A 49647-nucleotide genomic window follows, 5' to 3' on the forward strand; every position below is an offset into this window, starting at 1 on the left:
CCTTGGGGAATGGCGCAGAATCCATCTTCAATGGCGAGGGCGGATTTATCGACCAGGTAATCGAGTACGTCGTTGCCCTGGTTGTAGTGAATGCCCATGCTCTGCTCTTGGATAAAGGCGTTGTGGCTGACCGCATCCAGCTGTAAAGACGCAGCCAAGGTTAATGGGCCCAGCGGGCAGTGGGGCGCTAAGGCGACGTCATAGGCGGAGGCAAGGGCGGCGATTTTGAGACCTTCGCTAATGCCGCCGCAGTGGGAAATATCCGGCTGGATAATGTCGATCATGCCATCGGCCAGCAGGTCGCGGAACTGAAAACGGGTATGCAGCCGCTCGCCGGTGGCTAGCGGGTAGCCAAGCCCGCCAGCAATATCCTTCAAGCAGGGCAGATGTTCGGGGGCAACCGGTTCTTCCACAAACATGGGGTGAAAGGGTTCTAGCTCGCGCAGCAGTGCTTTGGCCATAGGGCGGTGCACGCGGCCATGGAAGTCGATGCCGATGCCTACATCTGGCCCAACGGCGTTGCGGGCTTCTGCCACCCGGGCAACGGCTTCATCGACCTTGCGGTGTGAGTCGACGATTTGCAGCTCGGGGGTGCCGTTCATTTTGAAGGCCGTGAAGCCTTTTTCGACCAGCGCTTTAGCGCCAGCGCCCACGTCGCTGGGGCGGTCACCACCCGTCCAGGCATACATGCGCATTTTGTCGCGCACGGCACCGCCTAATAACTGATGAACGGGCACACCCAGGTCACGGCCTTTAAGATCCCACAGCGCCTGGTCAATACCGGCAATCGCGCTCATCAGAATAGGGCCCCCACGATAAAAACCGGCGCGATACATGATGTTCCAAAGATGCTCGATGCGGTGAGGGTCTTGGCCGATCAAGTAGTCAGAGAGCTCGTGCACGGCGGCTTCAACGGTTGCCGCGCGGCCTTCAATCACCGGTTCACCCCAGCCGTAGCAGCCTTCGTCAGTCTCAATTTTAAGGAACAGCCAGCGCGGAGGAACTTGCCAGGTCTTGAGTTTGGTAATTTTCATGTTCGGTCATCCTTCTGAATAGATAGTATTCATTGCGTAATGGTCAGCTGACGATGCCAAGGTCGATGGCCGTGCGGCGCAGCACTTCTCTTGCGGCGGATTCTGCGGCGCTGGCATCGCGGTTGCGGATAGCGTCAAGCACCTGGCGGTGGCGGGCTAGGCTGTCGTCTAAGGTGTCAGTGCGGTGTTGCGAGCGGTGTATTAGCGCCATGATCGAAGGGCGCAATAAATGGCCCATTTGCCGCCAGACTAAATTGTGGCTGGCCCGGTAGGTGGCGTCGTGAAAAGCGACATCGTACTCGGCATGCTCAGCACGCGCTTCAACACTGCCTGCGCTGCTCTCCATGCCTGCATAGGCGCTCTCCAGACGTTCTATGTCTTCAGCCTGAGCTGCCTGGGCAGCGAGTCCTGCGACCACCGGTTCAGCAGAAAAACGAAAGGCGTAAATGGCCCTTACCAACTGCGGGTCAAGGTTGACCAGCCCGGTCATCCATTCGCTCATCAGTGGGTCGAGTAGATGCCAATCGCCCATCTCGCGAACCAGCGTGCCACGGCCCGCGGTGCGCTCTAATAAACCCGCAGCGGTGAGACTGGTGAGTGCGTTACGCACTTGGTTTCGGCTAACGGCAAAGTGTTTGCCGATATCCAGCTCACGGGGGAAAACATCACCTGGCTGCCAATGGCCTGCCAGCAGGGCCTGGGCGAGTAAACGGGCTAACTGTTCAGCGCCACCCTGGTGGGGCGGTAGAGCGTCTAGCGTCATCGTTCATCTCTTGTTCTTTATTGGATAAACCCTAGTCTAGTAAATGTCTGACATTTCCACAAGCGAGCCTCTTTAGACAAAAGTCCGAATTAGATTGGCGACGAGTCGACCCCTAAGAAGCATAAAAAAAGCGCGCCTGCGTGGGGCGCGCCATTTGTTAATGGGTTATAGCTCTACTTAGTTAGCCAATAATATCCGCTCGCGTTGGCAGCGCTGCGTAAGCGCCTGGCCGGGTGACCGCATGGGCGCCACAGCGGCAGGCGGTATTCACTGCGCTGAGTAGAAAATCCGTATCGCTCTGCCAGTGTTCATTGATGCCATGGGCCGAGAGCTCCGCCAACAGCCCGCCAATAAAGGCGTCGCCTCCGGCGGTGGTGTCGACCGCTTCCACTTTGGGTGGCGCAATGCGCTGGTCGATGCCGACGCCTTTGATTACGACATCATTGGGGCCGTCGGTAATCAAAATAACTTTTACCCCTGCCGCAAGCCGCTCTGAAAGCCACGATTCTGCAGGATGATCAGCGCGCAAGTAGTCGAGCTCTTCCTGGGAGAGCTTGAGCAGCTCAGCGCCGTCTAGCAGTTGCGTGACTAAACTGGCATCCGCTTCGCCGCCGGGCCACAGGTTGTGGCGTAGGTTGGCATCTACACTGACCAGGCAGCCTGCGCGCTTGGCCATGGTGGCCATCGCGAGGGTAACGTCGGCGATCTCTGGGTCGGTCAGGCTGTTACTACACAAGTGCAGAATGGCAGGGTTCTCGAAGACGCCATGGGGTAAATGCTCAAGGCGATAAAGCAAGTCAGCAGCGGGCGGGCGATAGAAATCAAAGGTGCGTTCGCCCACGTCATCCCGGGAAACGAACGCCAGCGCCGTGCGGGCTTCTTGGGTAAATACCACGCCGCTGGTGTCGACACCGTGGCTTTTGAGTTCACGCACCAAAAAATGCCCGAACGTATCGTCGCCCATCATGCCTAAAAATTGGCTAGGAACGCCCAAGCGGGCGCAGGCGACCGCCACGTTAGCGGGAGCACCACCGGCGTAGGGTGTAAAGGTTTCCTGGGCATCTGTAGCCGCCCCTAAACGGCTGGAGAGCATATCAACCAGCGCTTCCCCAAACGCGATAACTGGCGTCATTATTGGCTCCTTGGTGTAATTGTTTGCAAAGACGGGTTTATGCCACGCAGTGGCCGCGGGCGGCTTCCAGCAATTCATACCACACTTCTCGGGGTAGCGTGGCAGGGCCCTTTAGCATGTCGCTGATTCGGTCAGGTTTAATGCTGCCAATCACCGGTACTGGCGAGTTAGGAAGACTACGCAGCCATGCCAGCGCTAAAGCGCTGGGGGAGCTATCAAGCTTTGCCGCCCACTTAGCCAAACATTCGCCAACGGCGTCTTGCATCAGTTGCCCGCCTGCCAGAGGCGACCACGCCATGGGGGCGTGGCCATCGGCACATAGATCATCAAAGCTGCCGTCAAACAGCGGCGTTGTGTGGGTAATCGAGAGCTCGATTTGGTTGGCTGATAAGCGGTGATGCATGGCGCCCTGCAAGCGCCGCCACTGGCTGGGCAGGTGGTTGGAAATCCCCGCAGCGCCAATTTTGCCGGCTTCAATGGCGTCGTCCAGCGCGCGGCCGGTCGCTTCTGCGTTCATCAGCAGATCGGGACGATGAATCAGGAAATGGTCGAGGCGTTCGACATTCAAACGCACAAGTGAGGCATCAATGGCACTATTAAGATAAGCAGGGCTAGCATTGTAGTGCTTTACCTTACCCGAACCGGGGGCGGGGTTGTCGTTAGCGATGCTCGCTTTAGTGACGACATTGACCCGCTGAGCCAGGGTAGGGCGCGCCCGTAGCGCGGCGCCAAAAAGCGTCTCCCCTTGGCCGCTGCCGTAAATGTCCGCATGGTCAAACCAGTTAAGGCCCTGCTCCAGGCGCGCTTCGATCCATTCTGCTAATCGCTCGGGTTCGTGCATGGCGGGTGTTTCGTGCAGACGCATCATGCCGAGTAAAAGCGGCACATCAAAGGTGGCGGCGGGCATAGCAGGTTCCGTATTGATGTTGTTAGAAGTTGTGATCAGAAAACCTCTTCGTTATGCAGTGCTTCGGCGGCACCTAACAGGCCCGTCCAGGGCGCAGTCACCACCCACACGGGAATGTCAGCGTTATAAGCGCCCATACGGCCTTTATTGACAAAGGCGGCGCGCAGCTCGCTTTTTGGCAGCCACTCAAGCAAGCGCGGGAGAATACCACCGCATAGATAAACCCCACCCCTTGCGCCCATGGTCAAGGTGGCGTCGCCGCACACATCGCCAAGAATTTTTAGAAAGCGCAGCAGGGCAGTAGTGGCGAGGCTATCGCCTTCATTGGCCGCTGTGGTCACCTCGGCTGGGCTAGTTAAGTGCGGCTCAATTCCTTCAAGGGTGCAGTAGGCTTGGTAAAGCTCCAATAAACCCTGACCGCATAAGATGCGTTCTACGCTCACCCGTTTGTGGCGCTGCAGAAATACATCCAGCAGTGCCTGCTCGGTACTATCCGTGGGGGCAAAGGTGACGTGACCGCCTTCGGTGGGCAGCGGAATCCAGGCGTGTTGCCCAGGAAATACCCCGGCAACGCCCAGCCCAGTGCCTGGGCCGATAATTAAGCGTGTGGAGTGTGCCTGGGTTTGCCCCGGCTGAACTTCGACCAAATCATTGGATGCCACATGGGGGACGCCCAGCGCCTGGGCGGTAAAGTCGTTGATGACCTTGAATAGCGATAGATTCAACTGTTGCTGAACATCGCTTTTCAAAAAATCCCAATGGTTATTGGTCATTTTGACCCGTTCAGCGTGAACGGGGCAGGCGAAGGCTAAACACGCCTCTTGGGGCGCGTTGTCACCCGTGGCGCCCACGCGCCCCAGATAATCCTGCACCGCTTCCACGACGCCGGGGTAGTCGGCGCAGGGTAGGTTCAAGATATCGTGTGGGGTTATTTCACCGGGAGAGACCAGCGCCAAGCGTGCGTTGGTTCCCCCGATATCGCCGATGAGTGCCGGTCGCATCAGGCATCCTCTTCTGAGATTTGCCCCTGCTGACGGGCGAGATCATCGGCTTCAAAGCCACCGAATACACCAGCGCCTTCTTCACCGCGCATGGCCAGGTGGCGGAAGCCTCCAAACAGCTCGCGACCCAAGCCCACGTGGTAGTGATCCAGGTTGCCAATAGCCAGTTCCCGTTTAGCCCAGGTGGCGGGGTCGACTTTGGCTTCGAGCGTACCGGCGTTGGCATCCAAACGTACAATATCGCCATCACGCAGTTTGGCCAGCGGGCCGCCGTCCAGGGCTTCGGGGCTCATGTGAATGGAGGCGGGTACTTTGCCTGATGCACCCGACATGCGGCCATCGGTGACCAGTGCCACTTTAAAGCCACGATCCTGCAGCACGCCCAGGAAGGGGGTTAGCTTATGCAGCTCGGGCATGCCGTTGGCTTTGGGTCCCTGGAAGCGAACCACCACAATCACGTCGCGATCCAAGTCGCCGGATTCGAAGGAGGCCTTCATTTCGTTTTGATCTTCGAAGATCTTCACCGGCGCTTCTACCACGCGATGCTCTTCCGTCACTGCGGAGACTTTGATCACACCGCGACCCAGGTTGCCTTTCATGACCGTCAAGCCACCCGTCGGCGCGAACGGTGTCGCTACTGGGCTGAGCACGTCTTCATCAAGGCTTTTTTCGGGGCCTTCGTGCCAAACGATTTTGCCATCTTCAAGGAACGGCTCTTGGGTGTAGGCGGTTAGGTCGGTGCCGAATACGGTGGGAATATCGCCGTGAATCAAGCCCGCGCCCAGCAGTTCGCGGAACAGATAGCTCATGCCACCTGCCGCTTGGAAGTGATTGATATCGGCTTGGCCGTTGGGATACACCCTCATCAGGCTGGGGGTGACCGCTGAAAGATCGGTGAAATCGTCCCAGTTCAGGGTAATGCCCGCAGCGGCGGCCATGGCGATCAGGTGCATCGTGTGGTTGGTTGAACCACCGGAAGCCAGCAAGCCCACCACGGCGTTAACAATCGCGCGCTCATCAATCTGCTTATAGAACGGGCGGTAGTCGCCACCGGGTTCGGTGTTGCGGATCGCCTGCTCGGTGGCATAGCGTGTCAACGCTTCGCGCATTTCGGTGCCAGGGTTTACAAAAGAAGTGCCGGGCAGGTGTAGGCCCATCATCTCCATCATTAGCTGGTTGGAGTTGGCGGTGCCGTAGAACGTACAGGTGCCGGGGCTGTGGTAAGAGTCAGACTCGGCTTCGAGCAGCTCAGCACGGCCAACCTTGCCCTCGGCATAGAGCTGGCGAATGCGCGCCTTCTCTTTATTGGGTAAGCCGCTGGGCATGGGGCCCGCGGGTACAAACATGGCGGGCAGATGGCCAAAACGCGCCGCGCCAATAAACAGACCCGGCACGATCTTGTCGCACACGCCCAGATAAAGCGCGGCATCAAACATATTGTGCGAGAGGCCTACAGCGGTGGCCATGGCAATCACATCCCGGGAAAACAGCGATAGCTCCATGCCCGGCTGGCCCTGGGTGACACCGTCACACATGGCCGGAACGCCACCGGCAAACTGGGCGGTAGAACCCATGGCACTGGCGGCTGCTTTAATCGTTTCAGGAAACGTCTCAAACGGCTGGTGCGCCGAGAGCATATCGTTATAGGACGAGATAATGCCCAGGTTGGCGCTATTCATTAGCTTGAGTTCGTTTTTATCACGCGGGTTACAGGCCGCGAAACCGTGAGCCAGGTTGCCGCAGCTTAGCTCAGCACGGTGCACGCCACGTTTGTGCTGGTCAGCCATGCGCCGCTCGTAGAGGGCGCGACGCTCAGCAGAACGCTCACGAATGCGCTGGGTAACCTCAGCAACGGTGGGGTTTAACGTAGCAGGTGTTGAGCTCGGCATAGGGACCTCTGCATGATAGAGACGGTGAGTGAAGCTTGTAGTTATTTTACATTTTTTGGCGTCGAAATAAGAGACTTTACGGCAATAAAAACCACATTTGTAGTTTTATTACTCGAATGTGAGGTGGCAAGTACGCCACGCCAAATATCTAAATAAAGCCTTAACATCCTGACAGGGTGGAAGACCCGCTAATGAAATAGCAAGTATAGCACTCAGGCTTTTGCTACCATTTTGCGCTTTGCCTTTGAATGTTTGATGACCCCTAGTGGGCTGGAGCCTGCATGCACGCCATTGTTGACCACATTCAGTCAGTTGATCTTAATGCCGGTGAAGAAACGCATCGTTACTTGGATACGTTGACCAAGCCGCCAGGTAGTTTGGGTGCCTTGGAAGAGCTGGCTATTCAACTGAGCGCCATAACCGGTGAACTCAAGCCCAGCGTGACGCCGCCTGCGGTGGTTGTGTTTGCCGCCGATCACGGAGTTGCTGATGAGGGGGTGTCAGCTTTCCCCCAAGCAGTGACCGCTCAGATGGTGGCCAACTTTGCCAACGGTGGGGCGGCGATTAATGTCTTCGCCCGTCAGATAGGCGCGCAGGTCGAGATTGTGGATGTGGGCGTTGCTTCGCCTTTAACACTGCCTGGGGTGACCTCCGCCAAGGTGCGCTATGGCACCGCCAATATGGTGTTAGAAGACGCGATGCAATGTGATCAAGCCATAGCCGCGATTGATGTGGGTATTGCGGCCGTTAATCGAGCAAAAAGGGCAGGTGCAAAGTGCATTATGGTGGGTGAAATGGGCATCGCCAATACCACTGCCAGCAGCGCAATGTTGGCGGTGCTGACGGGTGAGTCAGTGGCAAGCGTGGTGGGCGCCGGAACCGGGATTAACCCTCAGCAGCAGGCGTACAAAGTGGCGGTGATTGAACGCGCTATTGCTGCGCGCAGCGCTGACCCTCAGGTGCCTTTAGAGGTGCTGGCCAAGTTGGGTGGTCTGGAAATAGCCGCTATGACCGGTGCTTATCTGGCAGCAGCAGCCCAGCGTTTACCGGCCATTGTGGATGGCTTTATTGCCACCGTCGCAGCGCTAACCGCTTGCCGTCTATGCCCCGCCGTTCGTGGCTATCTGATTTTTGGTCATCGCTCCCAGGAGCCAGGCCATGATGTGGCATTAAAAGCGTTGGAGGCCAAGCCGCTTCTCGATATGGGCATGCGGCTAGGGGAAGGCAGTGGTGCTGCGCTGGCGTATCCATTGCTGCAAGCGGCGACAGCGATGGTGGCGGAAATGGCTACCTTTACCGATGCCGGTGTTAGCGATAAGGCATCACCATGATCCCAGGCGCCACTTTTGGCGGTATTGTGCTGATCATCTTCGCGACCGCCATTGATTTAGTGGTTGGCGATCCGCGCTCATTGCCACATCCGGTGGTGCTGATGGGGCGCTTTATCAGTGCTTTTGAGCGGCTGTGGAATCGTGGAACTGCACAGCAGCGCAAAGTTAGTGGCTTCCTGCTAACCATTATTGTCGTCGGTGGTGTATGGGGTATTAGCGGGCTAACGCTGGCGCTGCTGGAACGCTTGCACCCAGGGCTAGCGCTGATCGCCGAGCTTTGGCTGCTCTCTACTACGCTGGCGATCAAAGGTCTGGGCGATGCGGCCCGCGCCGTGATCCAACCGCTTACTCAAGGCGATTTGCCTGCTGCCCGCAAGGCGCTGGGGATGATTGTCGGCCGCGATACGCAAAATCTAGACGAAGCGGAGATTACTCGGGGCACGGTGGAAACCGTGGCGGAAAATACCGTTGACGGCATCACTGCACCGCTATTTTTCGCGCTGATCGGCGGGGCGCCGCTAGCGCTGGCGTACAAGGCAGTCAATACTCTTGATTCGATGGTAGGCTACAAAAACCAGCGCTATGCCAATTTTGGCTTTGCCTCTGCCAAGCTGGACGATCTAGCTAATTGGGTACCGGCACGCTTAACCGCGCTGTGTCTATGGCTCGCAGGCTTGCTATTAAGCCTTTCAGGTGTTGTACGATTGCGCTGGCAAGGCGCACTGTGGGGCACCTTCCGCGATGCACCGCGCCACCCCAGCCCCAACGCCGGTTGGCCAGAAGCCATAGTGGCCCGTTTGCTCGGCGTGCAGCTGGGCGGCACCAATTTCTATGCAGGCGAGGCCTCACACCGTGCGACCTTGGGCGAGCCGCTTGAGCAACTGCGTGTTGCCCATATCAGCACCACACTTTGTTTAATGTACGGCGCCTGGATACTGTTTATGTTGCTGCTTGCTGGGGTAATAGCTGGATTGATGTTTATGCTGCGAGGATCGCTATGAATACTCCTCTATTGCCCAACGCTCCATGGCCCAGCTCTCCATGGCCCAGCCATGGCGGCCAGGCCGAGACACTGCTGGCCCATTTCGGCTTGCCCACCGATCACCGCCTGGACGACTTTAGTGCCAACCTTAACCCCTTGGGGCCTCCGGCGTGGGTTAGCGATTGGCTGGCTAAGCAACTGGTAGGTCTTGAACGCTACCCCGCGCCGAATTACGCCGCTGCACGCCAGGCCATCGCCACCCATCACCAGCTTCAGCCCGAACAGGTATTGCTCACCAACGGTGGCGCTGAGGCTATTTTCCTCGCCGCCGCGCTGCATGCGGGTAAGCGAGCGGCGATTATTACCCCAAGCTTTGGCGAGTATGCCCGCGCTTGCCGCGCCCATCGGCTTTCAATCAGCGAGATCGCGCTGCCCGCGCCGCACTTCACGCTGGACATAGACGCGCTAACGGCTGGGCTTAACGACATCGATGTGCTGTTTCTATGCCGCCCCAATAATCCGACCGCTACGCTTATCGATATTTCAGCAATGGAAGACCTGTTGAATTACACCGCTGTGATGGATTGTCGCGTTGTGGTCGACGAAGCCTTTATCGATATGGTGGGTGAGACGCTGGGCGAGACGTCACAAGAGGCGTCGCTGGCACCGCTACTGGCGCGCTACCCGCATCTGCTGCTGCTCCACTCAATGACCAAGTTTTATACCCTGCCGGGGCTCCGGCTGGGCTACCTGCTGGCGGATGCGACCACGGTTCAAGCGGCACAGGATCATCAGCCACCCTGGAGTGTCAACCACCTCGCGGCTGAACTGGTGGCGCCACTATTGGCAGATGATGCCTTTGCCCGGCGCACCCAGCGGTGGTTGGCTAGCGAGCGCTCGCGCATGGCTGAGGCGCTTGCTCAACTAGGGCTGGAAGTCGTGCCCAGCCAGGCGTGTTTTTTTCTTATCCGGCCCAGTGCCGCGCAGGCAATCACCAGCGATGCGTTATTTGAGCAGCTGCTACGCCGGGGTATTTTAGTGCGTCATACCCATAATTTTGCCGGGCTCAATGGTGATTGGCTGCGGGTAGCGCTGCGCGATGCCCCTGCTAATCGACGGCTGATAAGCGTGTTGAAGCATGTTTTGGAAAATATTTTGGAAAAAGGAACTGCATGATTGTCTTCGTTAGCGGCGGGGCGCGTTCCGGCAAAAGTGATATCGCCGAGCAGCTAGCAGTTAGTGCAGCAGGCAGTTCGCCCTGTTACTACTTAGCCACCGCAGACATATACGACGACGAGATGGCTGAGCGGGTGGCGCGTCATCGTCAATCCAGGCAAGGGCAGTGGCACACCGTTCAATGGAAAACGCTAGAGGCACCGCTGCATATTGATCAATCGATTGCCCAGGTGCCTGATGGTGGCGCCGTGCTGCTGGACTGCTTAACGCTATGGGCCAGCCAAGTCCTGTACGCCAGTAAACTAAGCGAAGAAGAAGGCTTCGCGTTGCTAGTAAACGCACTGGCTGATGCCCGCGCACGCAGCCTTTATCTAGTGATTGTCTCCAATGATATCAACGAAGCTCTGCCGCCTACGGATGCTGAAACCTGGCGCTATCTGGCATTTCTACAGCGGGCTCACTGCTGGATAGTGGCAGAGGCCGATTCTGTACTCGAAGTCGTCGCAGGCTGTGCCATTAAGTGGAAGCATCGGCAGTGGAAGCATGAGAAGGAGGTAAACGTTTGAAAAATGCCTTGTTCGGTGTGTTGCTGGCGCTGCAGTTTCTGACCCGGATTCCGATTCCTATAGCCGTTCCCTGGACGCCCGCTACCCGGCGCTGGGCAGTGCGCGCCTATTCATTAGTGGGGTTGATGATAGGGAGCGTGCTGGCGTTAACAGCGTTTTCTATGCACAACGTTCCCACGCCGATCACCGCTTTGGCAGTACTAAGCGTGTGGGTGGCGCTCTCGGGTGGGCTGCATTTGGACGGCGTGATGGACATCGCCGATGCCCTGGGCAGCAATCAGCCCCTGGCGCGCCGCTGGGAGATCATCAAAGACCCGCAAATTGGCAGCTTTGGAATGCTGGCGCTAGTGTTTTTGCTCGCCTGGAAGGGCGTTCTGCTATGGGCGTTGCTGGCCTATCAGGCTCCCTTGTGGTGGCTGTTGATGCTGCCTGCGCTAGGGCGCTGGGCTGGCGTTGCATTACTGGTGCTAACGCCATGTGCCCAGCAGAAGGGCTTGGCGTGGAGTTGGCAGCAATCGCTTAGCGGCCAGGATGTGGCACTAGCGCTGGTGCCGATTGTGTTGATAGCCCTGTTAGCGCCCGCGATAGTGTTGATGATGCTAACGGTTACTGTTTTCGTGTTACTAATCCGCTGGCTAATGTTGCGACTGTTTAACGGCATTAACGGCGATATGGTAGGCGCTACCATCGAAGGAGGAGAGCTTTGGCTACTGGTCTTACTGTGGAGCTGGTGGCAGTTCGCCACGGTATCACCGCTTGGAATTTAGAGCGCCGTTATCAAGGCCAGCAGGACATTCCGCTGTTGTTTCCCGAGGCTGAAGATGGGTTGCTGGCACTGCGTGACGCACTGGCGCATGAGCGGTTCGATGCTATCTATTCAAGTGATCTTAGTCGCTGCCAGCAAACCCTGGCGTGGGCTGACGTCGCCAAAGCTGGCGTGCCGCTTGTCCTTGAGCAACGCCTGCGTGAGCTCGATTTTGGCGAGTACGAAGGCAAAGTTTACGATGAGCTGAAAGACTTACCCCATTACCGTGCCTGGATTGATAGCGTGGGCGAGCTGCAAATTCCCGGCGGAGAATCGGCGGCCCAACTGCGTGAGCGTTTAGGCGCTTGGTTGCATGATCTGGCTCTGGCTACGAATGGCCGCGTCGACGGCCATAAAAAGATTCTGGCCGTCACCCATGGTGGCGTGATTCGTGAGCTGCGCCGCCGCTTTGAAACGATTCATTTCTGGGACGGTACCGTGCTCCAAGCCCAAGGCAGGCGCTGGCAGCTTATTTATCAGCAAGACGACCATGGAAAAGGGGAATGGCAATGCAGCTCTTCATCGGCGGTGCCTGCGCTGGCAAACGTGACGCTGTAACCGCACGCTTTCCCACCGCAAACGGGTGGCGGCTTGATGCTGCTAAGCCCTTCAGCGATAGCCAGCAAGCGCTCGTAGCCGACATGCCGCTTGTTATCACAGGTGTGCTTGAATGGCTTAGCGTTGCACTTGAGCGTGACGATAACGATGCCCTGCGCCAGCAGTGGCAGAGCGATATGGCAGCACTCTGCCAGCGCGCCGAAGAGCTAAACGCACCGTTAATCATCATTGCCAACGAAGTTGGCCGTGGGATTGTGCCCATGCAGCCCGAGCAGCGCCGCCTGCGCGATCTTAATGGCTGGTTTGTTCAGGATTCCACTGCCCAGGCTGAACAGGTGTGGTATGTCCGGCATGGGTTGGTAATGGCGGTTAAGTAGTTAGAAACCTCTGATTAACTACTGCGCTTGACCATACAGCGTTAAAAATCGCCTCAAAATGCTCATTTACAACCTGTAAACTCCGCTTTTTCGTTGATTTTTGCCTTGTCTGGCCTGCGCTCATCACGTTAATCAGAGGTTCCTTAGCTAAGCTTGGCTCCGCCAGCGCTGCCAGCCAATCATCAGCAGATGCACTGGCAGGTAGACTATTACGGGCCAGAGCAGCGAGAGTAGAAACAGATAGAGCAACGGGTTGAGGCTGTCCTGGGGTTGGCCGAAGGGCCCATGCACCCAATTGATATTGCGCTCGGCTTCGGTAAGCAGATAGGTCAATGGCACCACAATCCAGGTTAGTAGGGTCTGCCACAGCAGGGCGCGGCGTGCATAGCCAAGCCTGGCTATGCCGATGCCAGCCACCAGCGGCAGTACCACGTGGTAGAGCGACATGGCTCGCGCCATGAGGGGATGCTCCGGGTCAAACATATACTCGGTGCCGCCGATAGGATGCACGCCAGTGAGCGCAGCCGTGGCGACGTCCAGGCTCCATAAACTGCCGACCAGTGCCACCGCTAGCCATTGCATCGACATCAGAGTGCGCTGCTCGCTCCACAGTGCCACCAATAGCAGAAAACTTGCCACATTACACAGCCAAAAGAAGTTCTGCGCTCCCAGCAGCACTACGTAGCTTGGTGCCCAGACCAGGATCCACAGTGTAAAAGCCAGCTTTAACCAGCGTGGCACACCGGCTGCCGAGAAATCGATCATGGCCTTCTCCTGTTCCGTGCACTGCCTTTACTCTAGCAGCTCATCATGAATTGACCTCTCTTGGGCAAGTTGCTAGCTTACGCCCACTCTCAGGTGCTGGCGGTGGATTAAAGCCGCTAGTGAAACGGGAAGTTGGTGAACGCTTTGCGTGATTCCAACGCTGCCCCCGCAACGGTGATCGAGATAAGAACGGCTAAGACGCCACTGTGCTAACGCACGGGAAGGTGGTCGTTCGGAAAGAATGAAGACATCTTTCGCTCGTCAGCCCGGAGACCGGCCCGAGAGTAATGGTTCAACCTGAACCGATATATGCCGAGGCGCGGTGGGTGCTCTCAGGGCGATTAACGGTGGCGCGATGCGATCATACAGCGCGACCGAGACTCCCTTGTTTGATCCTCCGTTCGGTCAAAAAAATGCGCTGTGCGGGTGAGCACACGAGCAAGGGGTCTCACATGAACCACCGTTTCCACACCACCGCCAAACGGGCGGCGTTTAGTATGGCTGCTTTACCGCTAGCCTTTCACATCCAAGCCGAAGCCCAATACGCCGAAACAGCGACCGATTTGGCCACGCTTGATCCTGTCGTCGTTACCGCTGCGTTAGCGCCCCGCACTGCTAATGAAAGCCTCTCTTCCGTTAGCGTGCTGGATGAAGCCACTTTCCGCCGCCAAGACCCCACCAGCCTGACGGATCTTCTGCGCGGCCAGCCGGGCGTTGATGTCACGAGTAACGGCAGCTTTGGCAAAAGTAGCAGCGTTTATCTACGCGGTGCGCCCAGCGATGCCTCCGTGCTCATGATTGACGGTATCCGGCTACGATCCGCTACGGCGGGCAGTGCTGCATTTCAGTACTTGGATCCGCGTATGTTTGATCGTGCGGAAATCGTGCGCGGTCCCCGCGGTAGTCTTTACGGAGCGGATGCCGTCGGCGGCGTGATACAGCTTTTTACCCCTGAGGGTGACGAAGAGGGGCCGCAACCGAGAATGTCAGTCGGCGGTGGTTCATTCAATACCCAGCGGTTAAGCGCAGGCGTTTCAGGGCGCGAGGGGGGCACGCGTTACAGCTTTGCCGCTAGCCATTTCAATACCGATGGCCAGCCCATTCGTCGGGGTGGTGAGGACAAAGGCTACGACAATACCGCAGCGCTAGCCCGCGTTGCGCATACCTTTGAGAGTGGCGCTGAAGTTGGCGTGCTGGCACTGCGCGCTCGCGGTAACAACGAATATGACGGTGGGGAGAATGACTTCGTCCAGCAGGTAGCAGGCGTCTACGCTGAGTTGCCGGTAACTGATACGTGGCAGAGCCGACTGACCCTTAGCGAAGCCCGCGATGAGCTGGACACGTTGGATAATTTCGGCGACTCAGTCATTGATACCCGCACGCAAACCGCCCGTTGGCAGAACAACATTCAGTTTGGTGCCCATGAGTTGATCGCTGGCGCTGAAATCAGCGAAGACCGCGTTTCAAGCACCAACGATTTTGACGTTACCAGCCGTGATAACAAAGCAGTGTTTACCCAAGGGTTACTCGACTTTTCGCCATTCGCCATTCAAGCAAGCCTGCGTTATGACGATAACGAAGCCTATGGCGATGAAGTCACCGGCAGCTTGGCTCTGGGCTACGATCTGGATAACGACCACACGCTGCGTGCCAGTGTGGGCACTGCGTTTAAAGCACCGAGCTTTAATGACCTTTATTGGCCGGATTCGGGTAACCCTGATCTCAATCCAGAAAAGTCTGAAACTGTCGAGGTGGGTGTTCGAGGCCAATACAACCGATGGTTCTGGGACTTGGCCGCCTTTCAAAACGACTACGACGACATGATTGCCTGGGCGCCAACGTCGAGTGGCTTATGGGCGCCGCAAAACGTTAACAGCGCACGTATACGCGGTGCTGAGCTGTCAAGCGGCGTAGAGGTCAACGACTGGACACTCCAGGCTGCCTTCACCTACCTGGATCCAGAAGACCGGGCAACCGGCAATCGATTAGCCCGCCGGGCCACCCAGAGTGTGCGTTTGGATGCAGATAGGGAACTTGGCGATTGGTCGTTGGGGGGCTCCCTAGTAGCGCAGAGTTACCGTTACGATAACACCACCAATACCCAGCGTTTAGGAGGCTATGGGCTGGTTAACCTGCGCGCTGGCTGGCAGTTTGCGCCACTCTGGAGCGCTCGTGTTACGCTAGAAAATGCCTTTGATAAAGAGTATTCAACCACCCGTGATTACATCAACGCTGGCCGAGCTGGGTTCTTGAGTGTTCACTTTGGCCAATAGAAAAAGTGGTTTTGCGCGCGGGGCCCTGGGCCTCGCACTGCTGTTGATGGCGTCTGCTGCCCCGGCACACGAGCACTCGCGCTGCGCAGTAGATGATCGTGACCGTGAGGTCTGTCTGTATAATGCTGCTCAGCGAATAGCCACGCTCTCCCCTGGCGCAACCGAGCTGACCTACGCGGCTGGCGCAGGGGATCAAGTGGTCGCCGTCGTCTCGTATAGCGACTATCCCCCGGAAGCCAAACAAGTGGCGTCAGTGGGCAGCCATACCCGAATTGATTTAGAAAAACTGGTGGGACTTGCACCCGATATAGTGATTGGTTGGGTGACGGGTAACCCCGCCGAACAGCTTGAAACCCTTGAAGCCCTGGGCATGCCAGTGTTCTATATCGAGCCCCGCGATGTAGAAGGCGTGGCCAGCGCCATTGAGCGCTTGGCAAGGTTGGCAGGTACAGAAACAGCGGGACAAGCAGTGGCCGACAATTTCCGCAATACCATGAACGCCCTTGAAGAGCGCTATCGAGACCGGGAGCCGGTACCCACGTTTTACCAAGTGTGGGATGAGCCGCTAATGAGCGTTAACGACCAGCACCTGATCGGCCAAGTGGTTGAGATTTGTGGCGGTGAGAATGTGTTTGGCGAACAGGCACGCCTGGTACCGCGTATCGATGACGAAGCCGTGCTGGCAGCGAATCCTGAAGCGATTGTTGCCGGTGGCATGGGGGAAGAGAATCGCCACTGGCTGACGCACTGGGAGCAGTATCCCAACTTGACGGCGGTTGCGGAAGATAACCTCTTTTTTGTGCCGCCTTCACTGATTCAACGGCCCACACCGCGACTGATGGAGGGCACCCAGATCCTCTGTGAGAAGCTCGACATCGCCCGCCAAAAACGTGAGCGCAGTTAATGCTCGCACGCCTGGGCCTCCCGCTTAGTCTGCTATTACTAGCGGCCTTGGCTTCGCTGGTCATCGCCATGGGTGTCGGTAGCGCACAGATTTCACCGGCTCAAATCTGGCAGGTGGTGGTGGGTAACAGTATCCAGGGCGAAGGCGATGCACTAGCGCACACCATGGTGATCGAGCTGCGCTTGCCCAGAGCGCTCAGTGCCTTTGCGGTGGGTGGCTTGCTGGCGGTAGCCGGTGCATTGATGCAGGTGTTGCTGCGTAACCCCCTGGCAGACCCTTACGTGCTTGGTCTTTCCGGTGGCGCCTCGATTGGCGCACTGGCAGCCATGCTGGGTGGACTAGGCGGGCTGGCGATTTCAGGCTCGGCATTTGGCGGCGCACTGCTCTCGACGTTTTTAGTCTTTGGTTTGGCCCATGGCAGCGGCGGCTGGACGCCTTCGCGGCTGCTGCTCACCGGCGTGGTGGTCGCAGCGGGGTGGGGCGCAGTAATTACACTAATGCTGGCGTTGAGCCCCGCCGAACGCCTGCCGGGTATGCTTTACTGGCTCATGGGTGATCTCTCCTATGCGCGTACGCCTTGGCCGCCGCTACTGCTGTTACTGGCTACCTGCGTGGTGCTGATTCCGCTCGGGCGGAGCCTGAATGTGCTGGCCCGTGGCCCGCAGCAAGCCGCCGCGCTGGGCGTTGCGGTCAGACCGCTTGAGTGGTGTATCTATATTGCCGCCAGTCTGCTGACTGCTGCTGCCGTTACTACCGCAGGCAGCATTGGTTTTGTCGGTCTAGTGGTACCTCATATGCTGCGTTTACTGCTAGGCAATGATCAACGGCTGATACTGCCCGCCTGCGCACTGGCGGGTGGCACGCTGTTGGTGCTGGCCGATACCCTGGCGCGCACCATGATCGCCCCGGAACAGTTGCCCGTAGGAGTAATCACCGCGCTATTAGGTGTGCCTACCTTCCTGTTTCTGCTCTACCGGAGCCGCTGATGAGCGTACTGGCTACCCGTAATCTCATCATCGATGTGCCTGGCCGCGAAGGCGGTACGCAGCTTAATATAACCATCGAACCAGGGCAGGTGTGGGGTGTGTTAGGGCCTAACGGTGCGGGAAAAACGACGCTATTACACACCTTAGCTGGCCTGCAAGCGCCACGTTCAGGCAGTGTTCAGCTCAACGATTCAGCGCTTGGCCAACTGCGCCGCCGCCATGTTGCTCAGTGCTTGGGGTTAGTGTTTCAAGATCGCCAGGATGGGTTTCCAGCAACCGTGTTGGAAACCGCGCTGATTGGCCGTCACCCTTATCTATCGCCTTGGCAGATGGAGGGGGCTGAAGACTACGCCCGCGCGGAAGCCGCCCTTGAGCGCCTGGATGTTGCGCACCTGCGTGACCGTCTGGTAAGCACTCTTTCCGGTGGCGAGCGCCAGCGGGTGGCGATTGCCACGGTGCTGACGCAAGCGCCCAATGTGTGGCTAGCGGATGAACCCACCAACCATCTGGATCTTCATCACCAGAGTGCCGTGATGGCGCTAATGGCAGAACAGGCCATTCAGGGGCAGGCGGTCATCATGTGTTTACACGACCTAAACCTTGCTGCCCGCTGGTGCGACCATGTGCTGTTGCTTTATCCCAATGGTGAGGCGTGCTGGGGCCCGCGGGATAACATGCTGGAGCCCAGTGCGCTGGAAGACCTCTACCGCCAAAAGCTAGCGGTAGTAGAGGTGGATGGTGCACCGGTGTTTGTGCCGATAAAGGGGTGATACAAGCTTAATCTAGCCGTAATCTCGATTAGGGTCCGTCATTCAAGTTTATTCTTAGATACATAGAAACCAAGCGTCATATTAGCCGGAATAATGGTAATGATTTCATCACTTTCTCGGTCATGCTGCATCACTGTAAGGCTTTTTACTTATTGCGTGGAGTGAAAAAGTTGAAAAGAATCATTAATTATTAGCTAATTTATTTACACATATTTTTCCTTTTCTAAACAATTTATGTCTCAAATGGAAAAGTCATTCGTCGAACCTGCGGAGGATAATGTGAACTATGTTATCAACCTGTATAAAGAAGGCGTCACGAATGGAAAAAATCATCATCACCGCTGCAGTAAATAGTGGAACAACTTTACGTCGAAAAAATCCAAACATTTCTTATACACCTGAAGAAGTTGTGCTTGATGTTTCAAACCTCGATGAAGCCAGGAAGGCCATGGGTCTTGATTTTGAGAGGGCGGTTGTATGAGTGTAGTTCATCGTCCCCGTCGGTTGCGTCAAAATAATGAATTTCGTCAACTCGTTAAAGAAAACGTTTTAACTTTGAGTGATTTGGTACAACCTATATTTATCGAGGAGGGTATAATTGAGCGTGCTCCAATAAAGGAACTGCCAGGTATTTATCGAATACCTGAAGCATTACTTTGTGAAGAGATAGAGTCACTCTATGGGGTAGGTATTCGTTGCGTCATGCCATTTGGTATATCTCATAATAAAGATAGTCTTGGCAGTGATACCCTTTCCGATAATGGATTGCTGGCACGCATGATCCGTATCATTAAAGAATGTAGATCCGATATGCTGGTTATTCCAGATATTTGTTTCTGTGAATACACCACACATGGTCATTGTGGAGTAGTTGTAGAAGGAAAAGTTGACAACGACAAAACTGTTGAAAATTTAGTTAAGCAGTCCCTTGTTGCTGCTCAAGCAGGTGCTGACATGTTAGCGCCATCATCTATGATGGATGGACAGGTGGGGGCAATACGGCATGCACTGGATAAATCTGGTTATTCTGAGGTTGCCATACTGTCCCATGCAGTAAAGTTTTCATCCGCTTTTTATGGCCCTTTTCGCTCCGCAGTTGACTGTAAGCTTGAAGGTGATCGTCTAGGTTATCAAGCGGATAATGCAAATGGCCGTCAGGCTATGATTGAAGCCCGTCTAGATGAGGAACAAGGGGCTGACATTCTGATGGTGAAACCTAGTATGCCATATTTAGACGTTGTTAGCCAACTTCGAAATCGCACTGACCTTCCTTTAGCTATTTACCAAGTAGCAGGTGAATATGCCGCTATCAAATTTGGTTCGCTAGCTGGTGCTTTAGATGAAAAAGAAACCGTCATGGAGGTCATGACAGGTTTCAAACGTGCAGGTGCTGACATCATAGTTAGTTACTATGCACACCAAATAGCTCAGTGGCTAAGTGAAAGAAACGTGGACGCGATTATCAGAAAGTAATAGTGTTCAGTCAGCGGTTTTAACGAAAGCTTCATATATTCCTCTACCTGTTATTTCAATAAGTAGAGGAACAATATCAATCTCATTCGAACTTTATTCTTCCATACACGACAATTTTATTTGAGAACGGGACAGGTCGTTCAAATACTCTCGTGGGGATTTTCCCGTTACACGCTTGAACATAACAGTAAAAGCACCTTGAGAAGCATATCCTAGCTCTTCAGCAACTTGACTAACACGTTCTCCAGTGCTTAAACCCGAAATTGCACTGACGATGCGTACCTGCTCCCTCCATTGAATGAAAGAAATACCTGTCTCGCTGCGAAATAGCCGGGTTAACGTCCGAGTGGTTGCTCCGACTTCATTGGCCCAATCTGCCAATGAACGTACATCCCCAGGATTTTCCATTAACGTATCGCATATTTTTTTTAAACGCTTATCTCTACCCATAGGAAGCTTTAATCCACACTCGAATGCATGCTTCGTTTCTTCCAATGCTAGTCTCAGTAAACGTTCTTCAAAACTGTCAGGATGGTAAGTTATCGGGAAATAAGAGGCTCGGATCAGCAGTTCCCGTAAAAGGGGAGTGACACCAATACCTACTGGGTGGTTAGGTAAACTTAAGGTGAATGACTCGACATTTACATATAATGTCCGTAAAGAAACCGATGTGCTGGCAGTCATTTCATGCTCTACGTAAGGGGGCATCCATACGCCACGAAACGGAGGTAACAACCAATACTCATCGCAAGTTCTTAGTCTCATAGTACCTGCGCTGGCATATATCAACTGTCCGCGCTGATGTTGGTGCGGAAGAATATGATGGCCCGCAGGGTATTCTTTGGACATCGATACCACTGGATTTTTTGCATTTTCCCATTGTTCAAGGTGCGCATTTGGTGAGTGGTCAGTATTCATTCGGGGCTCAACATTTGAAAAGAAACAGATTGTAATGCCTCTGTGATCGTACCAACTTCAATTAGTTTTCATGTAGAGCCTGTTGATGTTTCCGCGTGAGCCACGATGAAGCGTCCACAGAACCTGGCATAACCACTTATTTCTCAGGTTGGCTTCATTGCTCCAGCTCTTCCCGCCAGGAGTGGCGCGGGGCAAAGCCGACCAGACGACGGGCCTTTTCGATGCAGTAGAAGGTTTCGAATTCGCCCATTTCGCGCTTGATGGGTACGCCGGAGTAGAAGCGCTCTATCACTTGTGCGTTGGTCAGGCCCACTGACAGTTCGTTATTGGCGACGTTAAATACCTGGTAGCCGAGGCCATCTGTTTTCAGGCAGCAATCGACCATCTGGCCCAGGTCGCGGGCGTCGATGTAGGCGAAGATATTGCGGCGGCGCAGGGCAGGGTCGCCCATGTAGGCTGGGAAATCCTGGCGGTATTCGTGGGGCTCGATAACGTTGTTGATGCGCAGGCCGTAGATGTCGATGCCCGAGCGCGCCTGGAAGGAGCGTGCCGTTACTTCGTTAACTACCTTACTCATGGCGTAGCTATCTTGAGGCACGGTGGGGTGCTCTTCATCGACGGGCAAGTAGTCGGGTTTTTGCTCGCCATCAGCGAAGCAGACACCGTAGGTGGTCTCGCTAGAGGCGAAGATGACCTTGGGAATGCCTAACTTGGTGGCAGCATCAAGAATGTTGTAGGTACTTAGCGTATTGATGCGGTAGGTCTCGTTGTCCGGCCTATGCAGAATGGCTGGTATGGCCGCGAAGTGGACTATCGCATCGTAACGCGGCACGCCGGTGCCGGGTTCCAGCTCATCGAACCCAGCGTAGGCTTGGCAAGCATTAAACACTTGCCCAGCATCGGTCAGATCGGTTTTCAGGGTAGTAATACCGGGCACATCAGATGCCACCCAGTCCAAATTGGTGACGCGGTGGCCTTGATCGCGCAGGTAGGCAGTTGCATGACGGCCCGCTTTGCCACTGCCGCCGGTGAACAGAATACGCATATGAACTCCACCAATTAATAGAATGAGCTCCTCCACCTTAGCAAAGAAAAATCCTCACCTCCGAAAATGATTTTGTGTTCTACACTAAAAATGATTCGGAACCTTGTTGATCCGATCGATCATCGTCTGATCCTAACAATAGCGTGTCCACAAAAACGGGAGGTCGTTATGGTCAATCATGTTTGGGGGCTTCTCCATCATCCTGAACGGGAGTGGTATAAGATCAGTGAGGAGCATGAGTCTGTCAGTCATCTCTATGCTCACCATGTCCTGTTACTCGCTGCCGTTCCTGTTGTCTGTGCCCTGATAGGCACCACCCAGGTAGGCTGGACTTATGGTGGTTCGGCAACCTATAAAGTCTCCCTTGCCAACGGTATTGCCTTAGGCGTGGCTTTTTATGCGCTGATGCTAATGGCAGTGGGGGTGGTGGGTAGTGTGATCCATTGGATGGCCCGCCGTATTGAGAATCGACCTAGCCGCCGCGACTGTATTATCTTCGCAGGTTATATTGCGACCCCGATGTTCCTCAGCGGCGTTTTTGCGCTATATCCGGTTTTCTGGTTGTGTGTGCTAGGGATGGTGATCGGCCTGCTCTATAGCACCTATCTGCTCTACAAAGGAACGCCCAGCTTTCTGGGAATCAGTCATAAGCAGGGGTTTATTCTGTCGACCACGACGCTGGGTATCGGTGTTTTGGTGCTGGAGGCGCTGCTTGTCGTCGTCGTACTTCTGTGGAGTATGGGCACGGATCACAGTGTGGTTTGGCATTTTTTTCGGTGAATGAGGACTGTAGCGCCGGGGGCACGAAAGTTTGCGCTGTCGGTAACCGGGCATTTTTCCTAGCAGACTAGGAGCTAGCTAAATCGCACTGTGAAAACGCATGACTTGCTTGCCATCGACAGGATCATCGATCACATGGGCATATACCCCAAAGGTCTGTTGTAGCCTGTTAGGCGTGAGTATGTCTTGGGGGAGGCCGCTATCGATCAGGCGGCCGCCATCCATGACGCCGATGCGGTCACACTCCATGGCTTGGTTAAGATCATGCAGTGAGATAACCACCGTGATCGGTAGTTGCCTGACCAATTCAAGAATCGACAGCTGGTGGCGAATATCCAGATGATTGGTGGGTTCATCCAATAGCAGAATTTTAGGCTGTTGTGCCAGCGCTCGGGCAATATGAACTCGCTGGCGCTCACCGCCAGAGAGGGTATGCCAAAGGCGATCGGCCATGTGCGCCATATCCACATCTGCCAGCGCCTGCGCCACGATGGCATCATCTTCCGTTGACCAGGGACGCAACGCGGAAAGGAAAGGTGTACGACCCAGTGATACCACTTGGTGCACGGTAATGCGGTCGGTAGTGTCCGCCTGCTGTTCCACCAAGGCAACGGATTGTGCGATCGCCCGTTGCTTGAGCGTGTGCAGGGGCTGGCTATCCATCAACACCCGTCCTGCCTTGGGTTTGTTCAATCCCGCCAACAGACGCAACAGGGAGGTTTTCCCCGAGCCGTTCGGCCCCACCAGTCCAAAGGTCTGGCCGGGCTCGACGGTAAGATTGACGTCAGCAAGCAATGGCGTGCCGTGCACTGACCACGCAAGCTGTTCAGCCGATAAGCGCATCAGGACCTCTTGCCGCGAACCAGGATCAGCGCAAACGCGGGCGCGCCGATCAGTGAGGTAATCACCCCGATGGGAAGTACTTGGCCGGAGATCAGCACCCGGGAAAGAATATCCGAACCGATCAAGAACACGGCGCCTGCCAGGGCGGTTGCTGGTACCAGTCGGGTATGGCGGCTCCCCACGATAAAACGCATCGCGTGAGGGATCACCAGGCCAACAAAACCAATCGCCCCCACGATAGACACCATCACGGCCGTGACCAGTGCCATGGCGATAATCAGCATTCCACGCACTGGGCGCACCGCGATGCCCATGGAGGCGGCGCTGTCGGCGCCGAAGGTAAATGCATCCAGGGAGCGCCGGTGCCACAGGCAAACCAGTAGCCCAAACAGCGCGGCAGGCACGGCCAAGGTGACATCGGCCCAGCGCACCCCGGAGAGATTGCCCATCAGCCAGAACATGATGCCTCGGGCCTGCTCGGCGCTCGCTGACTTGGTAATGATAAATGCGGTCAGCGCATTGAACAGCTGCGAGCCTGCAATACCCGCCAGAATAATCGCCCCCGCGGCCTGAACGCCGCGGCCGCCACCCACACCGCTATTGGCTGCATGGGCGAGCATCACCACGATACCAAAGGAGAGCAGGGCGCCGATAAAGGCGCCTAGGGAGAGCGAAAGCGCTCCAGCGCCCACTCCGGCGACTGCCACCGCGACTGCCCCCGTAGAAGCCCCAGCGGAAATACCCATCAAGTAGGGGTCGGCCAGGGGGTTGCGCAGCAGCGCCTGCAGTACGACCCCGGCCAGGGCCAAGCTGGTGCCGCAACAGGCGGCAACCACGGCGCGGCTGAGACGATAGTTCCAAATAATGCCCGCGTCGATTCGGTCAACCGGGTAATCCGTTCCTATTAGCTGGTTGGCGAGCACTTTGACAATAGTATCTACGGGAATCGGCGTCTCGCCGATGGCGGTGCCCGCGATCAGTGCCGTCACAAGCACGAGCGGCGTTATCCATAGCCAGCGCAACCCGAAGTGTGCGGAGGAAGCCCTCGTTAGCGCTATGCTCATTCGTTAAACGACATATTGGATAGTGCCTCGGCAAGTGATTCAAGGCCGTAAATAGTGCGCATAGTGGCGCTCATGGCGTGGGCGTCCATCTCGACGATACGGTTATTTTTCACCGCGTTCATCTCGCGGGTGACCGGGTCGCTATGTAAAAACTCACGTTTTGCTTCAATGTCATCGGCAGGAAAGCGGCGGCGATCCATACTGGCGATAACAAGCACATCGGGGTCGGCTCTGGCGATGCTTTCCCAGCCCACCGTGGGCCACTCTTCGTCAGACTCGATGACATTACGAATGCCGAGTTTTTCCATCATATACCCTGGTGCACCCAGCTGCCCCGCCACGAAAGGGCTAACCCCTAGATCTGTCGATGAAAACCAGAATGCCGCTGACAAGTCTTCCGGTAAATCAAGGCTGCTCGCCAAGACGATAGCGCGCTGTTCGCGGGCGGCAAGGTCGGTTATCAGCGCCTCGCCAGCGTCTTGAACATCGTAGATCGTGGCTAACTCGGTGATCCCTTTATAAATGGAGTCAGTCGAGAAGGCGGCGGTGCGGGTGCCATCGCCGCCGGTCGAGTTATCCTTGGTGTCGCAATCGGCGGGCATAATATAGGTATTAATACCCAGCTCATGAAACTGCTCACGGGTGGCGACACTGCCGGTGGGGCCGACGTGCCACTCATACTGCACCGCCACCAGATCAGGCCGTTTATTGACCACTGCCTCGAAGCTTGGGTCGTCGTTGGCGATCCGCTCGATCGCTTCATTGGCATCAGCAAACTGGGGAAGAACCGGATTAAACCAAACCGAGGTGCCATTCACTCGATCAGCGAGCCCCAGCGAATAGAGAATCTCCGTGGCTGACTGGCCAACCGTCACTGTCCGCTCCGGGGGGGACGTCACACTGAAGTCAACGCCGCAATTGGTTAGCGTAAGGGGGTAGTCGGTGGAGGCGTAAGCCGCCTGTGCAAGGCCAACAGCGCTCGCGGCGATGGCCGTGGTCAATCTCAACATCATGTACACTCCCGTGCATGATGAGCTCCGCATTCGGGCAGAAAATACTGACCGAGCCACTTCGCTCGATGTAAGTAATATATCGGCAGTTCTCCTGACTGACGGGTCATGGCTAGCTCGCCTTCCCAGACTCTGTGTCCAGTGGCATCAAAGAGCATCGCTCGCCGCCTACAGTTGCGGGGGCAGTTCCGGTTCGCGGCAAGCCGCGGCGGATTCTCTATTAAGTTCCGTGGGAACACCGACACTGGCCATTCTAGGTTGCAGGTGGATAGCGAACAACAGGAAGCTTAAGGATCTTATGAGTCCTCATTTGAAATGTAATATTATAACATTATATTATGTAAGAGCATAAAAATCCAACTGTATCCCTAGCGTAAGTGATATATATCCTCACAAAGTTAATAGCTTGCAACAAATTGGCCTCGCCGCCACCCCTTCCTCTATACTGAACGCCTTTTCTGTTCCCACTTCTTTATGAATTATTTTATTAACACTTGGCTATTTTCCATGAATCATATTCAAGTTCCATGCTCCCTAGATCAGTTGGCTAGTAGTGATCGGTTAGCGGGCTTGGCCAGCACGGGAGGTGCCGGTGAGTGAGTTCCCCTTTGCGGCGGTGGTCGGCCAGGAGTCGCTGAAAACCGCGCTGCTCCTTAACGCCATTAACCCGCGCATCGGTGGGGTGCTGATTAGTGGGCCAAGGGGCAGCGCTAAATCCACCTTAGCTCGGGCGCTGGCCGCCATTCTGCCCAGCGATAGCGAAGGAAAGCATGCCCCTTTTGTCACTCTGCCGCTGGGTGCCAGCGAAGACAGGCTGGTTGGCAGTCTGGATCTGCAAAAGGTACTGACCAATGGCGAAGCTACCTTTCATGCCGGGCTGCTTGCTAAAGCCGACGGCGGGGTGCTCTACGTAGATGAAGTCAATCTGCTGCCGGATACCCTGGTTGATTTGCTGCTGGACGTGGCCGCCAGTGGCACCAATATCGTTGAGCGCGATGGCATCAGCCACTCCCACCCGGCGCGCTTCAGCCTGATCGGCACCATGAACCCGGACGAAGGCGAGCTTCGCCCGCAGTTACTCGATCGATTCGGCCTCTGCCTCGAGCAGGCGGGTGCCATGAGCATTGACGAGCGGATTGCCATCGTGCAGCAGCGAGAAGCCTTCGACCGCGACCCGGCTGGCACGCTGCAACACTTTGAGGCTGCCCAGGCAGCCCTGGCCGAGCGTATTGCTAAAGCCCAGCGTTTGCTCAAAGAGATCACCACCGACCTCTGGGTGTATCGAACGATTGCCAACAGTTGTGAGGCCGCCGGGGTTGAAGGCTTACGGGCAGACGTTACCTGGCACCGTGCTGCACAGGCCCACGCTGCCTGGCGTGGCGTGGGTGGCGTGGAGCAGCAGGATATCGATACCGTTGAGCCTTGGGTGCTGGCGCATCGGCGTACCCAACCGCCAGAGCAGAGCCCGCCGTCATCCCCGCCTAATCAAACGCCTTCGCAAGGCGAGGGCGGGTCGTCGGCAGCTAATAACGCGCCCAGCGGCGGGACGTCTAGTCAGCGCGGTGAACAGGGCCAGTGGGGCGCCATGCCTCCCATGGCTCAAGCGTCGATTAGCCAGCCAGCACTGAAACTGCCCGATAGCGATGAGTTTGCTCAGCGGGCTAAGCGTGCAGATACCGCTTCCAGCGGGGGGAAAGGCGGGGTGGAGGGGCGTGGCCGCTCCCAAGTTGAGACCTCGCGGCTGGACGGGTTCGCGACGCTGATCGCCAATCGTGGCCAGTGGCCCTGGCAGCAGCTAAAGATGCGCAAGTCCCGCGCCGGGCAGGCGACGGCACACCTGGTACTGCTGGACACTTCCGGTTCCACCCTGGGGCAGCGCCTGTTAGGCCAGGCAAAGGGGCTGGTCGAGTCGCTGGTCAGCCAAGCCTACGCCGCGCGGGAGCAGGTGGCGGTGCTGGGGTTTGGCAACGGCGGTGTCGTGCCGATACTCTCCCGTCGCCGAGCGCCCAAAAACGCGCGGAGCACTCTAAACAGTGCCAAAGGCGGTGGTGGCACCCCGCTGCGGGAAGCGATTATTGAGGCCAAGCGGCTGATCCGCCAGTGGCAGCACCGCGAGCCCGGTCTGAAGGTGCGCACCTATCTGATTACCGATGGCCGCACCCGGGAAACCGTTGACGATCTCGCCCCGCTGGACGACTGCCTGCTGATCGATACCGAACAGTCCAAAGTCAAGCGCGGGCAGGGCGCACGCATCGCCCAGCAGCTGGGCGCGCGTTACTGGCCGGCTTCGTTTGGCAGACCCTCTATGGCAGTCTCTGAACATCAACCTGGGAACTTCTCATGAGCGACGCAAGCCATTTAGATCGCATGCAGCGTAAAAAAGACGTGGTCGACGAGCGCATCAGCAAGGCGACGGAAGAGCGCGGCGTACTGATCCTGCTGAAAGGCAACGGCAAGGGCAAAAGTAGCTCCGCCTTCGGCACCATGGCGCGCTCGTTGGGGCACGGCCAGCAGTGCGCGGTGATCCAGTTCATCAAAGGCCGCCGCGAAACCGGCGAGTACCTGTTCTTTCGCGACCACCCCAAGCTTGACTGGCACATCATGGGCCACGGCTTTACCTGGGAAACCCAGAACCGCGAGCGGGATATCGAGGCTGCCCAGGCCGCCTGGGCCGTCGCCAAAGGGCTGCTGGAGAACCCCGCCTACCACATGATCGTGCTGGACGAGATGAGCTATATGTTCAAGTACGGCTATCTCGACCCCGAGCCGGTGGTGGAAGCGCTTAAGCGCCGCCCGGCGCACCAGAACGTCATCATTACCGGGCGCACCATGGCCACGCCGCTGCAGGAAATCGCCGATACCATCAGCGTTGTTCAAGACGAGCGCCACGCCTTTCGCGGCGGCGTCAAAGCCCAGGCGGGGATCGAATACTGATGACCACGCCAACCGCTCGCTGCCCCGCGCTGTTTATCGCCGCCCCGGCCTCGGGCCAGGGCAAAACCACCGTCACGGCGGGTCTGGCGCGCCTGCTGCGCAACCAGGGCAAAGTAGTGCGGGTGTTCAAGACCGGCCCGGACTACCTGGATCCGCAGATATTGGCCCAGGCCTCCGGCCAGCCGGTGGATCAGTTGGATCTATGGATGGCAGGCGAGGCCTACTGCCGCCAGCGCTTTTATGACGCCGCCTGCGAAGCGGACTTGATCCTGGTGGAAGGCGCCATGGGGCTTTTCGACGGCGAGCCCTCCAGTGCCGATCTGGCGGCCTTGTTCGATATTCCCATGGCGATCGTCATGGATGTAAAAGGCATGGCCCAGACCGCTGCCGCGCTGGTCTCGGGGTTGGTCGGCTTTCGCGATGACATCCATATCGCCGGGCTAATCGCCAACGCCTGCGGCTCGCAGCGCCACCGCGAGCTGATCGAAGGCGCGCTGCCGTCGACGATTCCTCTGCTGGCCGCCATGCCGCGCGATCCTGCGCTGTCGCTCCCCGAGCGCCACCTGGGTCTCGTGCAGGCGGCGGAGATTCGCGAGGATCTGGAAGCCCGCTTCGAGGCGGGTGCCAAAGCGCTGGAAGCCGCCGGGCTGCTGGACGCGCTCTCGGCGCTTTCACCCGTGACCTTTACCGCCCCCCAGGAACAACTCGCGGCCGTTAAGCCGTTGCTCGAAGGCCACACCATTGGTGTAGCTCGGGATGCGGCTTTTAGCTTTGTCTATCAGGCCAACCTCGACCTGCTGGAGCAGATGGGCGCGACGCTGCGTTTCTTCTCGCCGCTAACGGATAGCCGCCTGCCCGAGTGCGACGCCCTATGGCTGCCCGGTGGCTACCCGGAGCTTCACGCTCAAACGCTGGCGGATAACGGCGCCATGCGTTCGGCCATTGAGGCTTTCTACCGCGCCGACAAGCCCATTCTGGCCGAGTGTGGCGGGCTGCTGTACTGCCTGGAAACCCTGACCGACTACGACGACATTACCCATACCATGCTGGGCCTGCTGCCTGGGCAGGGGGCCATGCGCGGGCGTCGCGGCTGCCAGGGGATGCAAACCGCCGAGCTGCCGGAAGGCCCGGTTCGTGGCCACGCTCACCACCGCTCCATGGCGGAAGGCACTCCCGAGCCCATTGGCCACGGCCGCCGCCAACGGCACCCCGCACCGGGGGAGGCGATTTACCGTCAAAAGCGCCTGACGGCGACCTATTTACATCTGTTTTTCCCTAATAATCCTTACGCTGTGGCAAGGCTCTTTTCTGTCAGCCCGGCGTGCTGCGAACCGCAACACAGCGAGGCATTTACCCATGCAACCCAATAATGTCCAACTTAGCAAGATTCCTGCCACGGTCGTCACCGGTTTTCTCGGCAGCGGCAAAACCACGCTGCTGGCCAATATTCTGCGTCAGGTGACCGGCAAGCGGATAGCCGTGATCGTCAATGAGTTCGGCGAACAGGATATCGACTCCAGCCTGCTGCGCAGCTGCGCGCTGGGGTGTGAAGAGGGTAGCGAAGGCGGGCAGCTAGACGGTGAAGACGGCAGCATCTATGAGCTGGCCAATGGCTGTATTTGCTGCACCGTGGAAGAAGAGTTTCTGCCGGTCATGAAAAAGCTGGTCGCCCGCCGCGACGATATCGACCACATCCTGATCGAAACCAGCGGCCTGGCGCTGCCCAAGCCGCTGGTGCAGGCGTTCAACTGGCCCGACGTACGCCAGCACTGCACCGTGGATGCGATTATTACCGTGATCGACGGCCCCGCCGTGGCCGCCGGTCGCTATGCCAGCGACGTGGATAAGGTGGCCGCCCAGCGCCTCGCCGACGAGAGCCTGGATCACGACCCCAGCCTGCGCGAGCTCCTCGATGACCAGCTCAGCGCGGCGGATCTGGTGCTGGTTAGCAAGGCCGACCTGCTCAGCCCGGAAGAGCGCAAAAAGGTGGAAGCCGTGATCCAGGCGCGGGTGACGGCCTCGGTGAAAACGCTGTTTATCGATCAGACCCTGACGACCGACACCACTCAGTTGGAAGCGCTGATGGGCATTGGCGCAGCAAGCGAAAAAAACATCGATAGCATCACCAATCACCACGACAAGCACCACGCCGAAGGCGCTCACCACGACCACGCCCACGATAACTTTGATTCCTGCGTGATCACCCTGGGCGAAGTCGATGGCGATGTTCTGGCCGACAAGCTGCAACAGCTGCTGAAAAGCCACGAGATCTACCGCGCCAAGGGCTTCGCGGCGATTCCCGGCAAGCCCATGCGTCGGGTCATCCAGGCGGTGGGCGAGCGCCTGGAAGGCTACTTCGACCGGCTGTGGGCTCAGGACGAAATCCGCCAAACCCAATTAGTGATTATTGGCAAACACCTGGATAGCGCAGCGCTGCGTGACGCGCTGGCTGAAGCAGAGGTTCAAACGGCTTCTCAAACGGCTACCTAATGCACTTATTCGCCGCTAAGCCCGGGGGCTTTGTCGATGATGAAGGTATCATCGACCTGCAACAGAGCCCCGCCGAGGTCGTGATACTCTCCGCCGCCGATAGCAATCTGTCGGCGCTGGCCCAGGCGGTCGACCGTCTGGGCGAGGCGTACCCTTCGGTGCGGCTGGCCAACTGGATGAACCTGGTAAAACCGGCCGCCTACGATCTCTACGAAGATCGGGTGCTGGAAAAGGCTCAGTTGGTCATCGTCTCGCTGCTGGGCGGCAAGGCCTACTGGCAGTACGGTCACGAACGCCTGCTGGCCTGGGCGGCGGCGAAACCCGAGCGCCAATTGATAATGGTGCCGGGCTGCGATGCCCCGGATGACGCCCTGCTGGAAGATTCCACCATCCCCTTCGATGACGCGTACCGGGTGTGGCGCTACCTGCGAGAGGGCGGCGCCGATAACGCCGAGCAGCTGCTGCGCTTTGTCGCCAATGAGTATATGGATAAGCAGTTGGGCGATTGGCAGGAGCCCAAGATCATTCCGCCCGCAGTGATTTATGCGTCCCAGGAGCAGCAGGCGTCAAGCCTCAGCGAGTGGCGCGATCGCCAGGTGCCGGGGCGGCCGGTGTGTCTGCTGCTGTTTTATCGCAGTCATTTGCAGGGGGCGAATACCGCCGTACCCGACGGGTTGTTGGCGGCGCTGAAAGACCAGGGGCTTGAGCCGTTGGCGGTGGCCGTGGCGTCCCTGAAAGAAGGGCCGTGCATTGATTTTATCAATCACCTGATTGAGCAGACCGGTGCCATGCTGGTGATCAATACCACCAGCTTTGCGGTCAATCGCAATGCCGATCAGGTCGATGCCCAGGGTGAAGAGAGGGGTGAAGAATTACCCGCTGATCTTCAAAACAGTCTGTTTGTGGGGCGTCCGGTAGTGCTCCAGGCGATTCTTGCCAGCAGCACTAGTGAAGACTGGCAGGACATGGCCGCCGGGCTGCATAGCCGCGATGTGGCCATGCAGGTGGTGCTCCCCGAAATGGATGGCCGCATCATCACCCGGGCGGTAGGTTTTAAAGCCGAAGCCCACTACAACCCGCGCTGCCAGCTGGCGGTGACCCACCACGTCATCCACCCGGAGCGGGCCGCCTTTGTGGCCGAGCTGGCACGGCGCATTTGTTCGCTGCGGCTGACCCCCAACGGGCAAAAGCGTGTCGCGCTGATCATGGCCAACTACCCCAATCGCGATGGCCGCATTGGTAACGGGGTCGGGCTGGATACCCCCGCGTCGACGCTGCAGATTCTCAACGCCCTGAAATCGGCGGGTTATCCGTTAAGCGAGCTGCCTGAAAACGGCGATGAATTGATCCGCCAGCTTCAGGGTGCGGTAACCAACGATCACGCCAGCCTCGACCAGCGCGCCTGTTGGCAGAGCATCAGCGTTGACGACTACCTGGCCTGGTTTCAAACCCTGCCTAGCGAGCTGCAGGAAACCGTATGGACGCGCTGGGGCGCACCTCATGAAGACCCCAAATGCCGCCAGGGTCGGTTGATGATCGCCGGTATTCGTCTGGGTGAGACCTTCGTGGGTATCCAGCCGGAGCGCGACTTTATCGACGATCTCACCCAGTCCTACCACGATATGGAGCTGGCGCCGCCCCACAGCTATTTGGCGTTTTATTTTTGGCTGCGTGCGCACTACCAGGTCGATGCGGTCATCCACGTCGGTAAGCACGGCAACCTGGAGTGGCTGCCGGGCAAGAGCATCGCGCTAAGCGCCGACTGCTGGCCGGATATTGCTTTGGGGCCACTGCCGCATTTTTATCCGTTTATCGTCAACGACCCTGGCGAGGGCGCCCAGGCGAAACGGCGCAGTCAGGCGGTGATTATCGACCACCTGATGCCGCCGCTGGCGCGGGCCGAACTCTACGGGCCCATGGCCGAGCTGGAAGCGCTCACCGACGAATATTATCAAGCGCTGGATATGGATCCCCGCCGGGAAGCGCTGATTCGCAGCCAGATTCTCGCCCACCTGCGTGATACCGGTATCGACCAGGAGCTGGCGCACGCGGTCGATAGCACTGATGACGCGGAAATCCTGAACGAACTGGATACCTTTCTGTGCGACATCAAGGAATCACAGATCCGTCACGGCCTGCACATACTCGGCACGCTGCCGCCGGAAGAGAAGCGGGCGGGCACCTTGGTGGCGCTGTTGCGACTACCCCGGGGCGAAACGGTGGCCAGCCGCGGCCTGCTGCACAATCTGGCCAGCGATTTAGGATTGGATTTTGATCCGTTAGCCGCGGGAAACGAGCCCTGGCAGGGGCCCGAACCGGCTATTTTAACCCGGCAGCTCGATACCCCCTGGCGCACCGGGGCGGATGCCCGCGAACGTCTGGAGCTGCTGGCCGAGCGCTGGGTGGCCGACTACGTCTTGGCAGACTGCTGCCTGGATGACCTGACTCAGGATTACCCCGATACGGCAGCGCAGCTGCGCTACGCCCGCGACCAGCTATGGGTCACCATGCAGCGCGGCGTGAAGATGGAGATTCAGTCGCTCCTCGACGGCCTGGAGGGCATCTTCGTGCCCGCCGGGCCCAGCGGCGCGCCAAGCCGGGGGCGGCTGGATACGCTGCCCACCGGGCGCAACTTTTTCAGCGTCGATAACCGCTCGATTCCATCACCTGCCGCCTGGACGCTGGGCGAAAAATCCGCCCAGGCGTTTGTCGAACGCTATCTGCAGGATCACGGCGACTACCCGCGCCGACTGGGGCTATCCATCTGGGGCACTGCCACCATGCGTACCGGCGGCGATGATATTGCCCAGGCCTTAGCGCTGATGGGCGTGCGACCTATCTGGTCGCTGGGTTCCCAGCGGGTGAGCGACTTTGAAGTGATCCCCTCAATGCTGCTCAATCGCCCACGGGTCGACGTCACCCTGCGGGTGTCCGGGTTTTTCCGCGACGCCTTCCCCAACGTGATTCGCCTGTTTGACGCCGCCGTGCAGGCGGTGGCGAGCTATGAAGAGCCGGGCAACAGCAACACCATCCGTGAGGCGGTGCTTTCCCGCCAGCAGGAACTGGAAGAGCAGGGGCTAAGCCCCGAGATGGCTGCCCAGGAAGCGAGCTACCGAATATTTGGCAGCAAGCCCGGCGAGTATGGCGCGGGCTTAAACCGGTTGATTGAAAACCGATCCTGGGACAGCGCCGACGATTTGGCCGAGGCCTATATGGAGACAGGCGCCTACGCCTACGGTCAGTTCAAGGCCTCCGGCACTGCCGCGCGGGCGGCGTTCGAGCAGCAGCTCCAGGGCCTGGATGCGGTGATGCAAAACCAGGGTAACCGCGAGCACGATATCCTCGATTCCAACAGCTACTACGCCTTCCAGGGCGGCATGGCCAATGCCACCCGCTCGCTGAGTGGAAAGGCGCCGGAGATTTACCACGCCGACCACGCCAACCCCGCGATGCCCAAGATTCGCACTTTGAAAGAGGAGCTGGCGAAGGTGATTCGCTCGCGCGTGTTGAACCCCAAGTGGATCAATGCCATGCGCGAGCACGGCTACAAAGGCGCCTTTGAGATGGCCGCCACGATGGACTACCTGTTTGCCTACGACGCCACCACCGATCTGATTGCCGACTACCAGTACGCCCAGGTGAGCGACGCCCTGGTGCTCGACGCCGCCAATCAGCAGTTCCTGCGCGAGCACAACCCGGCCGCCCTGGAAGAGATGGCCGAGCGATTACTCGAAGCCGCCCAGCGGGGCATGTGGCAAGCCCCCGGCGAGCACGGCCAGGCGCTTCAGGATCTGCTGCTGGAAATGGACGAAGCCAAAGAGACCAATGGTCATGCCGCCCAGCCCGCGCATTAAAGGCTGGTGCCCCGGCGCGTGGCGTCCCATGGCCACCGGCGATGGCCTGCTGGTGCGCGTGTGCCCGCCACTGGGTGAGCTTTCGCGGCAACAGGTACTGGCACTGTGCGACGCCGCCGAGACCTTCGGCAGCGGTTTGATCGAGCTGACCAGCCGGGCCAACCTGCAGCTGCGTGGGGTGACCGATGAAAGCTGGCCGCCACTGATGGCGTTTCTGGTCGAGCATCAACTGGTGAGCGATGACCCGGAAGCAGAGCGCCAGCCACAGCTGATGCTGGCGCCCGCCTGGCAAAAGGGCGATGACATCCATACCATTGCCCGCCTGTTGCAAACGCGGGGTAGCGAATTGGCTACGATGCCCGGCAAGGTCGGCATGGCGATTGATGCGGGAAACGCGCCGGTACTGGGCGACAGCGCCGCCGATTTTCGTATCGAGCGCTCGATGGAAGGGGGGCTGCTGGTGCGTGCCGATGGCTACGCGCTAGGCACGGCGGTGAGCGATACCGAGGCCGCCGTCGAGCAGCTGATACGCCTGACCCACTGGTTCGTGGACAGCGGCGGCTGGGCGTCAGGCCGTATGCGGCGGCATACCGCACCGCTGCCCGATTGGGCGCCCGCTGAAATCGCTCCTGTACCTCCCGGCGAGAAGCTGGCGCTTGGTAAACACCACGAAGGCATGGTGGTGGGGCTTCCCTTTGGCCGGGTGGCGGCTGAAACGCTGCGCGAGGCTGTCTCCCAAACAAGTGCCCGCGTCGTGCAGGTCACTCCATGGCGGCGCCTATTGTTGCAGGATTGCGATACACTAGCCGCGATTGATGGCTTGATCCGTCATAATAGTGACCCGCGGCTAGCGATGGACGCCTGCCCCGGCGCGCCCTTTTGCGAACAGGCGAGCGTCGCCACCCAGCCGCTTGCCGAGAAGCTAAGCGGCTGGGTGGAAGGAACCGTGCATATATCCGGCTGCGCTAAAGGCTGCGCCCGTCGCACCCCAGCCGATGTGTGCTTGGTCGGGCAAGCTGGTCGATTTAATGTTGTTGTTAACGGCGGTGCCGATAGCACGCCGATTAAGACAGGCCTCACCGAGAGTGAGGCGTTGGATGTTATAAAAAAGCTCAGCGAAAGCCGTTAGGTTTATCGATATTAAAAAATAGTGGCTTATATGCTGGATAGCTTAGTGCCAGGGCAGGTTGTAGCGAGGGTCTTTTTCCAGGGATGGAAAAAGTAGCGCCCAGGGACGGGGTCACAGCGCCCTCGCGTAAACCTGCCCTGGCACGGAGGCCTTGCAGACCAGCAACTGCGAATTAGTTTATTTGGAGAGTTTGGGTGCCCTATAAGTACGAAACCAGTGGCCCGGCGATTTACCGGGAGTCGTTTGCGATTATTCGCAGTGAAGCCGAGCTTGGCCGCTTTTCAGTGGAAGAAGAGACCGTGGCGGTGCGCATGATTCACGCCGCCGGGCTGGTTGAATTGGCCGCGCATATTCATTTTCAAAACGATGTGGTCAACAAGGCCCGCGCTGCCTTAGAGCAGGGCGCACCGATTCTCTGCGATGCCCGCATGGTCTCGGAAGGCATCACCCGCAAGCGGCTGCCCGCTGACAACGAGGTCATCTGCACCCTTAACGATGAGCGAACGCCCGGCCTCGCCCAGGAAATGGCCAACACCCGCTCGGCAGCGGCGCTGGAACTCTGGCGCCCCCACTTGGAAGGCGCCGTGGTCGCTATTGGCAACGCGCCCACCGCGCTGTTTCACCTGCTCAATATGCTTGAAGACCCGGCATGCCCGCGCCCGGCGGCGATCATCGGCTGCCCGGTAGGCTTTGTCGGCGCGGCGGAATCCAAGGAGGCGCTGTTGGCTAACCCGGCACTGCCCAGCTGTATCGTCCGCGGGCGTTTGGGTGGCAGCGCCGTCACGGTAGCGGCCATCAACGCCATGGCGGATCGCATCGAATGACCCAGGGAACGGTATACGGCGTTGGCCTGGGCCCCGGCAGCCAAGACTTGATGAGCGTGCGCGCCGACCGCCTGATACGCGGGGCGACCCACGTGGCCTATTTCCGTAAAAAGGGTCGCTGCGGCCATGCGCGCACCATCGTGGAGGGCATGATCTCGCCCGGCGCAATCGAGCTGCCCATGGAATACCCGGTCACCACGGAAATTCCTTTCGACGACCCGCGCTACAATGAGCTACTGGCGGCTTTCTACGAACGCAGCGTGGCCCAGCTCATCGAGATGGCGGAAGCCGGGTGCGATGTGGTGGTGCTGTGTGAAGGCGACCCGTTCTTCTACGGCTCCTTTATGCACCTCTACACGCGACTGTTGAACCGCGTGCCCGTCTCGGTAGTGCCAGGGATTACCGGAATGTCGGCGGCGTGGACGGCCACCGACCAGCCGATTACCTGGGGCGATGACATCCTGACCGTGCTGATGGCCACGCTCCCCGAAGACGCGTTGGCCGAGCGCATCGCCCAAACCGATGCGCTGGTGGTGATGAAGATTGGCCGCAACCTGGCCAAGCTTCGTCGGGCCCTGGTTCACGCCGGCCGCGAAAGCGAGGCCTGGCTGATCGAATACGCCGCCATGTCGCAACAACGCGTATTGCCGCTGGCGGACGTTGGCGAGAGCGTGCCGTACTTCTCGATTGTGCTGATCCATGGCCACGGGAGGCGACCATGAGCGGTTGGCTGAAAATCGTCGGCCTGGGGCCGGGCTCAGAGGCTATGGTCACTCCCGAGGTAACCGCTGCGCTGCAGGAAGCCACCGACGTGGTGGGCTATGTGCCCTACGTTAACCGGGTCGCGCCGCGTGCTGGATTGGTTCGCCACGGCTCGGACAACCGCGAAGAGATCCGCCGGGCGGAGCAGGCGCTACAGCTGGCGCTTGAGGGCCATCGGGTCGTGGTGGTCTCTTCCGGCGACCCCGGCGTCTTTGCCATGGCCGCCGCGGTGTTCGAAGCCTTGGAGGCAGGCGATGCCCAGTGGCGCGCGCTGGATATTCAGGTGCTGCCAGGCATTTCCGCCATGCTCGCCGCCAGCGCAAGCGTCGGCGCGCCGCTGGGGCACGACTTCTGCTGCATCAATCTATCCGACAACCTCAAGCCCTGGGCGCTGATTGAAAAGCGCCTGCGTTTGGCTGCCGAGGCCGATTTCGCCATGGCGTTTTACAACCCGCGCTCCAAGGCGCGCCCGGCGGGCTTTGAGCGCACGCTGGACGTACTTCGGGAGGCCTGCGGGCCTGATAGGCTAATCATCTTCGCCCGGGCGGTTTCCACGCCGGAAGAGTCGATTCGTGTCACCACGCTAGGCGAGGCGACGCCGGACATGGCCGATATGCGCACCCTGGTGATTGTCGGTTCTCAGCACACGCGATTGATTGAGCGGGATGGAGCGCCGCTGGTGTATACACCGCGTTCGGCTGATTAAGCGTCGTGATGATTAAGTTATTCGTCATCTAATGTGGATTTAATATTAATCGACCATTTTGAGTCTCATAATTCTGATTGTAACCACTAAGCCAACTATTTGTTGTGGGAGGGAGCTTTAGCTCGCGATTGCTTATGCTTCCAATCCGATAATACCAGGGTGCCGTCGGCCCCCTTCGCGCGCTGAAGCGCCCTCCCACGGGTGCAGTTATCAGCTTGGCAGCCTAAACAGGCGCGAGCTAAAGTTACCTCGCACTGGTCAATTATCAGACTGGCAGAAATAATCCCATATAAAATGACGAAGAGCCGATGATTAATAGTGGTCGCCAAGCCAGCTAAACACGTCATCGATGCAATGAACTTCGTGGCGGGGTGGCAGTGCTGGCCGTTCGATCATCACAATGGGCAGGCCGAGCCTACGGGCAGCGGTCAGCTTTGAGGCTGCACCATCGCCGCCAGAGTTTTTACACACAATGCGCTGGATACGCTGGTTTTCCAGCAGGGCTAAGTCGCCCTCCAAGGTAAACGGGCCTCTATCGATCACGGCGGTATAATCCGGCAGCGGCAACGGGCTGGTAGGCCGGTCAACCAAACGCAGCACGTAATGGTGCTGGGGCTGGGCGGCAAAGGCCGCAAGGTGCATGCGGCCAATGGCGAGCAGAACGCGCTGGGGCGGGCCCGCCAGGGTGCTGACGGCCTCATCAATACTTGCCACGCTTTGCCACTGGTCGCCATCAACGGGTTGCCAGGCAGGCCGGGTTAGGGCAATGGCCTTTACGCCGCACTGGGCCGCAGCGGCTAACACATTCGTGCTCATCTGCGCGGCAAAAGGATGGGTGGCATCGACGATATGGGTGATGCGCTCCTGGGCCACAAAGGCGGCAAGGCCGCTAATGCCGCCAAAACCGCCAATTCGGGTCGGCAGCGGCTGAGGCTTAGGCGTGGAAACACGACCCGCATAGCTGAAAATGGCGGGAAGCCCGCGCTTGGCAACCGCACTGGCCAGAGCGCTGGCCTCCGTGGTTCCCCCGAGAATTAGGATCTTGATCATGGTTGAAATTTCTCACGCTCCAGTGGGTCAGGCTCCCTGGCTGACCCTTTTAGGCTGGGGGGAGGGTGGCACACAGGGACTAACCGCGGCAAGCCACGCCGCATTGGAAAGTGCCGAGGTAGTGTTCGGTGCCCGCCGCCACCTACGCCTTTTGCCGCCCCTAAATGCCGAGGTGATTGAGTGGCCGGTGCCCTTTGCCGATGGCATTCCTGAACTGCTCAATCAGCGCGGACGCCGGGTGGTCATGTTGGTCTCGAACGACCCGTTCTGGTTTGGGGCGGGTAGCACCCTGGCGCAGCATCTCAGCGCTGACGAGTGGCTGGCATTGCCAGCGCCTTCCACCTTTAGCCTGGCGGCTTCCCGCCTGGGTTGGCCGCTGGAGCGCTGCACCTGCCTGGGCCTGCACGCCAAACCGCTGACGCGCATTCGACCTTACCTGCATGCCGGTAGGCGTTTGCTGGTGCTGGTAAGAGACGGCGAAGCGGTGGCCGAACTCGCCTCGTTGGTCAGCCGATTCGGCTTTGGGGATTCCCAGCTAACGGTGCTGGAAGCCCTGGGCGGCGATAACGAGCGTGTTCGCCATTGTCGTGTCGACACCAACTTGCCACACGATATCGCCCATCCGGTGGCGGTGGGGCTGGAAGTCGCCGGTAACGGCCTCGCCTTGCCGCTGACGCCCGGCCTGCTGGATCATTTTTTTGACCACGACGGCCAGATCACCAAACAGACCATTCGCGCCATGACTCTGTCGGCGCTGGCCCCCATGCCCGGCGAGCGGCTATGGGATATCGGCACCGGATCGGGGTCTGTTGCCATTGAGTGGCTGCTCGCTCACCCGGATAATCAGGCGGTGGGCTTTGAGCAAAACGCAGAACGGGCAGCGCGAGCGCGCAGCAACGCAGAGAACCTGGGCGTTGATTGGCTTGAGGTCAAAGAGGGCCGCGCGCCGGAAGTGCTAAACGATACGCCGCTGCCGGAGGCGGTATTTATCGGCGGCGGGTTATCCCAAACGCTGATAGACGATTTATGGCAGCGCTTGCCCGAAGGCGTGCGCATCGTCGCTAATGCGGTGACACTGGAATCCGAAGCGCTGCTGGCCCACTGGCAGCACAAAGTAGGCGGCGAACTGATGCGCCTGGAGCTTGCCAACGCCGCCCCCATCGGCACCCGGCGGGGCTGGAAGGCCAGCTACCCCATCGTTCAGTGGCGGGGCGTTCGGTGAAGCAATTGGCGTTGAGAATAGCGGGATTTGGCTTTCGTCGCGAGGCCACGGTTGGCTCGCTCGGCCAAGCGCTGGATCAGCTTGTCGAGCACTACGGGGCTATCGATAAGCTGGCGGCGGCTCGCTCCATGCTGCCGTTAGTAGAAAAGCTGGGACAACTGCGACACATCGAGGTTATCGCCGTGTCGGACGCCGAGCTAACAAAAGTGACAACGCTGACTCATTCAACACAAAGTATGCAGGCCCGCGGCACGGGCAGCGTGGCCGAGGCCGTAGCGCTGTTAGCGGCGGGCCACAATGCTAAGTTAGTGGGATCAAGAATCATCTCAGCGGATCGACAGGCCACCGCCGCGTTGGCGTTAGCAGAAGGAAATAGATAATGACCGTACATTTCATCGGCGCCGGCCCCGGCGCGCCGGATCTGCTTACCCTGCGCGGGCGCGACCTGATCGCCGCCTGTCCGGTTTGCCTCTATGCAGGCTCGTTAGTGCCGGAGCAGATTCTGGAACACTGCCCGGCGGGGGCGCGGGTGATCAACACCGCACCGCTCTCGCTGGATGACATCATGCAGGAGATCAGCCGCGCCCACGCCGAAGGCCAGGATGTCGCCCGGCTGCATTCGGGGGATCTATCGGTATGGTCGGCCATGGGCGAGCAGCTGCGCCGCCTGCGCGAGCTGGCTATCCCCTACAGCATTACCCCCGGCGTGCCAGCGTTTGCGGCTGCTTCAGCAACCCTGGGTCAGGAGCTGACACTGCCCGGTGTCGCCCAGTCGGTAGTGCTCACCCGCACTCCCGGTCGGGCCAGCGCCATGCCCAGTGACGAAACCCTGGCCAATTTCGCGCGAACCGGCGCCACGTTGGCCATCCATCTCTCTATCCATAATCTTTCCCAGGTGGTCGAAAGTCTGACGCCTTACTACGGCGAGCAGTGCCCGGTAGCGATCGTGTGGCGGGCAAGCTGGCCCGACGAGCGGGTGGTACGCGGGCGGCTAGCCAGCATAGAAGCGTTGATCGATAACACCATGCAGCGCACCGCGCTAATTCTGGTGGGGCCGGTGCTGGAGAGCGACGACTTCCAGGAGAGCAGCCTCTACGCCGTAGGCTACGACCGCCGCTTTCGCCCTCAGTCGGCGGATTCGCCTTTTGCCACGGCAAGCCAAGACCAAGAGAGTGAATCATGATCACGCTGTCGCTCATCGGCATCGGCACCGGCAATCTTGACCACGTCACCCTGGCCGCCGTGCGCGCCCTCAATAACGCCGACCTGATCCTGCTGCCCCGCAAAGGCGAGGCCAAGTCGGATTTGATCGACCTGCGCCGCTTACTCTGCGAACGCCTGCTGGAAGCGCCGGTGACCACCAAGATCGTCGAGTTCGATCTGCCCAGTCGGGATGGACGCAATGACTACCTGGGCGCGGTGGACGACTGGCACGCTGCCATCGCCAACGTCTGGGCGCAGCAAATCGATGAACATCTTCCCAACGGCGGGCGGGTAGGGATGCTGGTGTGGGGCGACCCCTCGCTTTACGACAGCAGCCTGCGCATTACCCAGCGCCTAAGCGCGGCGGGTAAGCAGGTTGAAGTAGAGGTGGTGCCCGGCATCACCAGCCTGCAAGTGCTCACTGCTGAACATAAAATCCCCCTCAACGCCCTCGCCGAGCCGGTGCAAATCACCACCGGCCGTCGCCTCCGCGAGCGCGGCTGGCCAAACGATGCCGCCACGGTAGCCGTAATGCTGGATAGCGGCGGGGCCTTTACCGCGCTGCCGCAAGATGACATCTACATCTGGTGGGGCGCCTACCTGGGCATGGATAAACAGTGCCTGATCAAAGGCTGGCTAAGCGACGTCGGCGATCAGATTATCCAGCGTCGGGCAGCGCTACGCGACACCCACGGCTGGATAATGGATATTTATCTGCTGGCCAAACAGCCCCTGCTATAGTGCCGGTATTAATATGGAATGATTTTCCATAAAATGGCGCTACTGACCAACTAGTATATTGAGGAATAGCCATGAGCTTTTACGTTTACCTATCCGGCGAGATCCACACCGATTGGCGCGAAGAAATCCAGCGCGGCGCCGAGGCCGCGGGCCTGGATATCGTGTTTACCGCACCGGTCACCGATCACGCTGCCTCAGACGCCGCTGGCGACCACCTGGGCAAGCCGGAAAATGGCTTCTGGCGCGACCACCAGTCATCCAAGGTCAACGCCATCCGCACCCGCACCATGATCGAGCAGGCGGATCTGGTCGTTGTACGCTTCGGCGACCAGTACAAACAGTGGAACGCCGCCTTCGACGCAGGCTACTGCGCAGCCCTCGCCAAGCCCTACATCACGCTGCACAGCGAAGACATCGTCCACCCGCTGAAAGAAGTCGATGCTGGTGCCCAAGCCTGGTGTACCACCACCGATCAAGTTGTTGAAACCCTGCGCTATGTCCTAAAAGCCTAATACGCCCGCTCAGCGAAGTGCACGGTGCCATGGAAGGGGCATCGTGCCAACAAACTCCGCGTTGAGGGAGCGGTAGGAGCACAATTTATTGGGCGATCAGCGCTTAATCAGCCACCCAAAGTGATCGCCCGACGAAGTCGGGATCTTACAGAAGTCTGTTGAAATGGGACTACAGGTAAGCCGTTAGTCGCGCCACTAAAGTCCGCAATACGGGGTTGTATGAGCACAACTTGTGGCACGATCAGCGTTTTATTAGCCAACGGAAACAATTGCTTATGAAATGTCTTCTTCTTCCGCCTCGCACTCCATCAAAACCTCACTCCCAAATTTTATCTTCCCAATGCGTGACCTAAGCCAATTTTATGAATAGAGTGATATGAATATAGAAAAACGAGCGGGCACGCAAATATTGGGTATGCTGCCTAGTGGTTGGGATGTTGGTTTTTAAAACAATGAGTTACGTAAATGTGGCGAGCTAGATAACATCGATAAACGCGAAGGCACTTTCATTGAAGTTATGCAGTTGGGTGTATAATCACTATTATACGTTTTATGAGTCAGGAGTGACCTCCCCATGAAAACTAAGGGCAAACATGTCGTCCCCCGCCAAAGAGGTGGTTGGGCCGTCAAAACCGCAGGGAAAACCCGCGCAGGAAAGGTCTTTGAGAGCCAAGCCGATGCTGTGAAATATGCACGTGACGCTGCAAAAAAAACACATGGTGAACTTTATGTCCACGGAAAAGATGGAACCGTCAAAGAACGTCGGAGCTATGGGATCGATCCGTTTCCTCCGCGAGATAAGAAATAGTTAAGGTGTCATTCGATCAAAACGTGTTCGTTAACTGCCCATTTGACGAACCTTTTTATCCGCTGCTTCGGCCACTACTATTCACCATCATCTATCTCGGGTTGAAGCCGAGAATTGCAACTGAGCGGATAGACTCCGGAGAAGCTCGCATTGCCAAGATCGTCGAGCTCATACAAGAGTCAAAGTACGCAATACATGACCTCTCACGCATCAAAGCCACAAAGAAAGGAGAAGTATTTCGCCTAAACATGCCGTTTGAGCTGGGAATTGACGTTGGGTGTCGCCTGTTCAAAGGCGGGGAACACGAGCAAAAGAAATGCCTAATTCTTGTTGGGGAAAGATATAAATACCAAGCAGCAATTTCTGATTTGTCGAATTCTGACGTTGCGAATCATCAAAACATTCCTGAAGACGTTGTCGTCGAGGTTCGTAATTGGCTCAGCTCAACATGTGGGCTTGGCGCGGATGGAGCTAGCCGCATCTGGGATTCTTTCAACGTTTTCATGGGCGACAACTACGATGCGCTCACCGCAAGGGGGTTTTCCAAAAGAGACATCGAAAGACTCCCGGTTCCGGAGCTATTGGAAAGCATGGAGAGTTGGGTTGACGAAAACGTATAACAAGTTGTTGCAGGCGACATTTGGCCCGCGGCGCACCTTTGCTTTCGAAAACGCAAGCACCGCCTCAAACGCGCCTGAACCATGGCGTTGAGGCTGTAGTAAAACCCCACTGACAGCTGCTTTGGTATGCTCTGGAAAACAGGCGAAGAGTGGTCAGCATGCCGCGCTTCAAAGCTTAGAATTAAGATCAGAACACCATGTTGGTGATCAACTACCAAGATCAGCTTCAGCCAGGCACTTTTGAACACGCCGTGCACTTTATGATTGAGCACAAGCTCGACTTGTCGGCTTCGATGATTTCCATTCCAAAGCACCGAAGCGACGCGACTAGTCGGTGCACTATGATCCACCAGCTACCTTGCTTAAGGTTATCTCATCTATAAAGAAGAAAATAGCGGTAGCTATACCTCCCTAAGCTGCCAGAATATACCCTCCAGTCGACGTATTTGCCGCCGCTTTGCGTCGTCAAACCACCGACTTAATGCGAGCGTTATGGCAATAAGGTAAATTAATGAAATATCTGGCTTTACTTGGTAACGTAGATAGCTCTATCCTCGGGATTGACCTTGGTGATGGATTTGTTATTGAAGAAATGACCATGGTTGATTTTGCAGATATGTGTGAGGGGAGTTTCATAACTGCGGATGTATGGTCAAAATTAGATCATGAATGGGGATGTGTTCCATTTGGGTCATATTATCGCCCTGAGTATGTTTATATAATAAAGAAAAATTTAGATGATTATCCTGAGTTTCAAGGGGATCCTGCTGATATTGAAGCGCATATGCCATATTGGGAAATGCAGCATAAGTTTCATGGACAGATTTCGAAATACTTAGGTGATAGAATTAATAAGTTAAGACTTTTTAAAGAGGGGTCCATTCGGATAAGTATAGAATTTTATTATACAGATGAAGATGATGAGTTGGAAATGTTCAGCTCAATGGAAAATACTCTATTTTGTGAAAATCGTCTGTTTAGTCTGAATCAGAACGAAGTTCCGTTGGTTAATGAATATCTATCATCCCAGCTTATAGGTAAATTGCCGAAATACTTAGAATTTTCCCTATCAAATTTTGAGCAATCTTATCATGTGCCTCATATAGAATTTGAATTTCTGTCCCTAATGATTTCTTTAGAAGCCTTGCTTAATGATGGTAAGACCGAGCTTCGGCTTAGAGTTTCAAGGGGTTGTGCAGTGCTTTTAGGTGAAGATAGAGAAAGTTCTCGCGAGATATTCAAGGTGGCAAGAGAACTATATGATAAACGCTCGGCACTAGTGCATACAGGAGATCGTAAAAAAATAAATAAAAATGACGTGTTGAAAATGAAAGAACTCGTGAGGAAGTCTTTGAAACGAGCATTAGAATTAAATTTATCCAAACAGGATCTTTCACAATTGTTAATGGAAAGTGGGTTTGGAAGACTAAATGAAAATTTGACATAAAATTCCAAGTATCTTTTTGTGTACACTTGGTTTGAGCGTTGAGGCTGTAGAAAAAACTCTGTAGACAGCTACGCTTTGGTAGGATCAAAGAAAATAGATGAGGAGTGTTCACCATGCCGCGCTTCAAACCCTATAACCACGATCAGAACGCCATGGTGGAGATCAACGACTAATCATCTGATTGAGCCCAAATTAGACTTAACCGTTTTCCATGCCAAGTACCGCAACAATGCGACCAATCGGCAGTCTATGATGCAGCTATTTCATAGATTCAGTATTCTATAAATTCAGTTTATTCAAGGCGATACATCGATATTATGGCGAGAAAAACACTAGGTTTGAAGGTGAAAAGAGAGATAGATGCCAAGCCCGCCGACGAGGTTGAAGATCAGTTCCCTAATGATCCTGAAAAACGTTTTTTAAATGGCGTCGCTATTCATCCTTCCCCACGCATTTATTTAGAACCGGGTTCTAAGCAGCGTACTGTCCGAGCGATGGATTTGATTACGCCCATTGGGATGGGGCAGCGAGGGTTGATTGTTGCGCCGCCGGGCTCTGGCAAAACGACGATGTTAAAGCATATCTGTCAGGCCGTGGCAGAAGCTCATCCTGATATAAAGCTGTATGCCTTGCTGATTGATGAGCGCCCGGAAGAAGTGACCGATTTTAAGCGCAGTGTGTCGGCAGAAGTACATGCCTCGTCTTCAGACGAAAGCTACACACACCATGTGCGTATGGCCGATAAGCTTCTTGAGACGGCGCGTAAGCAAGCAGGCGAGGGGCATAATGTGATGATTGTGATCGATTCTCTTACCAGACTCTCGCGCGTTCATAATGCCGAGCAGCGGGGCAATGGCCGCACTATGTCGGGTGGGCTGGATAGCCGAGCGATGGAAATACCGCGAAAACTGTTTGGCGCTGCGCGAAAGATCGAAAACGGCGGGTCGCTTACCATTTTGGCCACCGTGCTGGTGGATACGGGAAGCCGTATGGATCAGGTGATTTTCGAGGAGTTCAAGGGCACGGGCAATATGGAGCTGGTGTTATCTCGGGAAGTGGCCAATCAACGGATTTTCCCGGCGATAGATATTGCCAAAAGCAGTACGCGGAGAGAAGAGCTTTTGATTGATGCAAAAGATATTGAAAAGGTAAGGACATTACGTAGAGGTTTGACAGCGCTTAAGCCAGTAGAAGGAGCGCAGAAGTTGCTTGCGTTATTGGATAAATATCCCACTAATGCCGAGCTATTAGATGCATTTTTACCAGATTCGTGAAATATAGATAATAAAGAAGCCCACCCTTTTAAAAGGTGAGCTTCTTGGGTAAGTTTTAACGATTACTTTTTACTGAAATTCAAGTTTGATTCAGGTACTGCTTTTCGAATCGGGAACTCTGCAATCTCTTTGCGCTCAATAATGCTTTTTAAGCGTCTTTCAATGGCACAAAGATTTTTAAAGTCACTCATGTCGACTAAAGAGATGGCTTCCCCTGAGGCGCCCGCGCGGCCGGTTCGGCCAATGCGGTGGATGTACTCTTCTGGCTTAAAGGGTAAATCATAATTCACCACACGACTCAGTTCGCCAATATCCAAACCGCGCGCGGCAACCCCCGTGGCGACCAAGTACTTTAGCTCACCAGATTTGAACTGGGCCAAAATCTTTTCGCGCATGGCTTGGCTTCTATCGCCATGGATAGAGTCCGCTGTGATGCCGCGTTTTTCCAGTTGAGCAACAAGCTTGGCCGCATTGTGTTTTTTCTCGGTAAAAATGAGCGCCTGATCCCACTGTTGCTCGTTGATTAAGTGGCTCAACAAGGCGGACTTAGTGTCTTTGTCGACGGTGATTAGCCATTGTTTGACATTTGCGGCGGCGCGGACGTTTGGAGAAATGGATATTTCAGCCGCTAGATCGGTCATCTGGCGATCTGAAAAATCGTAGGCGAGGGCGCGAACGTCGTCTGTGATTGTGGCCGAAAACAATAGGTTCTGACGGTTTTCAGGTAGGCGTTCTATGATTTTATGGATATCGTCGACAAAACCCATCTCGACCATTCGGTCCGCTTCGTCCAGTACCATGACTTTAAGTTCATCAAAATGCAGCGCACGCTGATGCGCCAAATCAAGCAATCTGCCGGGCGTGGCGACCAGAATATCCACCCCTTTGATTAGGCGCTCTTTTTGAGCTTCGGTATCCACACCGCCATACATAGCCATAGAGGTTAAGTGCGTGTGTTTAGCGTATTGAGCCACACTGGCTTCGACCTGAACCGCTAACTCCCGGGTGGGCACGAGAATCAGCGCACGTATGCGTTTGCCGCGTAACGTTCCCGCGTTGCTGAATCGTTCTAATAGAGGCAGAACAAAGGCAGCGGTTTTGCCTGTGCCTGTTTGTGCGGTGGCAATTAAGTCGTTACCCGAAAGAATCGCAGGGATCGCTTGCTCCTGGATGGGCGTTGGCGTGTCGTAACCTAGTTCGGAAATCGCTTGAACAAGAGGAGTGGATAATCCTAGTTTTGCAAATGGCATAAGGCGCCCTGACAGAATGTCGTAAGGTGTGTCGAAAATAAAAAATGATGCAGTATAGCGTAAAAGCAGCCGTTCGTTGCTCGAATAGTGCCATTAGCGCCATAGTGCTGAATGGCTACTTTTGTGATGCAATTAAAGGCACTCATTAAATGAATGGTAAGTGATGCTTTATAGTACGCTAATATTGGTCAGAATTAGCTTTAAAATTGGAGAGATAACATGGGCGATATAGGATTCATTTTTGGAATTATGGGAATGTCGATGGGCATCTTGGGGTTTGTTTTTGGCATTATTTCATTTTTTAAAGTTGTTAAGCTAGAGAAGAAATTGGCGAAAGTGGAGTCTCAGGGTAATTGAAGTTAGATCGTGAGTGAGCGAAATAAAAATGCAATTTAATTCAATTATTTAGGTCGTGCACGCTTTTTCCTCGCACCATTTATAGCAAACGTTAATCAATATGCAAATGAACCCCGTCATTCAAGAAGAAATATCCGGCTGTGGCATCGCAGCATGCGCTGCTCTTGCGGGCATTACCTATGCGCAGGCTAAAGAGACAGCCCACGCCTTAGGTATCTATGCCGAAGACACAGCGCTTTGGTCAGACACTGAGTACGTCCGTAAGCTCTTGCGTGCTTTGGGTATCACGGCTGCTCCTACGGAGACGCCATTTGATACCTGGGAGAGCCTTCCAGATAAAGCACTGTTGGCGATCAAATGGCGCATGGAGCAGGGCAGACCTTTCTGGCATTGGGTGGTGTTTGCTAGAAGCGAGCGGGAACCCGTGGTGCTGGATTCCAAAAAATCCCTGAAAACAAACACCCGTCGTGACTTCGGGCGCATCAAACCCAAGTGGTTCATTCGTGTAGATTAATGCATGAAGGCTGCTAATAAGCGCTATGAGCTAGCGCTTGGTTCTTGCTGGGCTCTCGCTTTCTGTTCTGCCTGATCCAACAGGACTGGGCCGCTACCTGATTCCGCCAGCTTGTCGTCCGGGTTATAGAGTGGGCAACTGGTCATGCTTAGACAGCCGCAGCCTATACAGCCTGCCAGGTTATTACGCAGCTTTTGCGTAAGCGTTCATTCCAAGACGTAGTTGACCTACTTCACGTCCCGGAGAGGTCTCAATAACTCCGGCGAGACCTTGTACTGCTTCCTGCCATCCTCATCCAGCACGATCACGCTCTTGCGGTTGATCTTGGTGACAATCCCCAGCACGGGGCCTTCCCGGCTCTCGAAGGTCACTTTCAGGCCCACCCGCAACTGGCTCAGCGCCTGGAGGTTCTCCCGGTCACGCAGTTCATCAATTCGCCGGCAGATGTATTGATTCAGTTCCAGCAACTGGTCGATGCTCATGTCGTCAATGCGCATGAACGGTGGCCTCCGGCTGTTTGTTCTGTCGGTCAGGATGGCGTGGATCGATCAGCGCCCGTAGCGGATTCTCGGCGAACCGGGTTTTCCAGAGACGAGGC

Annotated in this window: 49 protein-coding genes, 1 pseudogene and 2 riboswitches (1 of these 52 cut by a window edge); of the genes and pseudogenes, 34 read left to right on the plus strand and 16 right to left on the minus strand. The window is 56.8% G+C overall.

Annotation, left to right across the window (positions count from 1 at the left end; all coding sequences use genetic code 11):
• The 6 genes from dgoD to edd all read right to left on the minus strand — a co-directional run.
• A protein-coding gene (gene dgoD / locus HALA3H3_RS18470; protein WP_022523040.1) for a galactonate dehydratase crosses the window boundary here: on the minus strand, positions 1-1034 show its 5' portion. 115 nt of this gene lie to the left of the window's left edge; only the first 1034 of its 1149 coding nucleotides appear in the window; the start codon lies at positions 1032-1034; the stop codon falls past the left edge of the window.
• Positions 1035-1077: 43 nt separating this feature from the next.
• Complete coding sequence (locus HALA3H3_RS18475) at positions 1078-1797, minus strand: FadR/GntR family transcriptional regulator (RefSeq protein WP_022523041.1); 720 nt, start codon at positions 1795-1797, stop codon at positions 1078-1080.
• A gap of 181 nt (positions 1798-1978) precedes the next feature.
• Positions 1979-2929: a carbohydrate kinase family protein gene (locus HALA3H3_RS18480; RefSeq protein ID WP_022523042.1), complete on the minus strand. Its 951-nt coding sequence runs from the start codon at positions 2927-2929 to the stop codon at positions 1979-1981.
• Between the two features lie 37 nt (positions 2930-2966).
• Entirely contained in the window at positions 2967-3836 is an 870-nt protein-coding gene (locus tag HALA3H3_RS18485; protein ID WP_022523043.1) for an aldo/keto reductase, read from the minus strand.
• 35 nt (positions 3837-3871) lie between these two features.
• The gene (glk, locus tag HALA3H3_RS18490) at positions 3872-4837 is read right to left on the minus strand and encodes a glucokinase (RefSeq protein ID WP_022523044.1); all 966 of its coding nucleotides are present in this window, start codon (positions 4835-4837) and stop codon (positions 3872-3874) included.
• Positions 4837-6726: a phosphogluconate dehydratase gene (gene edd / locus HALA3H3_RS18495; protein WP_022523045.1), complete on the minus strand. Its 1890-nt coding sequence runs from the start codon at positions 6724-6726 to the stop codon at positions 4837-4839. The genes glk and edd overlap by 1 nt, the downstream gene beginning before the upstream one ends.
• A gap of 281 nt (positions 6727-7007) precedes the next feature.
• Between edd and cobT the strand changes: the two genes are divergently transcribed.
• From cobT to HALA3H3_RS18530, 7 genes are read left to right on the plus strand one after another with little or no spacing between them, the layout of a single operon-like run.
• Positions 7008-8057 (plus strand): nicotinate-nucleotide--dimethylbenzimidazole phosphoribosyltransferase, encoded by a 1050-nt coding sequence (cobT, locus tag HALA3H3_RS18500; protein WP_022523047.1) that lies wholly within the window; start codon positions 7008-7010, stop codon positions 8055-8057.
• Positions 8054-9058 carry an adenosylcobinamide-phosphate synthase CbiB gene (cbiB, locus tag HALA3H3_RS18505; RefSeq protein ID WP_022523048.1) on the plus strand — a complete coding sequence of 335 codons (1005 nt, stop codon included), beginning with the start codon at positions 8054-8056 and terminating at the stop codon, positions 9056-9058. Before cobT ends, cbiB begins: the two co-directional genes overlap by 4 nt.
• Complete coding sequence (gene cobD, locus HALA3H3_RS18510) at positions 9055-10215, plus strand: threonine-phosphate decarboxylase CobD (protein WP_022523049.1); 1161 nt, start codon at positions 9055-9057, stop codon at positions 10213-10215. Before cbiB ends, cobD begins: the two co-directional genes overlap by 4 nt.
• Positions 10212-10781 carry a bifunctional adenosylcobinamide kinase/adenosylcobinamide-phosphate guanylyltransferase gene (locus HALA3H3_RS18515; protein WP_022523050.1) on the plus strand — a complete coding sequence of 190 codons (570 nt, stop codon included), beginning with the start codon at positions 10212-10214 and terminating at the stop codon, positions 10779-10781. Before cobD ends, HALA3H3_RS18515 begins: the two co-directional genes overlap by 4 nt.
• Positions 10778-11548, plus strand: coding sequence for an adenosylcobinamide-GDP ribazoletransferase (cobS, locus tag HALA3H3_RS18520; RefSeq protein WP_022523051.1), 771 nt, complete (start codon positions 10778-10780; stop codon positions 11546-11548). The genes HALA3H3_RS18515 and cobS overlap by 4 nt, the downstream gene beginning before the upstream one ends.
• A complete protein-coding gene (locus tag HALA3H3_RS18525; RefSeq protein WP_053857038.1) occupies positions 11485-12144 on the plus strand; it encodes a histidine phosphatase family protein in 660 nt (219 codons plus the stop codon). The genes cobS and HALA3H3_RS18525 overlap by 64 nt, the downstream gene beginning before the upstream one ends.
• Positions 12096-12521, plus strand: coding sequence for a bifunctional adenosylcobinamide kinase/adenosylcobinamide-phosphate guanylyltransferase (locus HALA3H3_RS18530; RefSeq protein WP_053857232.1), 426 nt, complete (start codon positions 12096-12098; stop codon positions 12519-12521). Before HALA3H3_RS18525 ends, HALA3H3_RS18530 begins: the two co-directional genes overlap by 49 nt.
• Before the next feature lie 147 nt (positions 12522-12668).
• On the opposite strand, the gene HALA3H3_RS18535 is transcribed toward HALA3H3_RS18530, so the two are convergent.
• Complete coding sequence (locus HALA3H3_RS18535; protein WP_022523054.1) at positions 12669-13286, minus strand: hypothetical protein; 618 nt, start codon at positions 13284-13286, stop codon at positions 12669-12671.
• Between the two features lie 74 nt (positions 13287-13360).
• Positions 13361-13582, plus strand: a riboswitch (cobalamin riboswitch).
• A gap of 156 nt (positions 13583-13738) precedes the next feature.
• On the opposite strand from HALA3H3_RS18535, the gene HALA3H3_RS18540 reads away from it, so the two are divergent.
• From HALA3H3_RS18540 to hemB, 6 genes are all read left to right on the plus strand, one after another.
• The gene (locus HALA3H3_RS18540; RefSeq protein ID WP_022523055.1) at positions 13739-15559 is read left to right on the plus strand and encodes a TonB-dependent receptor domain-containing protein; all 1821 of its coding nucleotides are present in this window, start codon (positions 13739-13741) and stop codon (positions 15557-15559) included.
• 46 nt (positions 15560-15605) lie between these two features.
• Positions 15606-16463 carry a cobalamin-binding protein gene (locus HALA3H3_RS18545; protein WP_053857233.1) on the plus strand — a complete coding sequence of 286 codons (858 nt, stop codon included), beginning with the start codon at positions 15606-15608 and terminating at the stop codon, positions 16461-16463.
• A complete protein-coding gene (locus HALA3H3_RS18550; protein WP_022523057.1) occupies positions 16463-17449 on the plus strand; it encodes a FecCD family ABC transporter permease in 987 nt (328 codons plus the stop codon). The genes HALA3H3_RS18545 and HALA3H3_RS18550 overlap by 1 nt, the downstream gene beginning before the upstream one ends.
• Positions 17449-18219: an ABC transporter ATP-binding protein gene (locus HALA3H3_RS18555; protein ID WP_022523058.1), complete on the plus strand. Its 771-nt coding sequence runs from the start codon at positions 17449-17451 to the stop codon at positions 18217-18219. The genes HALA3H3_RS18550 and HALA3H3_RS18555 overlap by 1 nt, the downstream gene beginning before the upstream one ends.
• Positions 18220-18538: 319 nt before the next feature.
• Positions 18539-18700: a hypothetical protein gene (locus HALA3H3_RS27150; RefSeq protein WP_174788148.1), complete on the plus strand. Its 162-nt coding sequence runs from the start codon at positions 18539-18541 to the stop codon at positions 18698-18700.
• Entirely contained in the window at positions 18697-19692 is a 996-nt protein-coding gene (gene hemB / locus HALA3H3_RS18560) for a porphobilinogen synthase (RefSeq protein ID WP_022523060.1), read from the plus strand. The genes HALA3H3_RS27150 and hemB overlap by 4 nt, the downstream gene beginning before the upstream one ends.
• A gap of 93 nt (positions 19693-19785) precedes the next feature.
• On the opposite strand, the gene HALA3H3_RS26285 is transcribed toward hemB, so the two are convergent.
• Both HALA3H3_RS26285 and HALA3H3_RS18565 read right to left on the minus strand, forming a co-directional pair.
• The gene (locus HALA3H3_RS26285; RefSeq protein ID WP_022523061.1) at positions 19786-20610 is read right to left on the minus strand and encodes an AraC family transcriptional regulator; all 825 of its coding nucleotides are present in this window, start codon (positions 20608-20610) and stop codon (positions 19786-19788) included.
• 154 nt (positions 20611-20764) lie between these two features.
• The gene (locus HALA3H3_RS18565) at positions 20765-21655 is read right to left on the minus strand and encodes an NAD-dependent epimerase/dehydratase family protein (protein WP_022523062.1); all 891 of its coding nucleotides are present in this window, start codon (positions 21653-21655) and stop codon (positions 20765-20767) included.
• A 168-nt stretch (positions 21656-21823) separates the two neighbouring features.
• Between HALA3H3_RS18565 and HALA3H3_RS18570 the strand changes: the two genes are divergently transcribed.
• A complete protein-coding gene (locus HALA3H3_RS18570; RefSeq protein WP_022523063.1) occupies positions 21824-22435 on the plus strand; it encodes a Yip1 family protein in 612 nt (203 codons plus the stop codon).
• Positions 22436-22513: 78 nt separating this feature from the next.
• Here HALA3H3_RS18570 and HALA3H3_RS18575 read toward each other — a convergent pair whose 3' ends face one another.
• From HALA3H3_RS18575 to HALA3H3_RS18585, 3 genes are read right to left on the minus strand one after another with little or no spacing between them, the layout of a single operon-like run.
• Entirely contained in the window at positions 22514-23278 is a 765-nt protein-coding gene (locus HALA3H3_RS18575) for an ABC transporter ATP-binding protein (RefSeq protein ID WP_022523064.1), read from the minus strand.
• Positions 23278-24342, minus strand: coding sequence for a FecCD family ABC transporter permease (locus HALA3H3_RS18580; RefSeq protein ID WP_022523065.1), 1065 nt, complete (start codon positions 24340-24342; stop codon positions 23278-23280). Before HALA3H3_RS18580 ends, HALA3H3_RS18575 begins: the two co-directional genes overlap by 1 nt.
• Positions 24339-25355, minus strand: coding sequence for an ABC transporter substrate-binding protein (locus tag HALA3H3_RS18585; RefSeq protein WP_022523066.1), 1017 nt, complete (start codon positions 25353-25355; stop codon positions 24339-24341). The genes HALA3H3_RS18580 and HALA3H3_RS18585 overlap by 4 nt, the downstream gene beginning before the upstream one ends.
• A gap of 64 nt (positions 25356-25419) precedes the next feature.
• Positions 25420-25610, minus strand: a riboswitch (cobalamin riboswitch).
• 334 nt (positions 25611-25944) lie between these two features.
• Here HALA3H3_RS18585 and HALA3H3_RS18590 point away from each other — a divergent pair.
• The 9 genes from HALA3H3_RS18590 to cobJ all read left to right on the plus strand — a co-directional run bounded on the left by HALA3H3_RS18590 (position 25945) and on the right by cobJ (position 38051).
• Positions 25945-27696, plus strand: coding sequence for an AAA family ATPase (locus tag HALA3H3_RS18590; RefSeq protein WP_022523067.1), 1752 nt, complete (start codon positions 25945-25947; stop codon positions 27694-27696).
• Positions 27693-28286 carry a cob(I)yrinic acid a,c-diamide adenosyltransferase gene (gene cobO, locus HALA3H3_RS18595; protein ID WP_022523068.1) on the plus strand — a complete coding sequence of 198 codons (594 nt, stop codon included), beginning with the start codon at positions 27693-27695 and terminating at the stop codon, positions 28284-28286. The genes HALA3H3_RS18590 and cobO overlap by 4 nt, the downstream gene beginning before the upstream one ends.
• The gene (locus tag HALA3H3_RS18600; protein ID WP_022523069.1) at positions 28286-29656 is read left to right on the plus strand and encodes a cobyrinate a,c-diamide synthase; all 1371 of its coding nucleotides are present in this window, start codon (positions 28286-28288) and stop codon (positions 29654-29656) included. The genes cobO and HALA3H3_RS18600 overlap by 1 nt, the downstream gene beginning before the upstream one ends.
• Positions 29643-30776: a cobalamin biosynthesis protein CobW gene (gene cobW / locus HALA3H3_RS18605; RefSeq protein WP_022523070.1), complete on the plus strand. Its 1134-nt coding sequence runs from the start codon at positions 29643-29645 to the stop codon at positions 30774-30776. The genes HALA3H3_RS18600 and cobW overlap by 14 nt, the downstream gene beginning before the upstream one ends.
• The gene (gene cobN, locus HALA3H3_RS18610; RefSeq protein WP_022523071.1) at positions 30776-34630 is read left to right on the plus strand and encodes a cobaltochelatase subunit CobN; all 3855 of its coding nucleotides are present in this window, start codon (positions 30776-30778) and stop codon (positions 34628-34630) included. Before cobW ends, cobN begins: the two co-directional genes overlap by 1 nt.
• Positions 34608-35759 (plus strand): precorrin-3B synthase, encoded by a 1152-nt coding sequence (locus tag HALA3H3_RS18615; protein WP_022523072.1) that lies wholly within the window; start codon positions 34608-34610, stop codon positions 35757-35759. The genes cobN and HALA3H3_RS18615 overlap by 23 nt, the downstream gene beginning before the upstream one ends.
• Before the next feature lie 194 nt (positions 35760-35953).
• Positions 35954-36583, plus strand: coding sequence for a precorrin-8X methylmutase (locus HALA3H3_RS18620; protein ID WP_022523073.1), 630 nt, complete (start codon positions 35954-35956; stop codon positions 36581-36583).
• A complete protein-coding gene (cobI, locus tag HALA3H3_RS18625; RefSeq protein WP_022523074.1) occupies positions 36580-37305 on the plus strand; it encodes a precorrin-2 C(20)-methyltransferase in 726 nt (241 codons plus the stop codon). The genes HALA3H3_RS18620 and cobI overlap by 4 nt, the downstream gene beginning before the upstream one ends.
• Positions 37302-38051, plus strand: a complete 750-nt coding sequence (gene cobJ / locus HALA3H3_RS18630; RefSeq protein ID WP_022523075.1) for a precorrin-3B C(17)-methyltransferase — start codon at positions 37302-37304, stop codon at positions 38049-38051. The genes cobI and cobJ overlap by 4 nt, the downstream gene beginning before the upstream one ends.
• Before the next feature lie 312 nt (positions 38052-38363).
• Here cobJ and HALA3H3_RS18635 read toward each other — a convergent pair whose 3' ends face one another.
• A complete protein-coding gene (locus tag HALA3H3_RS18635) occupies positions 38364-39101 on the minus strand; it encodes a cobalt-precorrin-6A reductase (RefSeq protein ID WP_022523076.1) in 738 nt (245 codons plus the stop codon).
• Here HALA3H3_RS18635 and HALA3H3_RS18640 point away from each other — a divergent pair.
• From HALA3H3_RS18640 to rho, 9 genes are all read left to right on the plus strand, one after another.
• The gene (locus HALA3H3_RS18640) at positions 39100-40323 is read left to right on the plus strand and encodes a bifunctional cobalt-precorrin-7 (C(5))-methyltransferase/cobalt-precorrin-6B (C(15))-methyltransferase (RefSeq protein ID WP_053857039.1); all 1224 of its coding nucleotides are present in this window, start codon (positions 39100-39102) and stop codon (positions 40321-40323) included. The two genes, HALA3H3_RS18635 and HALA3H3_RS18640, sit on opposite strands and share 2 nt — an antisense overlap.
• Entirely contained in the window at positions 40320-40703 is a 384-nt protein-coding gene (locus tag HALA3H3_RS18645; RefSeq protein WP_022523078.1) for a cobalamin biosynthesis protein, read from the plus strand. The genes HALA3H3_RS18640 and HALA3H3_RS18645 overlap by 4 nt, the downstream gene beginning before the upstream one ends.
• Entirely contained in the window at positions 40703-41506 is an 804-nt protein-coding gene (gene cobM / locus HALA3H3_RS18650; RefSeq protein WP_022523079.1) for a precorrin-4 C(11)-methyltransferase, read from the plus strand. Before HALA3H3_RS18645 ends, cobM begins: the two co-directional genes overlap by 1 nt.
• On the plus strand, positions 41503-42267 hold the full coding sequence (gene cobF / locus HALA3H3_RS18655) for a precorrin-6A synthase (deacetylating) (RefSeq protein ID WP_022523081.1): 765 nt from the start codon (positions 41503-41505) through the stop codon (positions 42265-42267). Before cobM ends, cobF begins: the two co-directional genes overlap by 4 nt.
• A gap of 71 nt (positions 42268-42338) precedes the next feature.
• Complete coding sequence (locus HALA3H3_RS18660; RefSeq protein ID WP_022523082.1) at positions 42339-42779, plus strand: YtoQ family protein; 441 nt, start codon at positions 42339-42341, stop codon at positions 42777-42779.
• A 574-nt stretch (positions 42780-43353) separates the two neighbouring features.
• Positions 43354-43587, plus strand: a complete 234-nt coding sequence (locus HALA3H3_RS18665; RefSeq protein ID WP_022523084.1) for a DUF2188 domain-containing protein — start codon at positions 43354-43356, stop codon at positions 43585-43587.
• Between the two features lie 5 nt (positions 43588-43592).
• Entirely contained in the window at positions 43593-44207 is a 615-nt protein-coding gene (locus HALA3H3_RS18670; RefSeq protein ID WP_022523085.1) for a hypothetical protein, read from the plus strand.
• 511 nt (positions 44208-44718) lie between these two features.
• Complete coding sequence (locus tag HALA3H3_RS18675) at positions 44719-45654, plus strand: HEPN domain-containing protein (protein ID WP_022523086.1); 936 nt, start codon at positions 44719-44721, stop codon at positions 45652-45654.
• A gap of 317 nt (positions 45655-45971) precedes the next feature.
• Positions 45972-46928, plus strand: coding sequence for a transcription termination factor Rho (gene rho / locus HALA3H3_RS18680; RefSeq protein WP_022523087.1), 957 nt, complete (start codon positions 45972-45974; stop codon positions 46926-46928).
• Between the two features lie 62 nt (positions 46929-46990).
• Here the strand turns inward: rho and HALA3H3_RS18685 are convergent, their stop codons facing one another.
• Positions 46991-48178, minus strand: coding sequence for a DEAD/DEAH box helicase (locus HALA3H3_RS18685; RefSeq protein ID WP_022523088.1), 1188 nt, complete (start codon positions 48176-48178; stop codon positions 46991-46993).
• 219 nt (positions 48179-48397) lie between these two features.
• Here HALA3H3_RS18685 and HALA3H3_RS27155 point away from each other — a divergent pair, with 219 nt between their 5' ends.
• Positions 48398-48535: a hypothetical protein gene (locus HALA3H3_RS27155; RefSeq protein ID WP_170834133.1), complete on the plus strand. Its 138-nt coding sequence runs from the start codon at positions 48398-48400 to the stop codon at positions 48533-48535.
• Positions 48536-48641: 106 nt separating this feature from the next.
• Positions 48642-49049: a hypothetical protein gene (locus HALA3H3_RS18690; protein WP_053857234.1), complete on the plus strand. Its 408-nt coding sequence runs from the start codon at positions 48642-48644 to the stop codon at positions 49047-49049.
• 23 nt (positions 49050-49072) lie between these two features.
• On the opposite strand, the pseudogene HALA3H3_RS27450 reads toward HALA3H3_RS18690, so the two are convergent.
• Both HALA3H3_RS27450 and HALA3H3_RS18695 read right to left on the minus strand, forming a co-directional pair.
• Positions 49073-49246, minus strand: a pseudogene (locus tag HALA3H3_RS27450) (redox-sensitive transcriptional activator SoxR); the annotation flags it as partial.
• 30 nt (positions 49247-49276) lie between these two features.
• A complete protein-coding gene (locus tag HALA3H3_RS18695; protein WP_022519664.1) occupies positions 49277-49546 on the minus strand; it encodes a hypothetical protein in 270 nt (89 codons plus the stop codon).
• Between the last annotated feature and the right edge of the window lie 101 nt (positions 49547-49647).

Source organism: Halomonas sp. A3H3 (assembly GCF_000982975.1).
Taxonomy (GTDB): domain Bacteria; phylum Pseudomonadota; class Gammaproteobacteria; order Pseudomonadales; family Halomonadaceae; genus Vreelandella; species Vreelandella titanicae.

What these genes read in the sequence shown, in the direction of transcription:
- cobJ (WP_022523075.1), top strand. Translation starts at nt 37,302, where the DNA reads ATGAGCGGTTGGCTGAAAATCGTCGGCCTGGGGCCGGGCTCAGAGGCT.
- rho (WP_022523087.1), top strand. Translation starts at nt 45,972, where the DNA reads ATGGCGAGAAAAACACTAGGTTTGAAGGTGAAAAGAGAGATAGATGCC.
- cobN (WP_022523071.1), top strand. Translation starts at nt 30,776, where the DNA reads ATGCACTTATTCGCCGCTAAGCCCGGGGGCTTTGTCGATGATGAAGGT.
- HALA3H3_RS18690 (WP_053857234.1), top strand. Translation starts at nt 48,642, where the DNA reads ATGAACCCCGTCATTCAAGAAGAAATATCCGGCTGTGGCATCGCAGCA.
- HALA3H3_RS18665 (WP_022523084.1), top strand. Translation starts at nt 43,354, where the DNA reads ATGAAAACTAAGGGCAAACATGTCGTCCCCCGCCAAAGAGGTGGTTGG.
- cobF (WP_022523081.1), top strand. Translation starts at nt 41,503, where the DNA reads ATGATCACGCTGTCGCTCATCGGCATCGGCACCGGCAATCTTGACCAC.
- hemB (WP_022523060.1), top strand. Translation starts at nt 18,697, where the DNA reads ATGAGTGTAGTTCATCGTCCCCGTCGGTTGCGTCAAAATAATGAATTT.
- HALA3H3_RS18695 (WP_022519664.1), bottom strand. Translation starts at nt 49,546, where the DNA reads ATGCGCATTGACGACATGAGCATCGACCAGTTGCTGGAACTGAATCAA.
- HALA3H3_RS18565 (WP_022523062.1), bottom strand. Translation starts at nt 21,655, where the DNA reads ATGCGTATTCTGTTCACCGGCGGCAGTGGCAAAGCGGGCCGTCATGCA.
- cobO (WP_022523068.1), top strand. Translation starts at nt 27,693, where the DNA reads ATGAGCGACGCAAGCCATTTAGATCGCATGCAGCGTAAAAAAGACGTG.
- HALA3H3_RS18545 (WP_053857233.1), top strand. Translation starts at nt 15,606, where the DNA reads ATGGCGTCTGCTGCCCCGGCACACGAGCACTCGCGCTGCGCAGTAGAT.
- HALA3H3_RS26285 (WP_022523061.1), bottom strand. Translation starts at nt 20,610, where the DNA reads ATGAATACTGACCACTCACCAAATGCGCACCTTGAACAATGGGAAAAT.
- HALA3H3_RS18515 (WP_022523050.1), top strand. Translation starts at nt 10,212, where the DNA reads ATGATTGTCTTCGTTAGCGGCGGGGCGCGTTCCGGCAAAAGTGATATC.
- HALA3H3_RS18485 (WP_022523043.1), bottom strand. Translation starts at nt 3,836, where the DNA reads ATGCCCGCCGCCACCTTTGATGTGCCGCTTTTACTCGGCATGATGCGT.
- HALA3H3_RS18600 (WP_022523069.1), top strand. Translation starts at nt 28,286, where the DNA reads ATGACCACGCCAACCGCTCGCTGCCCCGCGCTGTTTATCGCCGCCCCG.
- HALA3H3_RS18635 (WP_022523076.1), bottom strand. Translation starts at nt 39,101, where the DNA reads ATGATCAAGATCCTAATTCTCGGGGGAACCACGGAGGCCAGCGCTCTG.
- cbiB (WP_022523048.1), top strand. Translation starts at nt 8,054, where the DNA reads ATGATCCCAGGCGCCACTTTTGGCGGTATTGTGCTGATCATCTTCGCG.
- HALA3H3_RS18660 (WP_022523082.1), top strand. Translation starts at nt 42,339, where the DNA reads ATGAGCTTTTACGTTTACCTATCCGGCGAGATCCACACCGATTGGCGC.
- HALA3H3_RS27155 (WP_170834133.1), top strand. Translation starts at nt 48,398, where the DNA reads ATGGGCGATATAGGATTCATTTTTGGAATTATGGGAATGTCGATGGGC.
- HALA3H3_RS18540 (WP_022523055.1), top strand. Translation starts at nt 13,739, where the DNA reads ATGAACCACCGTTTCCACACCACCGCCAAACGGGCGGCGTTTAGTATG.
- HALA3H3_RS18475 (WP_022523041.1), bottom strand. Translation starts at nt 1,797, where the DNA reads ATGACGCTAGACGCTCTACCGCCCCACCAGGGTGGCGCTGAACAGTTA.
- HALA3H3_RS27150 (WP_174788148.1), top strand. Translation starts at nt 18,539, where the DNA reads ATGGAAAAAATCATCATCACCGCTGCAGTAAATAGTGGAACAACTTTA.
- HALA3H3_RS18640 (WP_053857039.1), top strand. Translation starts at nt 39,100, where the DNA reads ATGGTTGAAATTTCTCACGCTCCAGTGGGTCAGGCTCCCTGGCTGACC.
- HALA3H3_RS18570 (WP_022523063.1), top strand. Translation starts at nt 21,824, where the DNA reads ATGGTCAATCATGTTTGGGGGCTTCTCCATCATCCTGAACGGGAGTGG.
- HALA3H3_RS18550 (WP_022523057.1), top strand. Translation starts at nt 16,463, where the DNA reads ATGCTCGCACGCCTGGGCCTCCCGCTTAGTCTGCTATTACTAGCGGCC.
- HALA3H3_RS18615 (WP_022523072.1), top strand. Translation starts at nt 34,608, where the DNA reads ATGCCGCCCAGCCCGCGCATTAAAGGCTGGTGCCCCGGCGCGTGGCGT.
- HALA3H3_RS18585 (WP_022523066.1), bottom strand. Translation starts at nt 25,355, where the DNA reads ATGATGTTGAGATTGACCACGGCCATCGCCGCGAGCGCTGTTGGCCTT.
- HALA3H3_RS18675 (WP_022523086.1), top strand. Translation starts at nt 44,719, where the DNA reads ATGAAATATCTGGCTTTACTTGGTAACGTAGATAGCTCTATCCTCGGG.
- cobI (WP_022523074.1), top strand. Translation starts at nt 36,580, where the DNA reads ATGACCCAGGGAACGGTATACGGCGTTGGCCTGGGCCCCGGCAGCCAA.
- HALA3H3_RS18530 (WP_053857232.1), top strand. Translation starts at nt 12,096, where the DNA reads ATGCAGCTCTTCATCGGCGGTGCCTGCGCTGGCAAACGTGACGCTGTA.
- HALA3H3_RS18685 (WP_022523088.1), bottom strand. Translation starts at nt 48,178, where the DNA reads ATGCCATTTGCAAAACTAGGATTATCCACTCCTCTTGTTCAAGCGATT.
- cobM (WP_022523079.1), top strand. Translation starts at nt 40,703, where the DNA reads ATGACCGTACATTTCATCGGCGCCGGCCCCGGCGCGCCGGATCTGCTT.
- cobD (WP_022523049.1), top strand. Translation starts at nt 9,055, where the DNA reads ATGAATACTCCTCTATTGCCCAACGCTCCATGGCCCAGCTCTCCATGG.
- HALA3H3_RS18480 (WP_022523042.1), bottom strand. Translation starts at nt 2,929, where the DNA reads ATGACGCCAGTTATCGCGTTTGGGGAAGCGCTGGTTGATATGCTCTCC.
- cobW (WP_022523070.1), top strand. Translation starts at nt 29,643, where the DNA reads ATGCAACCCAATAATGTCCAACTTAGCAAGATTCCTGCCACGGTCGTC.
- HALA3H3_RS18535 (WP_022523054.1), bottom strand. Translation starts at nt 13,286, where the DNA reads ATGATCGATTTCTCGGCAGCCGGTGTGCCACGCTGGTTAAAGCTGGCT.
- glk (WP_022523044.1), bottom strand. Translation starts at nt 4,837, where the DNA reads ATGCGACCGGCACTCATCGGCGATATCGGGGGAACCAACGCACGCTTG.
- HALA3H3_RS18555 (WP_022523058.1), top strand. Translation starts at nt 17,449, where the DNA reads ATGAGCGTACTGGCTACCCGTAATCTCATCATCGATGTGCCTGGCCGC.
- edd (WP_022523045.1), bottom strand. Translation starts at nt 6,726, where the DNA reads ATGCCGAGCTCAACACCTGCTACGTTAAACCCCACCGTTGCTGAGGTT.
- cobT (WP_022523047.1), top strand. Translation starts at nt 7,008, where the DNA reads ATGCACGCCATTGTTGACCACATTCAGTCAGTTGATCTTAATGCCGGT.
- HALA3H3_RS18580 (WP_022523065.1), bottom strand. Translation starts at nt 24,342, where the DNA reads ATGAGCATAGCGCTAACGAGGGCTTCCTCCGCACACTTCGGGTTGCGC.
- HALA3H3_RS18575 (WP_022523064.1), bottom strand. Translation starts at nt 23,278, where the DNA reads ATGCGCTTATCGGCTGAACAGCTTGCGTGGTCAGTGCACGGCACGCCA.